The organism is Desulforadius tongensis, assembly GCF_016907915.1.
GTDB classification, from domain to species: Bacteria; Bacillota; Desulfotomaculia; order Desulfotomaculales; family Desulfohalotomaculaceae; genus Desulforadius; species Desulforadius tongensis.
This window is the reverse complement of record NZ_JAFBCW010000024.1, coordinates 1-42603: the sequence shown is the minus strand read 5'-3', so window position 1 is coordinate 42603 and position 42603 is coordinate 1. Positions and strand designations below refer to the sequence as shown.

Annotated in this window: 39 protein-coding genes and 5 tRNA genes; 33 read left to right on the top strand and 11 right to left on the bottom strand. The window is 45.9% G+C overall.

The window, feature by feature from the left end; all coding sequences use genetic code 11:
* Positions 1–292: 292 nt before the first annotated feature.
* Positions 293–1459 (bottom strand): iron-containing alcohol dehydrogenase, encoded by a 1167-nt coding sequence (locus JOC37_RS09830; protein WP_204618473.1) that lies wholly within the window; start codon positions 1457–1459, stop codon positions 293–295.
* Between the two features lie 412 nt (positions 1460–1871).
* Between JOC37_RS09830 and JOC37_RS09825 the strand changes: the two genes are divergently transcribed.
* Positions 1872–3176 carry an MBL fold metallo-hydrolase gene (locus tag JOC37_RS09825; protein WP_238480857.1) on the top strand — a complete coding sequence of 435 codons (1305 nt, stop codon included), beginning with the start codon at positions 1872–1874 and terminating at the stop codon, positions 3174–3176.
* A complete protein-coding gene (locus JOC37_RS09820; protein WP_204618471.1) occupies positions 3177–3374 on the top strand; it encodes a DUF3006 domain-containing protein in 198 nt (65 codons plus the stop codon). It abuts the gene before it with no gap.
* A 66-nt stretch (positions 3375–3440) separates the two neighbouring features.
* Here the strand turns inward: JOC37_RS09820 and ptsP are convergent, their stop codons facing one another.
* The 5 genes from ptsP to JOC37_RS09800 form a co-directional block, all read right to left on the bottom strand.
* A complete protein-coding gene (ptsP, locus tag JOC37_RS09815; protein WP_204618469.1) occupies positions 3441–5063 on the bottom strand; it encodes a phosphoenolpyruvate--protein phosphotransferase in 1623 nt (540 codons plus the stop codon).
* Positions 5064–5078: 15 nt separating this feature from the next.
* Positions 5079–5342 (bottom strand): HPr family phosphocarrier protein, encoded by a 264-nt coding sequence (locus tag JOC37_RS09810; protein ID WP_204618467.1) that lies wholly within the window; start codon positions 5340–5342, stop codon positions 5079–5081.
* Positions 5343–5395: 53 nt separating this feature from the next.
* Positions 5396–6199 carry a PTS sugar transporter subunit IIA gene (locus JOC37_RS13315; protein ID WP_238480856.1) on the bottom strand — a complete coding sequence of 268 codons (804 nt, stop codon included), beginning with the start codon at positions 6197–6199 and terminating at the stop codon, positions 5396–5398.
* A gap of 16 nt (positions 6200–6215) precedes the next feature.
* On the bottom strand, positions 6216–7289 hold the full coding sequence (locus tag JOC37_RS13310; protein WP_238480855.1) for a PTS transporter subunit EIIC: 1074 nt from the start codon (positions 7287–7289) through the stop codon (positions 6216–6218).
* Between the two features lie 162 nt (positions 7290–7451).
* Positions 7452–8303 carry a PRD domain-containing protein gene (locus JOC37_RS09800; protein WP_204618465.1) on the bottom strand — a complete coding sequence of 284 codons (852 nt, stop codon included), beginning with the start codon at positions 8301–8303 and terminating at the stop codon, positions 7452–7454.
* Positions 8304–8681: 378 nt separating this feature from the next.
* Between JOC37_RS09800 and JOC37_RS09795 the strand changes: the two genes are divergently transcribed.
* Positions 8682–8779: transfer RNA gene (locus JOC37_RS09795), tRNA-Sec, on the top strand.
* A gap of 122 nt (positions 8780–8901) precedes the next feature.
* Here JOC37_RS09795 and JOC37_RS09790 read toward each other — a convergent pair.
* Together JOC37_RS09790 and JOC37_RS09785 are read right to left on the bottom strand one after the other, a co-directional pair.
* Positions 8902–9765, bottom strand: coding sequence for a L,D-transpeptidase family protein (locus tag JOC37_RS09790; protein ID WP_204618463.1), 864 nt, complete (start codon positions 9763–9765; stop codon positions 8902–8904).
* A 134-nt stretch (positions 9766–9899) separates the two neighbouring features.
* On the bottom strand, positions 9900–10748 hold the full coding sequence (locus tag JOC37_RS09785) for a VanW family protein (RefSeq protein ID WP_204618460.1): 849 nt from the start codon (positions 10746–10748) through the stop codon (positions 9900–9902).
* 165 nt (positions 10749–10913) lie between these two features.
* Here JOC37_RS09785 and JOC37_RS09780 point away from each other — a divergent pair, with 165 nt between their 5' ends.
* The 20 genes from JOC37_RS09780 (at position 10914) to JOC37_RS09685 (ending at position 31830) form a co-directional block, all read left to right on the top strand.
* Positions 10914–11414 (top strand): VanZ family protein, encoded by a 501-nt coding sequence (locus JOC37_RS09780; RefSeq protein ID WP_204618458.1) that lies wholly within the window; start codon positions 10914–10916, stop codon positions 11412–11414.
* Positions 11415–11600: 186 nt separating this feature from the next.
* On the top strand, positions 11601–12152 hold the full coding sequence (locus JOC37_RS09775; RefSeq protein WP_204618456.1) for a helix-turn-helix domain-containing protein: 552 nt from the start codon (positions 11601–11603) through the stop codon (positions 12150–12152).
* Between the two features lie 44 nt (positions 12153–12196).
* The gene (locus JOC37_RS09770) at positions 12197–12682 is read left to right on the top strand and encodes an NADH-quinone oxidoreductase subunit NuoE family protein (RefSeq protein WP_204618454.1); all 486 of its coding nucleotides are present in this window, start codon (positions 12197–12199) and stop codon (positions 12680–12682) included.
* 36 nt (positions 12683–12718) lie between these two features.
* Positions 12719–14599: an NADH-quinone oxidoreductase subunit NuoF gene (gene nuoF / locus JOC37_RS09765; RefSeq protein WP_204618452.1), complete on the top strand. Its 1881-nt coding sequence runs from the start codon at positions 12719–12721 to the stop codon at positions 14597–14599.
* A 38-nt stretch (positions 14600–14637) separates the two neighbouring features.
* Positions 14638–16659, top strand: a complete 2022-nt coding sequence (locus tag JOC37_RS09760; RefSeq protein ID WP_204618450.1) for a [FeFe] hydrogenase, group A — start codon at positions 14638–14640, stop codon at positions 16657–16659.
* Between the two features lie 73 nt (positions 16660–16732).
* Positions 16733–18472 (top strand): [Fe-Fe] hydrogenase large subunit C-terminal domain-containing protein, encoded by a 1740-nt coding sequence (locus JOC37_RS09755; RefSeq protein ID WP_204618449.1) that lies wholly within the window; start codon positions 16733–16735, stop codon positions 18470–18472.
* A gap of 7 nt (positions 18473–18479) precedes the next feature.
* Entirely contained in the window at positions 18480–19631 is a 1152-nt protein-coding gene (locus tag JOC37_RS09750) for a SpoIIE family protein phosphatase (RefSeq protein ID WP_204618447.1), read from the top strand.
* Between the two features lie 26 nt (positions 19632–19657).
* Positions 19658–19996, top strand: a complete 339-nt coding sequence (locus tag JOC37_RS09745; protein ID WP_204618445.1) for an NAD(P)H-dependent oxidoreductase subunit E — start codon at positions 19658–19660, stop codon at positions 19994–19996.
* A 156-nt stretch (positions 19997–20152) separates the two neighbouring features.
* Positions 20153–21118 carry a polyprenyl synthetase family protein gene (locus JOC37_RS09740; protein ID WP_204618443.1) on the top strand — a complete coding sequence of 322 codons (966 nt, stop codon included), beginning with the start codon at positions 20153–20155 and terminating at the stop codon, positions 21116–21118.
* Positions 21119–21131: 13 nt separating this feature from the next.
* Positions 21132–21773, top strand: coding sequence for a precorrin-2 dehydrogenase/sirohydrochlorin ferrochelatase family protein (locus JOC37_RS09735; RefSeq protein ID WP_204618441.1), 642 nt, complete (start codon positions 21132–21134; stop codon positions 21771–21773).
* A complete protein-coding gene (hemA, locus tag JOC37_RS09730; RefSeq protein WP_204618439.1) occupies positions 21748–23142 on the top strand; it encodes a glutamyl-tRNA reductase in 1395 nt (464 codons plus the stop codon). The genes JOC37_RS09735 and hemA overlap by 26 nt, the downstream gene beginning before the upstream one ends.
* Complete coding sequence (gene hemC / locus JOC37_RS09725; RefSeq protein WP_204618437.1) at positions 23139–24074, top strand: hydroxymethylbilane synthase; 936 nt, start codon at positions 23139–23141, stop codon at positions 24072–24074. The genes hemA and hemC overlap by 4 nt, the downstream gene beginning before the upstream one ends.
* Before the next feature lie 2 nt (positions 24075–24076).
* Positions 24077–25597 (top strand): uroporphyrinogen-III C-methyltransferase, encoded by a 1521-nt coding sequence (gene cobA / locus JOC37_RS09720; protein ID WP_204618435.1) that lies wholly within the window; start codon positions 24077–24079, stop codon positions 25595–25597.
* Between the two features lie 150 nt (positions 25598–25747).
* Entirely contained in the window at positions 25748–26923 is a 1176-nt protein-coding gene (gene nirJ1 / locus JOC37_RS09715) for a putative heme d1 biosynthesis radical SAM protein NirJ1 (protein ID WP_204618433.1), read from the top strand.
* 55 nt (positions 26924–26978) lie between these two features.
* Complete coding sequence (gene hemB, locus JOC37_RS09710; RefSeq protein ID WP_204618432.1) at positions 26979–27974, top strand: porphobilinogen synthase; 996 nt, start codon at positions 26979–26981, stop codon at positions 27972–27974.
* Positions 27975–28967 (top strand): putative heme d1 biosynthesis radical SAM protein NirJ2, encoded by a 993-nt coding sequence (nirJ2, locus tag JOC37_RS09705; protein ID WP_204618430.1) that lies wholly within the window; start codon positions 27975–27977, stop codon positions 28965–28967.
* A 126-nt stretch (positions 28968–29093) separates the two neighbouring features.
* Positions 29094–29555 (top strand): siroheme decarboxylase subunit alpha, encoded by a 462-nt coding sequence (ahbA, locus tag JOC37_RS09700; RefSeq protein ID WP_204618428.1) that lies wholly within the window; start codon positions 29094–29096, stop codon positions 29553–29555.
* A gap of 1 nt (position 29556) precedes the next feature.
* On the top strand, positions 29557–30027 hold the full coding sequence (ahbB, locus tag JOC37_RS09695) for a siroheme decarboxylase subunit beta (protein WP_204618426.1): 471 nt from the start codon (positions 29557–29559) through the stop codon (positions 30025–30027).
* 68 nt (positions 30028–30095) lie between these two features.
* A complete protein-coding gene (gene hemL, locus JOC37_RS09690) occupies positions 30096–31388 on the top strand; it encodes a glutamate-1-semialdehyde 2,1-aminomutase (protein WP_204618424.1) in 1293 nt (430 codons plus the stop codon).
* A 127-nt stretch (positions 31389–31515) separates the two neighbouring features.
* A complete protein-coding gene (locus JOC37_RS09685) occupies positions 31516–31830 on the top strand; it encodes a YbjQ family protein (RefSeq protein WP_204618422.1) in 315 nt (104 codons plus the stop codon).
* A 59-nt stretch (positions 31831–31889) separates the two neighbouring features.
* Here JOC37_RS09685 and JOC37_RS09680 read toward each other — a convergent pair whose 3' ends face one another.
* Positions 31890–33455, bottom strand: coding sequence for a methyl-accepting chemotaxis protein (locus JOC37_RS09680; RefSeq protein ID WP_204618421.1), 1566 nt, complete (start codon positions 33453–33455; stop codon positions 31890–31892).
* Between the two features lie 27 nt (positions 33456–33482).
* Complete coding sequence (locus JOC37_RS09675) at positions 33483–33902, bottom strand: chemotaxis protein CheW (protein WP_204618419.1); 420 nt, start codon at positions 33900–33902, stop codon at positions 33483–33485.
* A 504-nt stretch (positions 33903–34406) separates the two neighbouring features.
* Here JOC37_RS09675 and JOC37_RS09670 point away from each other — a divergent pair.
* The 5 genes from JOC37_RS09670 to hydG are packed head-to-tail and all read left to right on the top strand — an operon-like array spanning position 34407 to position 39873.
* Positions 34407–34655 (top strand): TM1266 family iron-only hydrogenase system putative regulator, encoded by a 249-nt coding sequence (locus tag JOC37_RS09670; protein ID WP_204618417.1) that lies wholly within the window; start codon positions 34407–34409, stop codon positions 34653–34655.
* An 18-nt stretch (positions 34656–34673) separates the two neighbouring features.
* Positions 34674–36068, top strand: coding sequence for an aspartate ammonia-lyase (locus tag JOC37_RS09665; protein WP_204618415.1), 1395 nt, complete (start codon positions 34674–34676; stop codon positions 36066–36068).
* Between the two features lie 7 nt (positions 36069–36075).
* On the top strand, positions 36076–37302 hold the full coding sequence (gene hydF / locus JOC37_RS09660) for a [FeFe] hydrogenase H-cluster maturation GTPase HydF (protein ID WP_204618413.1): 1227 nt from the start codon (positions 36076–36078) through the stop codon (positions 37300–37302).
* A gap of 18 nt (positions 37303–37320) precedes the next feature.
* The gene (gene hydE / locus JOC37_RS09655) at positions 37321–38385 is read left to right on the top strand and encodes a [FeFe] hydrogenase H-cluster radical SAM maturase HydE (RefSeq protein ID WP_204618411.1); all 1065 of its coding nucleotides are present in this window, start codon (positions 37321–37323) and stop codon (positions 38383–38385) included.
* 39 nt (positions 38386–38424) lie between these two features.
* Entirely contained in the window at positions 38425–39873 is a 1449-nt protein-coding gene (gene hydG, locus JOC37_RS09650) for a [FeFe] hydrogenase H-cluster radical SAM maturase HydG (protein ID WP_204618409.1), read from the top strand.
* A gap of 114 nt (positions 39874–39987) precedes the next feature.
* Here hydG and JOC37_RS09645 read toward each other — a convergent pair whose 3' ends face one another.
* On the bottom strand, positions 39988–40320 hold the full coding sequence (locus JOC37_RS09645; protein ID WP_204618407.1) for a helix-turn-helix domain-containing protein: 333 nt from the start codon (positions 40318–40320) through the stop codon (positions 39988–39990).
* Between the two features lie 415 nt (positions 40321–40735).
* Between JOC37_RS09645 and JOC37_RS09640 the strand changes: the two genes are divergently transcribed.
* From JOC37_RS09640 to JOC37_RS09620, 5 genes are all read left to right on the top strand, one after another.
* Positions 40736–41830, top strand: a complete 1095-nt coding sequence (locus JOC37_RS09640; RefSeq protein ID WP_204618405.1) for an S-layer homology domain-containing protein — start codon at positions 40736–40738, stop codon at positions 41828–41830.
* Positions 41831–41955: 125 nt separating this feature from the next.
* A tRNA-Pro gene (locus tag JOC37_RS09635) sits at positions 41956–42032 on the top strand.
* Between the two features lie 192 nt (positions 42033–42224).
* Positions 42225–42300, top strand: a tRNA-Glu gene (locus JOC37_RS09630).
* A 4-nt stretch (positions 42301–42304) separates the two neighbouring features.
* Positions 42305–42391: transfer RNA gene (locus JOC37_RS09625), tRNA-Tyr, on the top strand.
* A 6-nt stretch (positions 42392–42397) separates the two neighbouring features.
* Positions 42398–42472: transfer RNA gene (locus JOC37_RS09620), tRNA-Gln, on the top strand.
* Positions 42473–42603: the final 131 nt, after the last annotated feature.

The window sequence follows — 42603 nt, the reverse complement described above, 5'->3', positions numbered from 1 at the left end:
TGAACTTCGTTCCACAACATGAACCGCCGTATACCGAACGGTACGTACGGTGGTGTGAGAGGACGGGAGTTAATCACTCCCTCCTACTCGATTTAGCCGGCAAATTGTATACCACGGTTTTGACTTAAATTTGTATATATAACAATTAATGATAGAAGTACAGGGTGGAAAGAGTTGTTACCTTATACTCCAATCATCGCAACGGTTGGTGCAGGCGATATACCCAAGGCTAAAACAACTAAAACCAACCGGGTGTTTTTTTACTGCTATGGAGATAAAAAATTAATTTTTATTATTTAAGTTGATTACCGAAATAAGCTGCAGTATAGAGTGCCTTCATATCTTCAACACTGGGCACCCTCGGATTGCAGTAAGTGCATATATCGTTCAGTGCATTTTCAGCTGTTGCTTCCAGCCGGTTAAAGAATGTCTTTTCGTCCACTCCGGCATCTTTAATGGTTTGCGGCTGCCCAATATCTTTTTGCAGTTGGAAAATGGCAGCTATTAATTTTTTCACGGCGTCCCTGCTGTTTTCATAATGAATATTCAATGCACTGGCAATTTCTGCATATAAATTAGACACGGCAATAGAGTTGAATTCAATTACATAAGGCAGCATTAAAGAGTTTGCTGCTCCATGAGGTATACCGTATTGAGAACCTAACTGGTGTGCTAAACTGTGAACTATCCCCAGGAATGAATTGGTAAAGGCCATACCTGCCATGAGAGATGCGGTATGCATATCCTCGCGGGCAGCTTTATTTCGCCCGTCAGCGTAGGCTTTGGGTAAGCTGTGAAATACCATTTGAATGACTTTTAATGCCAGTGCTTTATCTATTTCTGTAGCCGCAATTGATGTATATGATTCAATTGCGTGGGTTAAAACATCCATTCCTGTGGCGGCAGTAACTTTGGGGGGCATTTGAGAAGCCAGCTCTGGATCGGCAATTGCAATGTCCGGCGTAATTTCACTGCCGGCAATAACATTTTTTACATTGGGTTCAACTTTACGGTTAGTGATGACAGCAGCACAGGTAACTTCCGAACCGGTACCACTGGTGGTGGCAATAGCGATAAAACGGGCTTTTTGCCGTAAAGGGGGAAGAACACCAAAGGCCTTCTCCCAAGTGATGTCAGGGTATTCATAAAAGACCCACATACCTTTGGCAGCATCCATAGAAGAGCCGCCGCCTACAGCCACAATCCAGTCGGGCTTAAATTCTGCCATTAATTTAACACCTTTTTCCACCGTATCCCGTGATGGGTCAGGTTCAACCTCGGCAAAAACTTTAGTTTCCAAACCGGCTTTTTTAAGATATCCTTCAATTTTTTCAATAAAACCCAAGCTGGCAATTACCCTGTCAGTTACAATAAAAGCCCGGCTGCCCTTGATTTCTTGAAGATAACTAACAGCTCCCCAACCAAACACAATATCTCTTGGCACTCTAAATGTCTTCATTACAAAGCCTCCTTATAAATTAATTCATTATAGTTCAACAGCAATTTTTGTTCCAACAAATGATTATAGAAAGTTATGTAATTTCGGTGGTACAAGATGTGCTGTGTGTTCTTAACAAGAACACATATATACCAGTTTTAAACACCTGTATCATATTATTACAGCCACCGTCCCCTGGGAGAGTAGGCCGCTGCCGAAATAATTTTTATAAAGCTCTAAGGTATAAACAGCCGCAGGGCTTGTTTGTATTATTGGGAGCGTCATTAAATTTTGGCCATCAAAAAAATAATTGCCTTATGTCAAATTTAATGGAAATTTGATAAAAAAATAAACATTTTACAGTAAAATAAAAATATATGTTCGTTTTAACCTGCACCCTAATTCAAGACAAAAAATACAAGGAGGCATCTACTTGAACAAAACAGGCGTCAAAAAAGACTTACTTTTTATTCCATTGATTATTCTGTTAACAGCACTGGTAATGACGTTTATCACGGGCTGTACCGGTTCCCATTCTGCAGTACCAGCATCTTCTAAGGGAAATGAGCAGCAGCTGCAGGTAGGTTCTCCATCCACCGGCAGCGGGGAAGTGAAAGTTCACTTTATTGATGTTGGCCAAGCTGATGCAGCTCTTATCCAACTGCCATCCGGTAAAAATATTCTTATTGATGGTGGAAATAATGATGATGGCAGTCTGCTGGTCAATTATATAAAAAAACAGGGGATTAAAAGACTGGATTACGTTATCGGTACACACCCCCATGAAGATCATATCGGCGGCTTAGATGCTGCCATAAACAAATTTGACGTGGGAAAGGTATACCTGCCTAAAGTGTCTCAGACCACCAAGACTTATAAAGATTTGTTACTGGCTATTAAGAACAAAGGTCTTAAAATTAGCCGGGCCAAAGCGGGAGTGGTGCTTGATGCCGGCAGTGGTATAAAGGCAGAACTGATTGCACCGAATAGTAATTATTATGAAGAATTGAATGATTACAGTGCTGTGCTTAAGCTGACTTATGATAGTACAAGTTTTCTGTTTACAGGGGACGCTGAAGCAGTATCTGAAAGGGAAATGCTGGCTGCTAGTTATAATCTAAAAGCAGATGTGCTGAAAGTGGGCCATCACGGCAGCAGCAGTTCCACAACACCTGCCTTCTTAAAGGCTGTGGCTCCAAAATACGCCATAATTTCAGTGGGCAAAGACAACGATTATGGGCATCCACATTCTAAAACGATGGCCGCTCTTGCTGCGGCGGGGGTGCAGGTGCTGCGTACCGATATTAGCGGCCATATTGTAGTAACAAGTGATGGTAAAAATATTACCTTGAATAAAAATCCATTACCTGCTAAGGAACGGGCACAGGAATATTCAACCGCTAAAGAAAAATCTGCTGCTAAAGGGACTGTAAAAATAACCGGTATCGACTTGAAAAAAGAAATAGTTACTCTCAGCAACACAGGCCGAAAGGCGGTGGATTTATCCGGTTGGAAACTGGTCAGTGTAAAGGGCAACCAGGAATTTAATTTTCCACCGGGAACGGTTATACCACCCGGTGGGGTGCTAAAAATAATAAGCGGAACAAAAAATCAGCCCGGTTCCAACGCCCTGCTGTGGACCGGCAGTTCCGTTTGGAATAACAGTGGTGATCCCGGTGTTCTTTATGATGACCAAGGCAAACCGGTTTCAAGATACGATAACGGAGAGGTGTTTTAATTGCTGGTAATTGATCGTTTTGAAGGGGATATGGCGGTAATTGAATACCAGGGCAGAACTTTTAACCTGCCGTCCAGCCTGCTGCCGGCGGAAGCAAAAGAAGGAGATGTGCTGAAAATAACGTTAGTGGTGGATAAAGAAGAAACGGAAAAGCATAAAAAACAGGTTGAAGATTTGATGAATGAATTATTTGAATAAGCATTATAAAAAGGCTTACATTCGCCGGCGGCTTTTTAAGCACGGGCGAATGTAAGCCATTATCATTTATAAAGTAATCTGGCGTACTTTTTGTTTCACCTTCAGCACTGCCCCCCTGGTCATGCTGAGCTCATCCAAGCCCAACTTTAGCAGGTGTTCTGTCAATTGGGGATTACCGGCCATTTCACCGCACATACCGACCCAAATTCCTGCTGCATGGGCAGCCTGTACAACTTTTTCCAACAACCTGGTTATAGCCGGGTGAGTTGGCTGGTACAGATAGGCTACCTGTTCATTCATGCGGTCAGCGGCCATGGTATACTGGATTAAGTCATTTGTGCCGATACTGAAGAAATCAACTTCTTTAGCAAACAAATCTGCCGTAAGGGCAGCGGCGGGGGTTTCTATCATCATCCCCACTTCCACGGGGTTAGTTAAAACTACTCCTTCAGTTTCCAACTCGGCTCTTACTTCCTCCAGCAGTTTTTTAGCAGCCAGTAATTCATCCATTGTGGCAATCATGGGAAACATTATGCCTACATTGCCGTGCCTGCTGGCCCGGAGGATGGCTCTAAGCTGGATTTTAAATAAATCCTTTTCCGCCAGGGTAAGCCGTATGGCCCGCTTGCCCAGGAACGGGTTAAGCTCTTTGGCCTGTTTTAAATAAGGTAACTCTTTGTCCCCACCGATATCTAAAGTTCTAATGATAACTCGTTCAGGGAAAGCTTCAACCACCTGTTTATATGCTCGGTACTGCTCTTCTTCTGAAGGCAGTGAATTCCTGTCCATGTATAAAAATTCTGTTCTGAAAAGCCCGATTTCACGAACGCCCACTTTTTTGGCCTCTATAATATCACTTAATTTACCGATGTTTGCGGCAATCCTGACCGGAATGCCGTTGGCAGTTACCGCTTCTTTATTAACCAGGCTTTCCAATTCTTTTTGTTCAAAGGCTAACTTTTCTCTTTTCTTTTTAAAGCTGTTTAACTTCAACTGATCCGGATTGACATGTACTTCACCGCTGTTTCCATCGACAACTACCAAATCTCCGGGACCAACCTGCTCAACAATGCCTGGAATTCCAACCACTGCCGGAATACCCAGTGAACGGGCCAAGATAGCCGTGTGACTGGTTCTGCTGCCCACTTCGGTTACTATGCCGGCAACTTTGTCCTTGGATAATTGAGCTGTGTCAGAAGGAGTAAGGTCATGAGCTATCAGGACAACATCCCCGGTTATCTCTGATAAATTTACCTCTTTTCGACCAAGCAAAATATTGATTAACCGGCGCCCCATGTCTCTCATGTCCACGGCCCGCTCTTGCATTTCCGGGACCGGCAGATTTTCAAACATCTGAGCCTGTGCTTCTATCACCTGATTGGCGGAATAAGCGGAATTATAACCATTTTTGATCAGGTTGATTATTTCATCGGCTACTGCCGGGTCTTCCAAAAACATTATTTGTGCTTCAATTATATCTGCTTTTTCCTTCCCGGCAGTCTGCAGCACTTTTTTCTTGATCTGCAGTAATTCTTGTTTAGCTTCTGCTTGGGCTTGTTTAAACTTATTGATTTCTGTTTCTACAGCCTCTGCTTCCAACTTTACCGCAGAAATTACTGGTTTTTTTTGCTGGTATATCACTGCTTGAGCTATACCCAAACCAGGGGAGACACCAATTCCCTGCAGCATGTTGCGACCCCCTTTCTATTCTGCAAAGGGTTTGCTTAACAGGTCAACCAAAGCTTGTACTGCTTCTTCTGCCTGGTTACCTTCCGCAGTTATGCAAACCTCTTCTCCGGCCTGTGCGGCCAAACTCATAATTCCAATAATGCTTTTGGCATCTACTTCTTTATCTTTATGAGCCAGTTTTATGGTGGCATCATACTGGCCGGCCAGTTTGGCAATATTTGCCGCCGGTCGAGCATGAATACCCGTTGGGTTAACGATAGTTACTACTTGCTTTATCATTTGTTTTCCCTCCGTTTGGTAGGCTGGGTTGAATTTCTGGCGTGTTTGTTCAATTAGCCGCCAATTTGCAGGATTGTATCTTCACCGGCAGTTACTTCACCGGCAGGAGTTATCTCCATCTCTTGAACCCCAATTACAATTACAGGGGTTGTGGAATCTAAACCAGCATCTTTGATCTGCTGTAAATCAACTTCCAGCAGTTTTTGCCCTGCTTCAACTTTTTGTCCTTCGGCAACCAGGGCCTTAAAGCCCCGGCCTTTTAAAGAAACAGTGTTAATACCCACATGTATCAGAACCTCAAGACCGCTTTCGGTTTTGATGGTTAAGGCATGATGGGTGGGGAACAGTTGGACAACTGTACCGGATACAGGGGCTACAAAAGTACCTTCTACCGGCTCAATGGCCACCCCGTTGCCCAGCATTTTTTGACTAAAGGTTTTGTCAGATAACTGGTTTAAAGGAGTAACCCTGCCGCTGGCGGGAGCTTTAATTATAGTCTTGGTATCTGAATGGCCGGCTGCGGCATCGGATTTAGCTTCTGTCCCTGCGGCTGAAGCCTGGTTGCCCATTAGGCTGCGAATTTCTTCTTTCAAGCTGTCTGATTGGGTACCAAAGATAATTTGCAGGTTTTTACCCATTTCCATAACGCCGGCTGCACCTAAGGTACTGAAAGTGTCTTTTTTAACCAGTGCCGGATCTTTTACGGTTACCCGCAAACGGGTAATACAAGCATCCAATACATCAATATTATTAGCTCCTCCCAGGGCTTCTAATACCTTGTGTGCCAAATCGGAAGCACTACCTTGATTGGCTTCATCGGCAGCTTTGTCTTCCCGGCCCGGGGTTTTTAAGTTCAAAACTTTTATCGCCGTGTTAAAGACTACGAAATACAAAGCGCTGATAACTAAGCCCACCGGCCACAGCAGCAGCTGGTTGTGACCGTAGCAGCTGGTTGTGACCGTATTTGTAGGATAGCAAATAATCGATAAAGGAAGCCGAAAAGGTAAAGCCTAAATGAATATCCAGCAGGTTGGTTACAAAACCGGATACACCGGCCATCAGCACGTGGAAAACAAATAACAGCGGTGCCACAAATATAAAGGCAAACTCAATTGGTTCGGTAATTCCGGTTAAGAAAGATGTAAAGGCTGCACTGGCCATTAGACCGGCAATAGTTTTTTTGCGCTCCGGCTTAGCATTGCGATAAATGGCATAAGCAGCAGCGGGAAGACCGAACATCATAATGGGGAACTCACTGGCCATGAATTTTCCGGCGCTTGGGTCCCCGGCAAAGTAACGGTTGAAATCGCCTTTAATAACCTCTCCGGCGTCAGTTACGTACTGACCGAATTCGTACAAGAAAGCCGGGTAATACACGTGGTGCAGGCCGACAGGTATCAGCAATCGCTTACCGGCGGCAAACAAAGCGGGACCGAAACTGGAATTAACTGCCACGTGACCCACGCTATCAATAATATTCTGCACGCCGGGCCAAACCACTGCGGAAACACTGGCAATAAACACAGCGGCTACAGCTGTGATAATGGGAACAAAACGTTTTCCGGCAAAAAAGCCCAGGTATTGTGGTAATTTAATTTGATAAAACTGCTTGTACAATACGGCGGCTGTGATACCCATAATAATTCCGGAAAAAACACCCATGTTAATATTGGGATCCACTGCGTTTAATACCGCTAATAAAATCAGCTGTCCTACAACAGCTGCCAGGGCGGCTACTGCCTGGCCGCCGGAAAAGCCGATGGCAACCCCTACGGCAAATATCAGGGGCAGATTAGCAAAAACAGCCAGCCCGGCTTCCTTCATTGCAGGCATGTTGAGCAGGTCTTTTTCTCCAAACCTGAGCAGCAGGCCGGCAGCAGGTAACACAGATACGGGCAGCATTAAAGATTGTCCAACCATCTGCAGGTACTTAAAAGCCTTTTTCATATAATTCACTCATTTGATTTTGTTTATTTGCTTAAAAAGCTTAATGGCGCGCGCATTATGCTTTTTTGACCAGACTTTATACAGTAAAAAAGGCATCAGCCATGAGGAAAGTTTTAACTTTCCAAATGACTCATGCCTGCATTACCAGTAACACGTCGTCGTTTATTTGGTTAAGTTGCGGCGAATGCGCTCTATATGCATGGTTAAATAACCAATTTCATCTTCCGGTACCGGCATACCTAAACCTTCTTCCAGAATGCTGCCCACCTGCTTGGCTATGACATATGATTCACTGAATTCTTGCTTTAACTTATCTATAAAAGGATTTTCAACTGTTGTTTTATTTATTAACCTGTGGATGCAGCTTTGAAGGTGAGAAAGCAGCCTTGTATACTCTATTCCCCCGCGTTCTTTAAGGGAGCCAAGCTTGGTTTCAATATATTTTACTACCTTGTTAATTATTGCGGTATGTTTTAAGCTTTGACTTACCTGCCGGTCATGTCTGGCCGAATGCAGGTGTAAAGCTATGAAACCAACTTCTTCGCGGGGAATAGAAATTTTGAACTTGTCCATAATTAATTTAGCTCCCTGCTTGGCTACGCTGAACTCTTTAGGATACATGGCCTCAATTTCCGCAATAAAAGGGTTTTTGATCTCCATACCTTGATTTAACCTAATTAAAGTGAAGTTAATATGATCTGCCAAAGCAATATGGATCCTGGGATGCAGATTTTTTCCCAACGTGGCCTTAGCCAGCTGGATGATTTCTTCGGTAACCTTGATAATAGCTGGGTCAACCTGCTCAATTAAGGCCAGAGCTTTTTGTTCAGCCACACCTTCCGGAACAACATAAATTTTTTCATATTTGGGATTGGACAAAATATCCCCCACTTTACGTCCAAACCCCATACCTTTACCCAGCAGAATTACATCCTGTCCACCGGGAGTATTGGCCATAACTGCATTATTATTAAGTATGCGTTGTACCGTAAACGGGCCTTTAGGAGTTTGCAAATATCTCCCTCCTAAATATTTAGTTTTATATATTTTCTGGAAACTTTAACTATCAAACTTGCGTTGAAAAAATGTTGCTAAAACAAAAGCCAGTAGGCATAATTTTATTTTTTGTATTTTCAAATAAAATTATGCCTACTGGCTAATGCCGTTTACGTAACACGCCAGTGCATTGAGATATTTAATTTTAACCTGCTTGCTGTATACAGCGTAGCACAAACTATGTGCCTTGGCAAGTACCATTTATTGGCTGTCCTGCACATTTAATCCCCGGGCAGAAAATCTTTTTTAATTATCCTTGACGGGTTCATTTATAAAAAGTATAATGAAATTCGTCAAAGGATAGTACAACTGCACAGGTTCCAAAATTATTATTAAGGGAGTGGATGGTGCCTGGTGGTGCCCCTGGTCTTCAAAACCAGTCGTGGGGCGGCGGTCCCGTCCCTGGTGGGTTCGATTCCCACGCACTCCCGCCAGGAATATCAAGGCCTCCGGGTTGCGGGGGCTTTTTTATTTTTTCTACCGGTGGGCCTTCCTTTATTTGCTGCGGCTGCAGCACCGGACAGTGCTTTAATCTGTACAGACGCCTGATTTTAAATTAATTAACAAAAACTTTAGTGCCCCTGGGGATGGTATCGTAAAACCACTTGGCATCTTCCACCGCCAATCTTATACAACCGTTGGAAGCTCTTTTACCCAAAGTGGGGTCTTTAATCTGTTGGTTTTTATCCATAGCAACGGTGTGGAACAGGTAGGCACCGCTGTATCGTACCCAATATTTGGCGCCGCTTTGGAATTGTGGGGAATAAAACCATGTACCCCTTTCTTTGATGGTAAATGAACCTCTTAAAGTAGGGGAGATGTTTTTACCAGTGGCGCAGTCCATTGATTTCTGCAGTTTCCAGTTTTCCAGGGTACCGGTAAATACATGGACCAGTTGTCTATCAATATCAACCCAAACTAAATAATTGGTATCACTTTGAAACCCTTTAAGATTAACAAAAGTCTCCAGTTCTTTTTGGTTCATTTTATTCTGATTTGTGGCTGGGTCAGCGGGGATGGAAATGGGTTCTGCAGGTATCCAGCCTGTTAAATTGTTGGTAAGATTTTTGACATAATACCATTGATATCCCCTGTCCCTGAAAACCTCTACTTTATCACCCTCTGCCAGCTGGCCGGAAACTTGACCGGTGGTGTAATTGGAATATACTTTGGTGCTTTTGGTGATGGTGGCCACCACTATGGATGGTTTTACCATGGCCAGGATTCTCTCCGGAGCTAAAGGATCACTTGTTTCAGCAGTACCGTTTTCTTGACCGGTGTTTTTTTCCACTTTCTTGTTCTCCCATTCCGGTGTTTGTTTACTTTGGTGTGCTGTGGATTCAAGGGATTGAGGCAAATATGATACTGCAATGATTAAAAGAATTATTATCGCAGAAAAACTAAAAATTTTCTTTTTCAAATTCATTCCCCCAAAAGGCATGCTAATTAGACAATCAGTTACATTATATGATTTGTAGAATGCTTCTTCAAGTGAGAAAGGGGAATGTACTAATAAATTAATAAATAAGCAAAAGTCCACCTGCTGTTCAATTTTTACCGCTGCTGTGCGGCGGCAAGGGGAATTATTGGGGAAGATGATAATAACGGATCATACATCATAATGGCATGATTTTCTGTTACCAATTGATCAGAAATTTCATTACCGTTTACATCCAGCAGCTTACGCCGCAGTACGTTATGACGCATATAACCGCCCCACCATTCATGGGTGATGTGATGATTGACTTCGTATACCCGGTATTTAACATCGCAGGGATATTTGCAGCGCCACTGTCCGTGGAGGTGGGAATCACCAACATATACTATTAACTGGTAGCTGGTTTTTGTGTCATTGCGAATTTGCAGGTCTATGTAATTGTAGGCTACGGTGGCACCGCTGCCGAAGGGTTGGGTGCGGTTGCAGTCCGGAAAAACATCATAACTGTGCCTCCATCTTTCGGTAACTGTTAAAGGGGAGTGTAAAGCCATCCAGTATATCAGGTTAGACAGCTGGCAAAGTCCGCCGCCGGTGCCGGGTTTAAAAGAACCGTTATGTAAAACCATGCCTTCAACATACCCCTTTTTTCTGGTCGGTTTGCCAATTAACTTCCAAAAGGAAAAAGTTTCCCCTGGTTTGATTATCAGTCCGTTAATTCGGGCGGTGGCCAGCTTTAAGTTTTTTATTTTATTGTACTGAAGATACATATCCACATTCTGCAGCCGGCGTATTAAAGGGGTTTGATGTTTAAATATAACGTATGGTAGAGGAGAATTTTCTATTGTCTGGGCATATTTAGTTTTAGAAAGATACCAGGAAATATACCGGCGCAGACTAAAGTAAGCCCGGCCCACCAGCAGCCGGGTTTTGGAACGGTGTTTAGGGCGGGGGAATGGTTTGCTCATAATTACCACCTCCTAACTAAATGGTAAGAACATTATATCATACCAAATAAAGTAAATTAATGAAAAATAAGTAAAAAGTATTCCTGGAGAAAAAAAGGGGTATTCTGGAAATAAAGATCCGAAGGGGAAACGAACTATTAGCAAAGCAAATTAAGGGGATTTTAAGTGAAGAAAATAACAGCCTGGGTAATGTTGGGCTTTGTTGTTTGCTCGCTGTGGCACCTGTCAGCCCAGCCTAACTTGTTGGTAATTTCGGTATTAAAGAAGCTGGATCATTTTTTAATTGCCCGGAGTATAAATGTCAGGGAATTGTTAAATCAAATGGAATACATGGAAAAATTAAAGCCGCTGTACCTGGAACTGCAGCAGCATCCCAACCGGCTTGAATTCATTGTGCGGAAGGCCGCTCATGTTTTGGTATTTGCTGTGTCTACAATGACTGTATTTTTTTTGGTAAGCAGCTACTTAAAGAGATTTTGTGCCGCCCTGGTTATATCGGGACTGCTTACTTTGATGCTGGCTGTTGTGGATGAAATGCACCAGAGTTTTGTGCCGGGCAGGGCAGGTAGATGGTTTGACGTTGGGGTTGATTGTGCTGGAATTATACTGGCCCTGGTATTACTAGCCTTTGTCAAGCTGATTGGCAAATTGAATTTGGAAAAATAAACCGGTAAAAAATTTGGTATTTAATGGGATAAATGTCGTCTAATTGACTGATTTATATTATTAATTAACCTAAAATAACAATAAATTTAAAATATAAAGAATTACTTGACACTTGTAAAGTATACAGAATATAATAAAAAACAACAAATATTCAGATTTTTCTAAAGCGTGAAACAGGGGGCGACAATGTCACTGGGAGAAAGAATTAAACAGCTGCGTTTAAATAACAATTTAAGTGTGAGGCAGTTGGCCCGGCAGGTGGGTGTAACAGCCAGTTTTATTTATCAATTGGAACAAAATAAAGTTTCGCCGTCCTTTTCCACGTTAAAAAGCATAGCCGGTGCGCTAAATACCAATATCAGTCTGCTGATTGAGGAAGAACTTCCCGAAGAGTGGGTGATAGTAAGGAAAAATAACCGTAAGCGTTTAGCCTCGAACAATGAAAAGGTCAAGCTGGAAATGCTTGCTTTTTTAGGAACCAGGAATAAAAAAATGCAGCCGTTGGTTTTTGAGCTGGAAGTGGGAGAAGAAAAAACGGATCTTTCTTTATTTTCCGGATCCCATGAGGATTTTATATATGTTTTTCAAGGCAAGGTAGAAGTAACCGTAAAAAACACAAAATATGTTGTAGAAGAAGGCGATGCAGCCTATTTTATTTTCGACAATCCCACCGGTTTTAAAAATATTGGTCAGGAAAAAGTTATCGGTTTATGGGTGGTTAGTCCACCTGGAATATAAGTTGCCTAAATATTAAGTAATACATAATTTAAGGGGGCTTTTTTATGGAATCGCCGCAAAGAAAATTTCAAAAACTTCAGCAAATTATTGACAAGCACGAGGGAAAGGCTTCGCATCTTATTCCTATCCTGCAGGAAGTACAGGGAGAATACCGCTATCTTCCAGAAGAGGTACTTACCTATATTGCAACGGCCATGAAACTTCCTCCGGCAGCGGTATTTGGGGTAGCTACTTTTTATGCTCAGTTTTCACTTATTCCCAAGGGTAAATATGTAATAAGAATCTGTGACGGCACAGCCTGTCACGTGCGGGGATCTGAACCGATTAACTTTGCTGTAAAAAAAGAATTAAAATTGGATGACAGCCAGTCAACTACTGAAGATCTGCAGTTTACCGTAGAAAGAGTGTCCTGCTTGGGGGCCTGTGGTTTAGCTCCGGTAGTAACAGTAAATGAAACTGAAGTATATGGACAGATGACCCCGGAAGGAATTTTAGAAGTTGTTAATAGGCTTAGAGCGTCAGAAGCATAGAATTTGTGAAGGCTTTTAGTACAAGGAGGCAGTGACATGCTTAAATCTCGTGAAGATTTAATTCAATTGCAAAAAGAAACCAAAGATGCGTTGAGAAAAGAGAAAATGCGCATTTTAATTTGTGCTGGTACGGGGTGTGTGGCCAGCGGTTCATTAAAAGTATATGAAAAAATAAAGAAAAAACTGCAGGAAAAAGGTTTAAATATTAAAGTACAGCTGATGGAAGAAAAAGAAGATGAGCCCTGTGCAGTAAACATCAGCGGTTGTCACGGCTTTTGTCAAATGGGCCCGCTGGTGCGCATTGAGCCGGAGGGAGTATTTTACCACCATGTAAAAGAGTCCGATGTGGATGACATAGTAGACCAGCATATAATGAATGGCCAGTTAGTTGAAAGACTGCTGTACAAGTACCCTGTAACCGGGGAAGTGGCCAAAACCCAGGATGAAGTACCCTTTTACCGAAAGCAAACCAGGGTGGCATTGGAACACTGCGGTAGAATTAATCCCGATGACATCTATGATTATATAGCTCACGACGGTTACCAGGCTATTGCTAAAATTCTTCTGGAAATGAAACCAGAAGAAGTTATTAATGAAGTTTTAGATTCCGGTCTGCGCGGTCGCGGCGGCGGCGGTTTCCCCACCGGTCGCAAATGGCAGTTTGCAGCAGCGGCCCAGGGCGATAAGAAATATATTATCTGTAACGGTGACGAAGGAGATCCCGGTGCCTTTATGGATCGCAGCGTAATGGAAGGTGACCCCCACCGGGTGCTGGAAGGTATGATGATTGCCGGTTATGCCATCGGCGCTGATGAGGGTTACATATATGTAAGGGCGGAATACCCGCTGGCAGTAAAACGGTTGAAAAAAGCCATAGCAGATGCTGAAGAGATTGGTTTGTTAGGTGAAAACATCCTTGGTTCGGGATTTTCATTCAAAATAAATATTAAAGAAGGTGCCGGTGCTTTTGTATGCGGTGAAGAAACTGCCCTTATTGCATCCATCGAGGGTCAGCGCGGTATGCCCCGCCCCAGGCCGCCTTTCCCAGCTAACAAGGGCTTGTGGGGCTGCCCCACTATTATTAACAACGTAGAAACTTTGGCCAACCTGCCCTCTATTCTGTTAAAAGGCGGTAAGTGGTTCCGCGATTTTGGCACCCCCGGCAGTCCCGGCACGAAAACCTTTGCCCTTGCCGGTCAAGTTGCCCATACCGGTTTGGTTGAAATACCCATGGGTATGACGCTTAGGGAAATAGTTTTTGACATTGGCGGCGGTTTAACCGGCGGCAAGGAATTTAAAGCGGTGCAAATCGGCGGCCCATCCGGTGGCTGTTTAACCAAAGAACACCTGGATCTGAAATTGGATTACGATGAACTGAAAAAAGTCGGTGCCATGATTGGATCCGGTGGTCTGGTTGTGATGGGTAAGGATACTTGTATGGTGGAAGTGGCCAAGTTTTTTATGGGGTTTGTACAAAGTGAATCCTGTGGTAAGTGCGTTCCCTGCCGTGAGGGAACCAAGCGGATGCTGGAAATTCTCACCGCCATTACCAAAGGACAGGCCACGGAAGAAGACCTGGCATTGCTGGAAGAGCTGGCATATATCGTACAGGATGGTTCGCTGTGTGGTTTGGGTAAAACGGCACCGAATCCGGTTTTAACCACACTCCGTTACTTCAGAGATGAGTATGAAGCTCATGTAAGGGATAAGAAGTGTCCCGCCGGAGCTTGTAAAGACTTACAGAATTACTTCATTGATGCGGAAAAATGTAAGGGCTGCGGGCTTTGTGCACGGGTTTGCCCGGTGGGAGCCATTTCCGGTGCAAAGAAACAGCCGCACAGCATTGATACCTCCAAGTGTGCAAAGTGCGGGACCTGTATGGATAAATGTAAATTTGGCGCCATTTACAGAGCATGATGTCTTCAATTTAACAGAGTAATAAGGAGTGTGAAAAAATGAGTACGGGCAAAGTGACCATAGACGGTCAGGTTATAGAAATAAACGGTGCAAAAAACATTTTAGAGTTAGCGCGTAGGATCGGTATTGAAATACCTACCTTTTGTTACCATTCGGAGTTAAGTGTTTACGGTGCCTGCCGCCTGTGTATGGTGGAGGTGGAAAAAATGGGGCTGGTGGCTTCATGTTCCACCGTTCCCATCGACGGCATGGTTATCCGCACCAATACCGAGCGGGTAAGACGGCTGCGCCGGATGATTATAGAGCTGCTGCTGGCAAATCATGACCGGGAATGTCCCACCTGCAGCAAGAGTACTGCTTGTAAATTACAGAAACTGGCTAAACAATTCGGCATCACCAGGGTGCGTTTTGGAAGCCGTGATGTACAGCTGCCGATAGATGAATCTGCAGACAGCATTGTAAAAGACCCCAACAAATGCATTCTTTGCGGTGACTGTGTGCGGATGTGTAAAGAAATTCAGGGCATAGGGGTTTGGGATTTTGCCCACCGGGGCAGCAAAACGGAAGTTACCACTGCCTTTGATAAAAAATTATCTGAGGTGGCCTGCGTAAACTGCGGCCAGTGTGTTGCTGTTTGTCCCACCGGCGCACTGACAGTAAAATCTGAAGTTGATAAGGCCTGGGAGGCAATTTATAATCCTGATAAAACTGTGGTGGTGCAAATTGCCCCGGCGGTAAGGGTGGCGCTGGGGGAAGAATTTGGCCTTAGCTCCGGTGATGTAACAGGTAAAATGGTGGCAGCGCTGAAAAAGATGGGGGTAGATAAAGTATTTGATACACTGTTCTCCGCCGATATGACCACCATTGAAGAGTCCATGGAATTTATGAACCGCTTACAAAACGGCGGTAAGCTGCCCCTGTTCACATCATGCTGCCCGGCCTGGATTAAGTACTGTGAACAAAACCATGCCGATCTGCTGGAGAATGTATCCAGCTGCCGTTCTCCCCAGCAGATGTTTGGTTCCATGGTTAAAAAGCATTACGCTAAAAGAATCGGAAAAGAAGCCGGCGATGTTGTGTGTATATCCATAATGCCCTGTACCGCCAAGAAGTTTGAAGCCAGGCGGCCGGAATTTACCACTGAAGGAAATCCCGATGTGGATGTTGTACTAACCACCGTGGAATTGGCACAGATGATTAAAGAGGCAGGCATTATATTTGATGAACTGGACCCGGTGGGTTACGACAATCCGCTGGGTATGGGTTCCGGCGGCGCTTTGATTTTTGGTGCCTCCGGTGGTGTGGCCGAATCAGTGGTGCGCTTTGTTGCCGGTTACACCGGTGGAGAAGGGGTTGGCCGGGTAGACTTTTACCCGGTGCGCGGCATTAAAGGAATAAAAGAAGCGGAGGTAGAGGTTGACGGTAATACCATTAAAATTGCTGTGGTTAACGGTTTAGCTAACGCTGAAAAATTAATCCAGCGTATTAAAAACGGTGAAGCGTTTTATCATATGGTAGAAGTAATGAGCTGTCCCGGTGGCTGTGTTGGCGGCGGCGGGCAGCCGGATGTTAACGATACAGCGGCCAGAATCCGCCGGATTAAAGAAATTTACAATCTGGATGCGGTACAGCAGGTGCATAAAGCCCAGGACAACGTATATGTAAATAAAGTGCTGGAGGAGTGGTTTGGCGGGCCTGCTTCCAGCGGTACCCATCATGATTTGCATACAAGCTATACACCACGCAGAAGAATCAGTGGTAAGCCGATTGATATAAATACTTCTGAAAAGGGTGATTCTGTGCATGTATCAGTGTGCGTGGGTACCGGCTGTTATCTGCGCGGTTCCTACGATATAATGAATAAGTTTGCTGAGTTAATCAAACAGCTGGGACTGGAGGGCTACGTGCACTTAAGCGGGACCTTCTGCCTGGAAAAATGCGATCAGGGAGTTTCAATAAGAGTAGATGATGAAATTATTACCGGTGTTACCGCTGAAAATGCTGAACAAATCTTTAAGACTCATGTGGCCATTAAAGTGGATTTGGCAGCAAATAATTAATATTTTTAAAAGGATATTCCCTGGGGCTTGTCGAATGGATTTTTAGAACCAATCCATTCGAAAGGATGATTTTATGGGCTTAATTACCACCAACGAAGCCAAGTGTCGTGACTGCTACCGCTGTGTGAGAATATGTCCCGTTAAAGCCATTGCCATCAGTTCTGACAAGGAAAATGCCGCATTACATGTTAAGGTAATAGATGAGCTGTGCATTAAAGACGGCAATTGTATACTGGCCTGCCCGCAGAATGCCAAGAAGCTGTTGTCCAATGACCTGGCAGAGGTAATAAGGCTTCTGGAGCGGGGTGAACTGTTGGCTGCCGCGGTGGCACCATCCTTCGTTGCTGGTTTGCCCTTAAAAGACCCGGGTTTAATGCCCGATTTATTAAGAAAAATTGGTTTCAATATTGTACAGGAAACATCTGTGGGTGCCGGACTGGTGGTCCGGCACCATTTTCAACTGGGTTTTGATAAACCTTTAATTGGCAGTTCCTGCCCTGTGATAGTTAACCTGGTGGAGCGCTACTATCCCCAGCTGATACCGATGCTGGCGCCGGTGGTTTCCCCCATGATTGCCCACGGGCGCTACATTAAAGCCAATAATCCGCGGTGTAAAGTTGTATTTATAGGGCCCTGTGTGGCCAAGAAGGAAGAGTATACCACAGCAGGTATTAGTGATGCTGTGGATTTTGTGCTTGGTTTTGATGAGTTATGGGATCTGGTTAAGCATTTTAACATTGACTTAAATGATTTAACTCCATCTAATTTTGATAATGCTCCCACCGGGACCAACTGTCTCTTTCCGCTGGAGGGCGGTATGCTGAGATGTATAAACAAGGGCCTAAACGGTTCGGAAGAAGATTTTGTATCTATTAGCGGGTTGGATGATTGTATAGACTTTCTGCATCACCTGGCCGGTGGAGGAATCGGCAAGCAGCCGAAATTAATAGAACTCCTGGCTTGTAAAGGTGGTTGTATAAACGGTCCTCTTTCAATGTGCCGCGATGAAAGCCTTTATGTACGCCGGCGTAAGGTGCAGGATTATTATAAGTCGGTTAGTAATCGCGGTGATGATTGTATTGATGAGCAGCTGCCCGGGCATCTGATGCAGAGAAGTTACCAGTGCAGAAAGGTAAATGCTGCCTATCCAAGTGCAGCAGAACTGCAGGAGATATTGGCCCGGACAGGTAAATATAAACCGGAGGATGAGCTGAACTGCGGCGCCTGCGGGTATGATACCTGCCGGGATAAAGCCATTGCTGTTTACCAGGGCAAAGCAGAGGTAGAGATGTGTATACCGTACATGCGCAAGCGGGCGGAATCCCTTTCCAATGTAGTAACCGCGGCCATGCCCAACGGTATAATTGTGATTGACAGCACTCAAACCATATTGGAGATAAATCCCGCCGCTGAAAGGATGTTCCGCTGTTCCGGGGCGGATGTGGTGGGCAAAAAATTGGATACCGTAATTAACCCGGAGAACTTTATCCGGGTGATGAATTCCGGTAAAATGCTAAATGTTTGCTGTGATTACCCGGATAAGGACATTGTTACCAGTGAGATCATATTCCCGGTGGAGCAGGAAAATCTTGTGGTGGGTATATTTATAGATGTTACTGAAGAAAAAAGGCAGCGGGAACAATTTGAACTGATTAAAAACCAAACCATTGTACAGGCACAAGAAGTAATTGAAAAACAAATGAAGGTGGCCCAGGAAATTGCCGGGTTATTGGGCGAAGCCACCGCAGAAAGCAAAATACAGCTGAGCAGGTTAATCAAATTAATGCGAGAAGATCCTTCCCGGAAGGAGTAATCTGCCGATGAATATACGTTTGGATTACGGCATCGCCCAATTAAAAAAATATGATGAAGAACTGTGCGGTGACAGTGTAGAAATTGTTCGCACTGACGATGCCAGTATTGTTGTGGTTTCGGACGGTTTGGGCAGTGGAGTCAAGGCTAATATACTGTCCCGGCTGACCGTTAAAACCGCCGGCACCATGCTGAAAATGGGTGGGGATATAGATGAGGTCATTGAAACCCTGGCTCATACCCTGCCCATATGTAAGGTGAGGAACTTGGCTTACAGCACATTTTCCATCGCCCAGATAAGAACCGATGGCAGAACCTATTTAGTAGAATATGATAATCCACCGGTGTTTGTTGGCCGCAGTAACAGGTTAATTAAACCGCACCAGATTTCCAGGTGTATCGGCGGTAAAAAAATAAAAGAGTATTTTTTTCAAATGCAGGACGACCACTGGCTGGTAATGGTCAGTGATGGTGTACTGCATGCCGGTATTGGCAATATAATGAACATGGGATGGGGATGGGAACGGGTAGGCAGGCACCTGGAGGAAACGTACTCACCTCAAAAAGATGCTGCCCAGTGGGCGGAAGAAATCAAACAGCTGTGCTATAACTTATACGGTGAAAAACCCGGTGATGATGCCAGCATTGTGGTGGTGAAGGCTCGCCAGCCGCGCCAGGTTACCATGTTAATTGGACCACCGCAAAATAAAGAAGATGATTATACGGTGGTAAATAAATTAATGAACGGGCCCGGTATTAAGATTGTCTGCGGTGGAACCACAGGTAATATTGTAGGGCGGGTGTTGGGCCGAGAGGTGGCTGTGGATTTATCCTCTAACTGCAAAAACATCCCGCCCATTGGAATACTGCCGGGCATTAATTTGGTTACCGAGGGTGCTGTGACGCTGGTGTATGCATTGGAACACATAAAATATGGCACCAGTTTAACTGAACTTAAGTCACAAAAGGACGGGGCCAGCAGGTTGGCAGCGGCACTGCTGGAGGCGGATGACATTCATATAATAGTGGGTACTGCTACAAACCCCGCGCTGCAGGAGGTGAAAGCTCCTGCCATATATACTTATAAGCAGCATGTAATACGTGATTTAATTGCCACGTTAAAGGATAAAGGGAAAAAAGTTACTGAGGAATATTATTAGATGCGCGGTGATAAGGAGTGTCACTGGTGAACGTTAAAAACTGTTGTCAGTGCAGTGCCGGTGTTTGCGAACAGGTACAAGAGTTGCAAAACGGCAGCTTAAGGAAAGAAAAGCGGGCCAAGCATAGGATAGCCGTATGCTTGGGAACAAGTTGTTATTTAAGGGGTTCATCGGAGGTGCTCAAGGCTGTCAGTGAAGAGCTGGGTATTAAACCCGGTGAAGTAACTGCGGACGGTATGTTTGCCCTGGAAGTGGTTCGCTGTATGGGCGCCTGTGCAGTGGGGGCGGTGATGATGATAGATGATGTGCTCTATCCCAATATGGACCGGAGTAAGATATCCAGGGTTTTAAACTTTTATAAATAAAATCCCCTACCGCCTGGGTAGGGGTATTTAACTTTTGCGCTGAGAAGTGTTTGTATAGAAATATAGCTATGGTGGGAGGATTTTTCCATAATTAAGCGAATATTTACATGTTACTGCAGAAAAGCTAGAATAGATTACAAGTAGGTGATCTGTGGCGTGCTGGATATTTTTAAAGATATAAAAAAAGATCTACAAGCTGTAGAAGAAGAGCTGGCCCGGGTGGTACAACATCAAAATCCTCTTTTAAATAAAACTTCCAGTCACTTGTTAAATGCCGGAGGAAAGAGATTGCGTCCGGCTTTTGCACTTTTGTCCGGCAAGTTTTACAACTACCGGTTGGAATCTATAATGCCTTTGGCGGTGGCATTGGAGTTAATTCATATGGCTACTTTAGTTCACGATGATGTGGTGGATTCGGCATTAACCAGGCGCGGTATACCCACTGTCAAATCCAATTGGGGTAATAAAATTTCCGTGCATACCGGGGATTTGCTTTTCGGCAAGTCGCTGGTAATGATTTCTAAGTACGAAGATATTCCCCTTATTGCCAAGGTGCTTTCTAAAACCAGTGTAAAAATGTGCGAGGGGGAGATTCAGCAAATATCCAGTGCGTACAAAAGTAAGCAATCTATAAAAGATTATTTGTACCGTATTGAACGTAAAACGGCGTTATTGATAGCGGCCAGCTGCCAGCTTGGTGCTGTGGCCTGTGGGGCTCCCAGGGAAATATACATGCCCCTTAGAAGATACGGCTACAAGATAGGTATTGCCTTTCAAATAATTGATGACATATTGGATATGATTGCTGACCCGAAAGAACTGGGTAAACCCATAGGGGGAGACCTACGCCAGGGAATAATAACTTTGCCGGTAATTTATGCTTTAAGGAATAGTCCGCAGAGAGAACGATTAATAAAACTGGTAGAAAATAAGAACAAAACCGGGGCTGAAGTGCACCAGGCCATTGAATTAATACGGGCCTGTGGTGCCATTGAATATTCCAATGCAGTGGTGGATCGATACGTAAATAAGGCAAAGGCAGAACTGCATCATTTACCGGATATTCCGGCCAAGCAAACCTTATTTACCATAGCTGATTTTGTAAAGTACCGTAATTTTTAAGGGGCGAAAGCATATGACAGAGTTCTATCCACTGTACCTGCGGCTGGAAGGTGAAAAGTGCCTGGTGGTAGGTGGAGGTAAAGTGGCGGAACGGAAGGTGAAGAAATTATTGGAGAGCGGGGCAGACATTGTCGTGGTCAGCCCCCGGTTGACACCAGGACTGGCGGCATTGAAAGAACAAGCCCGTATAACTCATATTGAACGGGAGTGCCAAGAAAAAGATTTACAGGATGCTTTTTTAGTGTTCAGCGCCACAGATGATGAAGAGGTCAACCGCCGGGTGGCTGAATACTGCATAAAAAATAAAATACTGGTAAATATTGTGGACGATCCTCAAAGGTGCAGTTTTTTTGTGCCGGCGGTGGTACGTCAAGGACCCCTTTCCGTTGCTGTATCCACCAATGGTAAAAGTCCGCTTCTGGCTGCTCGCATTAGAGAACAGTTGGAAAACACCTTTGGTCCGGAATATGCAGATTTTTTGGAACTGCTGGGCCAGGTACGGGTGGACCTTTTACAAAGGGTACCGGAACACCATAAACGCCGGGAAGTGCTGGAAAAAATAGTACAATCGGATATTTTAAAACTATATAAAGAAAAACGTTACGACAAAATAAAGGAGCGGGTTCAACATGCTTATCGTAGCAGTGGGTGTTAATCACCGCACCGCCCCGGTAGAAATAAGAGAAAAGTTATCCTTTCCTGCCCACTCGCTGCCCAAACAACTGCAGCGGCTGCATTCTTACGGTGGTATTGAAGGCTGTGCTATTATTTCTACCTGTAACAGAACGGAAATTTACGTTACTCCCCGTGAACTGGACGATGGATTAAATGCCGTATGGGATTTTTTATCCAATTATTCAGATTTAGACAGCTCAGAAATTAAAAATTGTACCTTTTGCCATACCCTTTATGATTCGGTAAGGCATCTATTTAGGGTTTCTGCCGGCTTGGATTCAATGATTTTGGGTGAAACTCAAATACTGGGACAGGTGCGCCAGGGCTATGAAATTGCCCTTCAAGCCGGTACCACCAACAGGGTGTTAAATACTCTTTTCCAACAGGCTATTACAGTGGGGAAGAGAGTACGCCACGAAACGGGCATTGACAAAAATGCAGTTTCTGTCAGCTATGCCGCTGTGGAATTGGCCAAGCAAAAATTTGGTGATTTAAACGGCCGCTCGGTACTGGTGGTGGGGGCTGGTAAAATGAGTGAGCTTACCGCCAAGCACCTGGTATCCAACGGGGTATCGGGGGTGATTGTCTCCAACCGCTCTTATGACCGGGCGGAAATGCTGGCTGAAAAATTCCAAGGCAGGGCTTGTAGATTTGAAGAGTTGTTCCGTTATATGAAAAAAGCTGATATTGTTATCAGTTCTACCGCTGCCAGCCACTATGTAATTCGTTACCCGGATATGTGTGAGCTTATTAACGCCAACCCGGGGAAAAAACTAATGTTTATTGATATAGCGGTGCCCAGGGATGTTGACCCGCAGGTAAATAAACTGCCCGGCGTTACTTTGTATGATATTGACGACCTGCAAAATGTGGTGGACAATAATTTAGCCGAAAGACGTCAGGCAGCGGTACAAGCGGAAAAAATTATTGAAGAAGAACTGGATGAATTTCTGCAGTGGCTGTCTGTTCAGCTTGTTGTTCCCACCATTGTTTCCTTGAAAGAAATGGGGGAAGAAATTAAAAAAAGAGAACTGGAACGGGCGCTCAACCGGCTGGGTAATGTTTCTGACCGGGAGTATAAAATTATCAGTTCTATGGCCAATTCCATTATGAAGCAGCTGCTGCATTTTCCCATTGTTCGTTTAAAAGAGTATGCAGTAACCAACGAGGGACATTTGTACACCAAGGTGCTGCAGAATCTTTTCAACTTGGAAGTGGATGAACGGGACAGCCAAAGGTATAGAATTAAAAATAAAGGAAAGGAAAATGTTCAAGAAATCTTAACATCCAGGGTGAATGACGAGATGCATGCTCAAAAACAGGTTCATTCCGGGGGGTGCCAACAATGAAGCAGGAGATTATAGTTGGTACCAGGGAAAGTGCTTTGGCCGTGTGGCAGACCAACTGGGTAGTGGAAGAATTAAAAAAATGCTATCCGGACCGGATTTTTAAGATAGTTAAAATGAAGACCCAGGGTGATAAAATCCTTGACGTGGCTTTAGCTAAAATAGGGGATAAAGGTTTGTTCACCAAAGAATTAGAGGTAGCTTTGTTAGAGAAGCAAATTGATTTTGCGGTGCACAGTATGAAAGACCTGCCCACCAAACTGCCCGACGGGTTAACTATTGGAGCGATATGCAGGCGGGAAAACCCCGCCGATGTGCTGATCAGTCCAACGGGTAAAACTATAGAACAACTACCCCGGGGGGCAAGGTTGGGAACATCCAGTTTGCGCCGCTGTGCTCAACTGCTGAAATACCGCCCCGATTTGAAGTTAGAGTCGCTGCGGGGCAATTTGAATACCCGGATGAAAAAACTGCACACCCAGCGGCTGGATGGCATAGTTTTGGCAGCGGCGGGAGTGACCCGCATGGGTTGGGAAGATCATATCACCCAATACATACCTTATGAAATCTGCCTGCCAGCGGTAGGCCAGGGTGCTTTGGGCATAGAAATAAGAGAAGACGACCGGGAAATTTTAGACATGGTAAAAAGTATTGAGCATAAAGAAACCTGTGCTGCCATCACTGCCGAGCGAGCATTAATGAGAAAACTTGAAGGAGGCTGCCAGGTGCCCATTGGAGCGTTGGGGCAGGTGAAAGATGATACCCTGTATCTGGAAGCCACCGTGGTTAGTTTGGATGGAGCCGCTGCGGTAAGGGCCGGTATTGATGGCCCGGTGGAAAAGGCGGAGTGGTTGGGTATTGAATTGGCCCACCGCCTGTTGGAAATGGGTGCGGATGAAATATTGGAACAAGTACGCAAGGAGAATGGTGAATAACTATGAAAACCGGCATTGTTTATTTAGTGGGTGCAGGTCCCGGTGATCCCGGGTTAATCACTGTTAAAGGACTTGATTGTATCAAAAAAGCGGATGTGCTTGTGTATGACAGATTGGCCAGTTCCAGGCTGCTGGCTTATGCCCGGCCTGAGGCGCAGAGAATTTATGTGGGCAAGTCGCCGGACAGGCACGCTATGAAGCAGCATGAAATTAATCAACTGCTTGTTGACAAGGCCAAAGAGGGATATGTGGTAACCAGGTTAAAAGGCGGCGACCCCTTTGTCTTTGGCCGCGGCGGGGAAGAGGCGGAAACCTTGGTGGAAAACGGTATTAAATTTGAAGTGGTGCCCGGTATTACCTCGGCTGTGGCGGTGCCTGCCTATGCCGGTATTCCGGTAACCCACCGGGATGCCACCAGCAGCTTTGCCGTAATTACCGGCAACGAAGATCCCGCCAAAGAAGAATCTAATATTGCTTGGGATAAAATTGCCACCGGCATTGGTACGCTGGTTTTTTTAATGGGTATGAGCAATCTGTCCCGGATCTGTGATAAGCTGGTGCAGCATGGACGTTCACCCGATACCCCTGTGGCCCTGGTGCGCTGGGGTACACGTCCGGAACAAAGGACACTGGTGGGTACACTGGATAATATTGCGGAAAAGGCTGAAAAGGCAGAGTTCAAAAATCCCGCTGTCATTGTGGTGGGTGAAGTGGTCAAGCTGCGGGATAAATTATCCTGGTTTGAAAATAAAAAGCTGTTTGGAAAGCGGGTACTGGTAACCCGTTCCCGGGAACAGGCCAGTGCACTGTCCCGGCGTATTGAGGAACTGGGCGGCGAGCCCTATGAATTTCCCACCATTGAGGTAACCGAACCGGAAGATTATTCACCGTTGGACAGCGCTATCAATCAACTGCCGTCGTATCAATGGGTGGTATTTACCAGCGTAAATGGGGTAAAATACTTTTTTAACCGTTTAAAAGTTCTAAATAAAGATATTAGAGACTTGCGCGGTGTAAAAATCTGTGCCATCGGCCCCAAAACCAGGGAATCTTTAGAGGCTTACGGTTTGCTGGTGGACTATGTACCGGGTGAATACCGGGCGGAGCAGATAATTGCAGGACTTTCCGGGCGGGTGCGGCCCGGGGACCGGGTGCTGCTGCCCAGAGCGGACATTGCCCGTAAAGTATTACCCCGGGCGCTGGCAGAAATGGGAGCCAGGGTGGATGAAGTTACCACCTATAAAACCGTTTTGGGGGCAGGAGATGCTGGTAAACTTATCGAAATGCTGCAGAGGAAGGAGCTGCACGTTTTAACCTTTACAAGTTCTTCCACTGTACGTAATTTTGTCAAATTATTAAATGCAGATAATCTGCAGCAGTTATTAAAAGATGTTGTTGTGGCCAGCATCGGGCCTATTACCTCCAGCACTGCCCGTGAACTGGGTATTGAAGTGACGGTGGAAGCGGAGGAGTACACTATAAACGGTCTGGTGGAAGCTGTTTTAAAAGCTGTTTCAAAATAGATAGACATAATACTTCTTTGCGATGCCATCAGCGGATGAAAAGCCGCCGGCTTAGTAAGATATCATTTTCAGAGTAGATTTATATCACCGGTAGATAAAAAACCTTGGTATTTATAAGGCCAAGGTTTTCTTTAAAAATGGGGTGAACTGATGATTAGCGTTAGCAAACTTCTCTTTGGCAGTGAAAATTTTGGTGACAGGTTGAGATACTCTCATGATTCCTGCCGGCAGGTGCACGGCACCCACGGCGGACACGGGCCGGTGGTGGTGTGGAACGTCACCCGCACCTGCAACCTTAAATGCATACACTGCTACTCTAATTCCGATGCTCAAAAATATACCGATGAAATGAACACTGATGAAGGCAGGCAGTTTTTGCGCCACCTGGCTGAATTTAAAGTACCGGTGGTGCTGTTTTCCGGGGGTGAACCACTGGCCAGACCGGACTTTTTTCAATTGGCTTCATATGCCAGACAGCTGGGACTGCGGGTAACCATATCCACCAACGGCACACTGATTACACCCGATGTGGCCCGGAAAATTAAAGATATCGGTGTAGGTTACGTGGGTATCAGTTTGGATGGGATAGGAGAAAACAACGACCGTTTCCGCGGTCGAAAAGGTGCTTTTGACGCGGCGTTAAAAGGTATTCGCCACTGCTTGGAAGTGGGGCAAAAGGTTGGTCTGCGTTTTACCATTAACCGTCATAATATTAACGAACTAAATGATATTTTTGATTTGTTGGAAGAAGAGAATATTCCCAGAGCCTGTTTTTATCACCTGGTTTATTCGGGGCGGGCCAGTGATATGAAAGATGAAGACATTACCCATGAAGAAACCAGGGCGGTGCTGGATTTGATTATGGAGCGGACGGAAGATATGCATCGTCGTGGTTTGCAAAAAGAAATACTGACGGTGGATAATCATGCCGATGCCGTTTATATCTACCTGAAACTAAAAGAAAAGGATCCCCGGCGGGCGGAACGGGCCTGGCAGCTGCTGAGCAGAAACGGCGGCAACCGCAGCGGTATAGCCATTGGTCAGGTGGATTGGTACGGCAATGTCCACGCGGACCAGTTTACCCAAAACCATACCTTTGGCAATGTTAGGGAGCGCAAATTCAGTGATATATGGACTGACACCAGCCATCCCATTTTAGGCGGCCTGAAGAACAGGAAACCGCTGCTAAAGGGTAGATGTGCAGTATGCCGGTGGCTTGATGTATGTAACGGCAACTTTCGGGCCCGGGCCGAAGCGGTATACAATGATTTTTGGATGGAGGACCCGGCCTGTTATCTGACGGATGAAGAAATCGGCTTGGGATAATAAAGACCGGCATGCCATACAGCGCGTCATCAGGCAATGAAAACTAATTGAGAGGATGATTGTCTTGACTTTTCCAACTGTACGTATGCGCCGCCTGCGGGCCAGTGAGAGTATACGGCGGCTGGTAAGAGAGCACCACCTGCGGGTGGAGGATTTAATTTATCCCGTTTTTGTTACACCAGGGCAGGGTGTGAAAAAGGAAGTTTCCTCCATGCCGGGGATTTATAATTTTTCCATTGATGAGCTGTTGATAGAGCTGCAGCCAGTGGTACAGCTGGGGATTCCCGGGGTGATAATATTTGGTGTGCTGGAGGAAAGGGAAAAGGATGAGGTGGGATCAGCGGCCTATGATGATAACGGTGTTGTGCAGCGGGCGGTACGGGCGATAAAAGAAAAATACCCGCAGCTGCTGGTGATTACAGATGTGTGCCTGTGTGAATTTACCAGCCACGGGCACTGCGGGATTATCAACGGCAGCAGTGTGGACAATGATCCCACATTGGAATTACTGGCCAAAACCGCGGTATCCCATGCTAGAGCCGGGGCAGATATGGTGGCTCCATCGGACATGATGGACGGCCGGGTGGCGGCCATCCGCAGCGCGCTGGATGAAAACGGGTTTGCTGATATTCCCATTATGTCTTATTCCGCCAAATATGCGTCCGCCTATTACGGCCCCTTTAGGGAAGCGGCGGGTTCAGCACCGCAGTTTGGTGACCGCAAAGCATACCAAATGGACCCGGCGAACGGTGATGAGGCACTGAGGGAAACCTGGCTGGACATTGAAGAGGGGGCCGACATAGTGATGGTTAAGCCGGGCTTGGCCTATATGGATATTTTACGCCGTATTAAGGATGAGTTTGGTTATCCCACTGCGGTTTATAATGTCAGCGGTGAATATGCCATGATTAAGGCTGCCGCCCAAAGGGGCTGGGTTGATGAAAAGCGTGTGGTGATGGAAACACTGACCGCTTTTAAACGGGCCGGGGCGGACATTATCATCACCTATCACGCCAAGGATGCTGCCCGCTGGCTTAAGGAGGGTAATTAAGTGCTGGTATCTTGGAACACTACAAACGCCTGCAACATGTACTGTGAGCACTGTTACCGCGATGCCGGGGCCAAGGTGGAAGAAGAGTTAAATACTGAAGAAGGCAAAGCGTTAATAGATGAAATAGTAAAAGCAGGCTTTAAAATTTTAATCTTTAGCGGTGGTGAACCGCTGATGCGCGATGATATTTTTGAACTGGTGGAATATGCCCGGTTTAAGGGACTGCGGCCGGTTTTGGGAACCAACGGCACACTAATTACCCCGCAGGTGGCCAGGCTCCTAAAGAAAGCAGGGGCCATGGGTGTGGGTATTAGTTTGGATAGTGTAGATGCTGCCAAGCATAACCGCTTTCGAAATGCTGAAAATGCCTGGCAGGATGCCCTTCAGGGGATGCGCAGCTGCCGGGAAGCAGGACTTCCATTTCAAATCCACACCACCGTGGTGGATTGGAATTACGATGAGGTGGAAGAACTGACTGACTTGGCAGTTAAAGAAGGTGCGGTGGCCCACCACATATTCTTTTTAGTGCCCACCGGCAGGGCGGTTAACATTGAGCAGGAGTCGTTACGGGCGGAACAGTATGAAAAATTGCTTCATCGCATTATGAAAAAGCAGCAGCAGGTGGGTATCGAACTGAAACCGACCTGTGCGCCGCAGTTTATGCGCATTGCCAAACAAATGGGTATAAATATGCGTTTTAGTAAGGGTTGCCTGGCCGGCACATCCTATTGTATTATCAGTCCCAAGGGAGATGTGCAGCCCTGTGCCTACCTGAATATCCCGGTGGGTAATGTGCGGGAAACTCCCTTTAGCGAGATATGGCGGGATAACGAGGTTTTTAACCGCCTGCGCAATGAACCGCTGCAGGGCGGCTGCGGTACCTGCCGTTACAACAATATCTGTGGCGGCTGCCGGGCCAGGGCTTATTACTACCACGGGGATTTTATGGCCGAAGAACCCTGGTGCCTGTATCATGGGCGTAAGGGGTATTAATAAACGGGTGAAGGTAGAAAGGATCCGGCAGTCATTTGCAGAAGTTTTTTCAGTGTGCAGCTGCCGGACTTAACAAGATAACGTTTTATCAAGGTACGGAACATTAAAAAATGTATGAGGTAGATTATGAAGCTGGATGCATTAGACAAAAAACTGCTTAACTTGGTACAAACTGATTTCCCCATAGTTTCTCGACCTTATAAAGAACTGGCAGAAAAACTGAATATCACCGAAGAAGAGGTGCTCAGCCGTCTTAAGCGTTTAATGGATGCAGACATTATTCGCCGGTTGGGTGGTATATTTGATTCCCGTAAACTGGGGTACAGGGGAACGCTGTGCGCCATGAAGGTTCCCGCTGACCGGGTGGATGAAGTGGCTGCGGTGGTTAACAGCTATCCCGGTATTACCCACAACTATTTGCGGGAACATGAATACAATATGTGGTTTACCATACTGGCGGATTCACCGCAAAAGGTAGAAAAAATACTGCAGGAAATCAGTACCGAAACGGGCATTACAGATATATTAAACCTGCCGGCAGAAAGGTTTTTTAAAGTGATGGTAAATTTTGAACTGAATGGGGTGTAGTATGCTCACCGAGCTGGAGAAAAATATAATCAAAGCACTGCAGGCCGGGCTGCCCTTGGTGTCCCGGCCCTTTGCCCAGTTGGGATTGCAGTTTGGACTTGCTGAAGAAGAGATGTTAAATAAAGTGAATGAGCTTAAACAAAAGGGTTATTTAAGAAGAATAGGTGCTGCCCTGCGGCACCAGCGGGTGGGTTATGTGGCCAACGCCATGGTGGTATGGCGTGTTCCGGAAGATAGGGCCAAGGAAGTGGGTGAAAAGTTAGCTCAACACCCGGAAGTAACCCACTGTTACCAGCGCAAAACCGGGAAACACTGGCCCTACAATCTTTATACCATGATACACAAGCAGACCAGGGAAGAATGTAAGGCACTGGCGGAAGAAATGGCCCGGTCTGTGGGAGTGGCGGATTACAGGTTGTTATTCAGTACCAGGGAACTTAAAAAGAGCAGCATGACTTACTTTGCAGATTAAAGATTACCCCGGTGAACACCGCTTTGGAAGAGTGGGACAGGTGGTGCCGGGATTAAGGAGGCTTTATAATGTCTAAATCATTTAATAAATCTAGGGAAATGTTTGCAGAGGCCCGGAAGTACATACCGGGCGGTGTAAACAGCCCGGTGAGGGCTTTTAAATCAGTGGGAGCGGACCCGCTGTTCATTGCCCGGGGGCAGGGTGCATATATATGGGATGTGGATGGAAACCGTTACATAGATTATGTATGTTCGTGGGGGCCGCTGATTTTAGGTCATCGTCACCCGGCAGTGATGGAGGGGCTGCAGAACTATTTGGAAAAGGGAACCAGCTACGGGGCACCCACCGAGCAGGAAACGGAGTTGGCCCGCATGATTGTGGAAGCGGTACCCTCTGTGGAAATGGTACGCATGGTAAACTCCGGCACCGAGGCCACCATGAGTGCACTGCGCCTGGCCCGGGGGTATACCGGAAGAAATAAAATAGTGAAATTTGAGGGATGCTATCATGGACATGCCGATTTTTTATTGATTAAAGCCGGTTCCGGTGCGCTGACCCACGGTGTTCCCACCAGCCCGGGGGTACCGGAGGGCATTGCCAGCAATACCATCACGGCCCCCTATAATGATTTGGAAACACTAAAGAAAGTGTTTGAGCTGGAAGGGGAAGATATTGCAGCGGTAATTATAGAACCGGTGGCCGGTAACATGGGGGTGGTACCGCCCCAACCGGGATACCTGGAAGGCTTGCGCCAACTGACCAAAGAGTACGGCAGCCTGTTGATATTTGATGAAGTAATGACCGGGTTTAGAGTGGCCTATGGCTGTGCCCAGTCTTTATATAATATTGAGCCGGATCTCACCTGCTTTGGTAAGGTTATCGGCGGTGGGCTGCCGGTGGGAGCCTATGGCGGTAAAAAGGAAATAATGGAGCATGTATCTCCTGTTGGACCGGTGTACCAGGCAGGCACACTGTCCGGCAATCCGCTGGCCATGACTGCCGGCATTGCCACGCTAACTGAATTGGCCAAGCCCGGTGTATATGAAGAACTGGATCGTAAAGCCGCCAAACTGGCAGATGGTTTGGCCGAAGCGGCTAAAGAAGCGGGAGTGGCTGTAACTCAAAACCGGGTTGGTTCCATGGTATGTACCTTCTTTACTGATCAAGAGGTGGTTGATTTTAATACTGCCAGCAGTTCTGATACTGAAAAATTTGCCGCCTTTTTCAGGGCCATGCTGGAGGAAGGGGTATACCTGGCCCCGTCGCAGTTTGAAGCGGCTTTTATGTCGGCGGCTCATACCGATGAGGATATAGATTTTACCATTGAAGCGGCTAGAAAAGCATTTAAGAAAATTAAGTAGCCCTTTGGGCTGCAGGTGGTACCAAAGGAAGTGAAAACCCCGGCAGCCATTTGCAGGAGCAGACCAGCGGTGTGCAAATGCTGCCGGGCTCAGTAAGATAAATTTTTTATGCTAGGAGGCTGAAACAATGCTTATTACCACTACCAATACCGTTGAAGGACGAAAGGTTACCAAGTACTTGGGTATTGTTGCCGGGGAAGCTATCATGGGAGCAAATATTGTACGGGATCTCTTTGCCAGTATTTCCGATATTGTTGGCGGGCGTTCCGGTGCTTATGAAAGCAAGCTGGCCCAAGCCCGGGAAATAGCTTTGGAAGAAATGGCTGGCAAGGCTGCTCAGATGGGGGCCAACGCCGTGCTGGCGGTGGATATTGATTACGAAGTAATACGTGATGGCATGCTGATGGTAACGGCCAGCGGTACAGCGGTGCAGTTAGATTAACATAGCATAAAAAATAGCCTTGGTAAAATTTCAAGGCTATTTTTTATGCGTTTTTAACCTTAGTTAATTTTAAATTTGTTAACCTGTGACTGCAGTTGTTCTGCCATTTCAGCCAAGCTGTGGGCTGAAGAAGCAATTTGCTGTACTGTGGCGGTGACTTTTTCTGTGCTGGAGGCCAGATCTTTAGTTCCGCTGCTGGACTCATGGGCACCGCTGGCCACCTCTGCAATTATTTCTGTTACCCAGCCAATGCGCTCGTTAATATCATCCAGCAAATTACCGGCCCGTTGAGCTATTTCCATTCCTTCGTTCACTTCACTGGCGCTGGATTGTACAGAGGCAGCTGCATTGGCCGTTTCATGTTGAATATTTTCTACTAATTCTGAAATCTGCGCTGCGGCCTGAGCTGATTTTTCTGCCAACTGCCGCACTTCTTCCGCTACCACCGCAAATCCCCTGCCGTGTTCCCCGGCTCTGGCTGCTTCAATGGCGGCATTTAATGCCAGCATATTAGTTTGTTCGGTAATTTCGCTTATCAGCTTAGTAATATATCCGATTTGCTTAGATTTTTCATTAAGCCCCTGTATGCGGTTAACGGCTTCACCCGCAACCTGGTGTACAACTCCTATTTTAGCAGCGGTGTCCTGTACTGACCTGTTCCCCAGTTTTACTGCCTGCTGTACGCTTTGAATAAGTTCTGCTGCCCTGCCGGCACCGGCGGCGCTCTGCTGGGCCACCGAAGCAACTTGGGCAGTGCTGCTGCTTATTCCATCCACCGCAGAACTAACCTCTTGGCTGGCAGCTGAAAGCTGCTGGCTGTTGGAGGCCAGTTTTTGTGAGCTCTGCATCAAACTGGTGGCCATATGGCGCAGGGAATCTGCCATGGTGTTAAAAGACTGGGCCAGGGTGGCCAGCTCATCTTTACCGGCTGCTTTTACCCTGACAGTTAGGTCTCCCGCGGCCATTTTTTTCGCTTCTTCTGAAAGGGAAGTGATGGTAATGACAATTTTACGAACTATAATGTGGTTCACTGCTAAACCAAGAACTAATGCCAGTGTACCCAAGAGCAATAGAACTGTCTTGGCTTTTTGCAGGTGGTAAAGGGACTGCTCTTCCATTTTATTAACAGTTACCATTTTTCGGTCTTTGTACTGTTCAATTATGCGAATGAGATTAACAGCTGTTGGCTTAGCATTTAAGTTATAAACGGATAATGCTTGTTCTGTTGAATTGGGTTCACTATTTAAAAAAGAAATAACTTCCTGTTCCACAAAATAGTTGTAGCTGTTGTAAAGATCAACTATTTTTTCGATTTGTTCTTTATTAATTTCATCGCGGGTAATATTATTTAGTTTTTCTATAATTTTCTTTGTGGTTTTTAATTCGCTTTTATAACTGTTAATTGCTATTTTGTTTTTGTTGAGTATATATTCTTTTAAATATGCTTCCTGCTTGGTAAAGTGATACCGTATATCAGCAATCAGTTGAAAGCGCAGTGTTTGTTCTTGTACTTCTTTATTAAATTTGTGTATCATATTAAAATGAGTCCAAGCCACCGCCATTGCAGCGGCAGCCAGACCCAGCACAATCAAAATATTAAGCAGTAACTTATGAGATAATTTCATTATCTTGCCCCCAGGATCCGTTAAAAACTATAAAACGTTATTTAAGTCCAGCAACAGCCACAGCTGATCGCCTTTTTTAACAACCCCTTTAAGATAATCTGCACTGTCTCCCATGCTGCTTGGGGGTTCCACTTCGGATTCGCTGTAACGTCCCACTTCTAAAACGTTGTCCACAATCATACCCACCTGCTGGCCGTTATTTTCCACCACTACAATTCTGGTTTCTTCATCCACTTCTTTTTCCGGCAGACCAAGGCGGCGGTTGAGGTTTATAACCGGCAGGATGGTGCCGCGTAAGTTGATAATACCTTCTAAATAGTAGCTGGCATTGGGTATGCGGGTAACTTCAGTCATGCGAATAATTTCCTGGGTTTCCTGAATAGGCAGGGCATATTTTTGATCGCCCAGCTTGAAAACTACCAACTGTTCTTCCCCAACAACGGACATATATAAAACCTCCTTAAGTAAATTGCACCTATTCTGAAAAATGTTATCTCACCAAGTTTGGCAGCGGCTCGTCCATAAACGCCCGTTTGTACAAAAGGCTGCCTGCTTTTTCATTTGATACTGCCATTTGTGACATGAGCAGCTGTTTACAAATTTTAAAATTCGACATTAATAAGCAGAATCCTTTTAATATGTTAAAATATGCTGCTTTATCAAAAAATTTTATTGGCTGGCAAAAAGCTGGTAGGCGAATTTAATAGTTCAAAGATTTTGTAAATTTCAGACTGTTGTATTGACTGCAAAACGGGAAAAAGGGTATAATGATTACAACAACCTGAGGCTGCGGGTTATGCTGCTGCCAAGGGTTGACAATTTAAGGTAGTTCCCTGAGGGGAGGGCGCGGGCCTGACTTGAGGGGTGCACCATTGGGGTATTGTATTACTGTTTAGAAGTGCACCTGTTCCCTTTCGGGGAACAGGTGTTTTTGTCATTGGAGGTGGTTCTGTGGATAGGCGTATTGGAGTGGTGGGCATAGTGCTGGAGGATCGTAATAAAGCGGCCCAAATAAACTCCATCATCAGCGAATTTGGGAAAATCATAATCGGCCGCATGGGGGTGCCTTACCGGAATAAAGAGCTGGGTGTAATATCGCTGATGGTGGAAGGAAGTACGGATGAAATAGGAGCTTTAACCGGTAAACTGGGCAGCATTAAAGGAGTTCAGGTTAAATCTGCTCTCAGTAAGAAATTTTAATTTTAAGGGTGAATAAGCATGGGCAGAATTGAACGTGACTTAATTGGAGAAATGGAAATACCTGAAGAAGCTTATTACGGTATCAACACTGTCAGGGCGGCGGAGAACTTTAACGTAACCGGCACCAGGGTTCACCCGGAACTGATAAAGGCCCTGGCAGTGGTCAAGCAAGCTGCGGCAGATGCCAATATGACCATGGGTTTTTTAGATAGAAAAATTGGTGATGCCATTTACCAGGCGGCAGGTGAAGTTGCCGAAGGCAATTTCCTGGATCAGTTTATCGTAGATGCACTGCAGGGCGGAGCCGGTACTTCCACCAACATGAACATGAATGAAGTTCTGGCAAACCGGGCTATAGAACTGTTGGGAGGGCGAAAGGGAGATTATTCGCTGGTGCATCCCAACAACCACGTCAACATGGGTCAGTCTACCAATGATGTGTATCCCACAGCCCTGCGCATTGCCGCCATCCGCCTGCTGCAGCCGCTGAGTGAAAGCTGTGCGGTGCTGCAGGGGGCGCTGCAGAAAAAAGAAGCAGAGTTTGCCGGGGTATTAAAGGTAGGGCGTACTGAAATGCAGGATGCGGTGCCCGTTACACTGGGGCAGGAATTCAGTGCCTTTGCCGAAGCGGTGTCCAGAGATCGCTGGCGGTTGTATAAAGTGGAAGAGCGGCTGCGTCAGGTTAACCTTGGAGGGACGGCGGTAGGTACAGGTTTAAATGCCCGGAGAAGTTACATATACACTGTCATTGAGCGCCTGCGGGGACTTACCGGTTTGGGGCTGGCCAGGGCAGAAAATATGGTGGATGCAACCCAAAATGCAGACGTATTTGTAGAAGTATCCGGGCTGATTAAAGCCGCTGCTGCCACCCTGGCAAAAATTGCCTCTGATTTGCGGCTGCTTTCATCCGGGCCCCGGGCCGGAATAGGGGAGATAAAACTGCCGGATTTGCAGGCCGGCTCATCAATAATGCCGGGAAAAGTAAATCCTGTAATGCCGGAAATGATAACTCAGGTGTCATACCAGGTTATGGCCCATGACCTGGCAATAACCATGGCGGCCCAGGCCGGGCAATTGGAATTAAATGCTTTTTTACCTCTGGTTTCGGCCAACCTGCTGCCGGCTATGGATACTCTCAGCCGGGCAGTGAAGTTATTTGCCGAACGCTGTGTGCTGGGCATTACTGCCAACCGGGAACGCTGCCGGGAACTGGTGGATAAAAGTATTGGTTTAATTACAGTTTTAGTTCCGCATATCGGCTACGAAGAAGCGGCACAGCTGGCTCATGAGGCTTTAAAAACCAACCGCAGCGTGCGAGAGGTAATACTGGAAAAGGAGATGTTTACGGAACAAGAACTGGAACAGCTGCTGCGGCCCGATGCAGCAACAAAAGCCGGGGTAATAGGAAGGTGATGATACGATGAACAGTACTCCCAGGGGAAATAGATTGCACATTGCCATATTTGGCCGGCGAAATGCGGGAAAATCCAGTTTGATTAACGCGTTAACCAATCAAGATATTGCAGTGGTTTCTGATTATGCCGGAACCACCACCGATCCGGTATACAAGTCCATGGAAATTCTGCCCATCGGACCGGTGGTGATTATAGATACTGCCGGGATAGATGATGTGGGCCCTTTGGGTGAATTAAGGGTGGAGAAATCTAAAGGAGTTCTTAAAAAGGCGGATATGGTGCTGCTGGTGATAGATGCCGGCGAAGGACTATCTAAGTACGAACTGGATCTAATTGAGGAATGTAAAAAAAGAAAACTGGCAGTGCTGGCGGTGATTAACAAAATAGACCTGCGGCAGGTTAGTAAAACGGAAATTGAAGATTACAAAAACAAGCTGTCAGTGCCGGTGGTTGCGGTCAGCGCTCTTACCGGTCAGGGAATGGCAGATTTAAAAATCAGTATAATTCGTAATGCTCCCACCGGTTGGGATGATCAAACCATCATCGGCGATTTGCTGCAGCCGGGGGATGTGGTGGTGCTGGTGGTGCCCATAGACCTTGCTGCTCCCAAGGGTAGATTGATACTACCCCAGGTGCAGACCATCCGGGATATTCTTGACCACGATGCCATTGCGGTGGTGGCTAAAGAAAGGGAACTGAAGCAGACCATAGATAATTTGGCCTGTAAACCCAAAATGGTGGTGACAGATTCCCAGGCTTTTTTGAAGGCGGATGCCGATACCCCGCCGGGTGTTTTGTTAACTTCCTTTTCCATCCTGTTTGCCCGCTATAAAGGAGATTTGGAAACACTGGTGGCCGGAGCTAAAGCCATTGAGAGATTACAGCCCGGAGACAAGGTGTTAATTGCCGAATCCTGCACACATCACCGGGTGGAGGACGATATCGGAACGGTTAAAATACCCCGCTGGATGCGCCAGTTTGTGGGTGGGGAACTGCATTTTGACTGGGTAAGCGGCACAAAGTTTCCTGATAACCTGCGGGAATATAAACTGGTGGTACACTGCGGGGCATGTATGATAAACCGCCGGGAAATGCTGTCGCGCATCATGCAGGTTCGGGAAGCCGGTGTGCCGATAGTAAATTACGGTGTGGCCATTGCCCACCTGCATGGTATACTGCGCCGGGCACTGTCACCGTTTCCCCACTTGGTAGAAATATTGGATCAAGATTAACTCTGCAGGGAGGAAAACATGGACAGTAATTTTCAGGCTGTTCTTCAAAAAGCGGCTGGGCAGCAGCCGCTGTCCAAGGAAGATATTGTAACACTGCTGAAAGCAAAACCGGGAAACCAGCAGCGGGAATTGTTTGCGCTGGCGGATAAAGTACGGCAGCAGCACCACGGCAATGTGGTGCACCTGCGGGGAATTATAGAATTTTCAAATTACTGCCGCAATGACTGCCATTATTGTGGTTTGCGCCGCAGCAACAGAAATATCAGCCGCTACCGCATGACGGTGCAGCAGGTAATTGAAGCGTCCCGCCGGGCTATTGAACTGGGATATAACACCATAGTGCTGCAGTCCGGGGAAGATCCTTGGTACGATGTTAATACCCTCTGCCGTATGATTGCCGAAATTAAAAAAATCAAAAACGTGGCTATTACCTTGAGTATTGGTGAACGCAGTAAAGAGGAGTACCAGCAGCTGTACCGGGCCGGGGCGGACAGGTTTTTACTCAAACATGAAACTGCAGACCGGCAGTTATTTAGCAGCCTGCGCCCGGGAACCAGTTTTGAACGCCGCCTTCAGTGCCTGCAGTGGCTGCGGGAATCCGGTTATCAGCTGGGTTCCGGCAATATGGTGGGGCTGCCCGGGCAGACACTGGATTCACTGGCCGAGGACATTTTGCTGCTGAAAAAGCTGGACGTGGAAATGGCGGGTATCGGCCCGTTTATTCCCCATCCCCAAACTCCGTTGGCCGGTCAACCGGCAGGGGATCTGCAGTTAGCTTTAAAAACTCTGGCGGTGGCTCGTATAATGCTGCCGTTATGCCACCTGCCCGCCACCACTGCAGCGGGTACCATGCATTCCGAAGGAAGACAAATGGCTCTTAACTGCGGTGCCAACGTAATAATGCCCAATGTTACACCTTTAAAATATCGCCGGCTGTATCAAATATACCCCAATAAGGCCGGGGTAACGGATGATCCGCAGCAGTCGCTGCAGAAAATTGTCGGTATAATTCATCAAGTGGGTAGGGAAGTGGCGGCAGGCCGTGGTGATTCACCGAAACCGGTTTTTCAAAAGGGTTATTAATCAATTGACCAGCTTTGCTGGGGAAAGGTAGGGATTTTAATGGCCGTAAATAAAATTAAAGAACAAAAACAAGTGGCGGATTTTATTGATGAGAATAAAATTTACAGGGATTTGGAGGAAGCTCGGAATTACTCAAAAGAAGAGATTAAAGAAATAATAGAAAAAGCCCGCCGGGCCAAGGAAGCACAGGCTTTAGCCCCGCGGGAAGTGGCCGCATTACTGCAGACGGAGGATGAAGAACTGCTAAATTTAATGTTTGAAGCAGCCAAAGAAGTTAAAGAAAAAATTTACGGCAACAGGTTGGTGTTGTTCGCCCCGCTGTATGTAAGCAACTACTGCATTAATAACTGTGTTTACTGCGGCTACCGCCGGGATAACAAATTTGAGCGGCGCAAGTTGACCATGGAAGAAGTGGCTGAGGAGGTAAAAGTACTGGAAGAACTGGGGCACAAGCGTTTAGCGCTGGAAGCAGGTGAGCATCCCACAGAATGTCCCATTGATTATATTTTGGAATGTATTGATACTATTTATAAAGTAAAATTAAAAAACGGCAGTATCCGCCGGGTTAATGTAAACATTGCTGCCACCACAGTGGAAGATTATGCCCGGCTAAAGGAAATAGGCATCGGCACGTATATTCTGTTCCAGGAAACATATCACCGGGAAACCTATGGCAGAATGCATCCCAGCGGGCCGAAAATGGATTACGATTGGCATACCACTGCCATGGACCGGGCCATGACCGCGGGGATTGACGATGTAGGGCTGGGTGTGCTGTTTGGGCTGTATGACTACAAATTTGAAGTGATGGGGTTAATATACCATGCTTTACACTTGGAAGAAAAGTTTGGTGTTGGCCCGCACACTATTTCCGTACCGAGGATAAGGGAAGCGCTGGGAGTGAGTATTGACACCTTCCCCTACCTGGTTGATGATAAAACCTTTGCTAAAATTATTGCCATTTTGCGTTTGTCCGTTCCCTACACCGGTATGATATTATCCACCAGGGAAAAAGCTGAGTTTAGAGATGAGCTGTTTAAGTACGGAATCTCGCAGATTAGTGCCGGGTCGTGTACCGGTGTGGGTGGATATAAAAAAGAAGCGGAGAAGGCACAGTGCGGCTGCGGTGAAAAAGGAGATAAACCTCAATTTGAAGTGGAAGATAACCGCAGCCCGGATGAGGTGCTGCGCAGTGTGTGTAAGTCGGGATATCTGCCCAGCTACTGCACTGCCTGCTACCGCATGGGGCGTACCGGCGACCGTTTTATGTCTCTGGCTAAAACCGGCGAAATTCAAAATGTGTGCCTGCCCAATGCCATACTGACTTTTAAAGAGTACTTGATGGATTATGCTTCTCCGGAAACCAAAGCAGTGGGAGAAGAGGCGATTAGAAAGAACCTGGAAGACATTAAGAATCCTAATGTGCGTAAAGCCACTGAAGAAAGATTAAAGCGTATTGAAAAGGGAGAAAGGGATTTATACTTTTAAAATTACAAAGGGGGCTGTCCCAAAAATCATTTTTGGGACAGCTTTTTCACTTTGAATTTCTATGTAATTAAGGAAATAAATAAACCGCCCTGACCAGGGCGGTGCTTAAATTCTTCAGTAAGGGTCACCGTCGATGCAGTGTTTTTTAGGGGCATTAACATCTTTGTTTTTTGTTGCCTCGTGTATTGCTTTAAAGTAACTATCCATTGATTGGAAGTCTTCACCCACTAGAAACTCGATGGATACCCCGCATATTTCAGAAATTTTTTTAATATGTTCAAAATCAGGATAATATTCACCTGCTTCTAATTTGCCAATTATATGTACCGGCTCTTCCATGGCATCGGCTAGCAGTTTGCGCGTATAACCAAACCCTACCTGTGCCGACTTGTGCATGCGAGCTCTTTTTATATTTGCTCCTACCTGTTGGCTGTTATAAAGGGGCACTTTAGTCCCTCCCGATAACAATTAGTATATGCTATACTGCCCTTTAAAAACTTATAAGCTATACTAAATCTGTCTAAATTATAGACGAGGCTAACTTTTCTGTCAAATTTAAATATGTCGAAAACAAACGAATTTTACAGAAAATATGCGTACAGAACGGTTTTAACGGTGGTAATTTATTTTGTTTTTAAAAATATGATACAAATTATGTATAAAACTATCATTATTGGTACAAATTATTAATGCTCCGCTTTGGTGAGTTCTATCTCTCCCCGTCCAGCATTTAGTGCTGGACATTTTTTTTTGCATTTTTATGGAATATAGCACCCCATAACCCCCTAAAACGGAATTTCGGCTGCCGTATATGAAAATGAGAAAACTAACTGATTAATTTTAAATGAAAGGGGCTGTAGTTATGAAAAAAATTATCTCTGCGGCTGTGGTATTGACCATGGCGGCAACCTTGTTTGCAGGAGCGGCACTGGCCAAACCCCATGGTGGAAGCGGGGCGGGGAAAAGCGGCAGATCGCCGGTGCATGCTGTGAAAAGTGATGGTTCACCGGTAAAAAATGTTAAGGCGGTTGTAAAAGAAAAAAAAGGTGATATAAAGAAAGAGCGGGTTAAAAAGAAAGTTGAGGAAGGAGAAAATAAAAGCATTAGGGCAAAAATTAGAGAACGAGTAAAGGTAAGAACAGAAAAACAGGTTAAAAAGCAGATTCAAGCGCTAAAAGATATAGAAGGCCACTGGGCCAGGGATTCTATAATTAGAATGCAATCACTGGGTTTAGTAAGCGGTTATGCTGATGGTACTTTTAAGCCGGATGATAAAGTGACGGAGGCTGAAGTGATAGTGCTGCTTATGCGCTTGGTGGATGATGAAGAAGTATCTGCGGCAGAAAATACTGAAAGCGCCGGGAATGGTGAAGAAACGGAAGCAGCAGAAAAAGCTGATGAGGATGGGGAAAACCAAGGGGAAGCTGGTGAAGAAAGGGAAGAAGAGGCGGTTGTTGACAGCGAGACGGGAGAACTTTCAGAGGTTCCGGTATGGGCCCGCGGGGCTGTTAAGAAGGCCCATAAAATGGGTATGCTAAACTGGAACCGTTTTCATTCACATGTACAGGCATCCAGAGCTCAATCTGCGGTTTGGATTGCCAAAGCCCTGGATTTAGAACCGGTGGATACATCCAATATGCCGTTTAAAGACGGTGTCTTAATTAGTCCGGAAGATGCCGGTTACATTATGGCTTTGGTAAATGAAGGTTTAATTGCTGGAACTTCCGAGGGGCAGTTTAACCCCAATGGTGCCATCACCAGGGCGGAAATAGTGGTTATAATGGATAGAATATTACAGGAAGGGTCAGAAGCGGATGAAGATGGGAGCACCGCAGAAGAAGGGGAAAAAAATGAAGGTATAGAAGATACCGGTTCAGATGATACCGATGTAGATGTAGTAGATGTATCAGATGATACCGGTGTAAAAGAAGAAGAGGATAATGCTGTTAATAAGTAAGATGAAGAGCCAAAGGGCAGCACAACGCTGCCCTTTGGCTTTCGACAAACGGCAAGACCTTCTAAAAAATTTTACCGCAGGGGTTGAAAACTGTTAAGGTTTTTGTTAGAATTATAAAGCGTTGGCGGGATTTAGCGCAGTTTGGTAGCGCGCCTGCCTTGGGAGCAGGAGGCCGGGGGTTCAAATCCCTCAATCCCGACCAGTTTTAAAGCCCCGGTGGCAGGTTGTCGCCGGGGCTTTTGGCAGGAGATTTTTAAGTGTATTTTTAACAGAAAAATGAGTATAATAAACAGCTGTTGTGGGCAAATTAACTGAGAAAATTTTTATAAAAAGTATTGACATTAATAATGATTATTTGTTAAAATTAAGCTTGTGGCAATGAGATATGATTTTTGGCCCCTTGGTCAAGTGGTCTAAGACACCGCCCTTTCACGGCGGTAACACGGGTTCGAATCCCGTAGGGGTCACCATTGTGGAGGAGTGCCCGAGCTGGCCAAAGGGAGCAGACTGTAAATCTGCCGGCGAACGCCTTCGTAGGTTCGAATCCTACCTCCTCCACCAAAGTAATGGGGTGTAGCCAAGCGGTAAGGCAGCGGTCTTTGGAATCGCCATGCGTAGGTTCGAATCCTACCACCCCAGCCAAAAGAACAACCCAAGGGATTACCTTGGGTTGTCTTATTATGTGTGCCCGGCATGGGCAATGTCTATAGGGTGAAAGTCCCGAACGTTGAAGGTAGCAGTAAACGTTAGCTTAAGGCAAGGGTGTCCGCGGC

Coding starts and splice junctions, on each gene's coding strand:
- nuoF (WP_204618452.1), top strand. CDS start 12,719: ATGCTTAAATCTCGTGAAGATTTAATTCAATTGCAAAAAGAAACCAAA.
- JOC37_RS09680 (WP_204618421.1), bottom strand. CDS start 33,455: ATGAAATTATCTCATAAGTTACTGCTTAATATTTTGATTGTGCTGGGT.
- JOC37_RS09770 (WP_204618454.1), top strand. CDS start 12,197: ATGGAATCGCCGCAAAGAAAATTTCAAAAACTTCAGCAAATTATTGAC.
- JOC37_RS09760 (WP_204618450.1), top strand. CDS start 14,638: ATGAGTACGGGCAAAGTGACCATAGACGGTCAGGTTATAGAAATAAAC.
- JOC37_RS13310 (WP_238480855.1), bottom strand. CDS start 7,289: ATGAAAAAGGCTTTTAAGTACCTGCAGATGGTTGGACAATCTTTAATG.
- hemB (WP_204618432.1), top strand. CDS start 26,979: ATGATTGTCTTGACTTTTCCAACTGTACGTATGCGCCGCCTGCGGGCC.
- ahbB (WP_204618426.1), top strand. CDS start 29,557: ATGCTCACCGAGCTGGAGAAAAATATAATCAAAGCACTGCAGGCCGGG.
- JOC37_RS09755 (WP_204618449.1), top strand. CDS start 16,733: ATGGGCTTAATTACCACCAACGAAGCCAAGTGTCGTGACTGCTACCGC.
- JOC37_RS09775 (WP_204618456.1), top strand. CDS start 11,601: ATGTCACTGGGAGAAAGAATTAAACAGCTGCGTTTAAATAACAATTTA.
- ahbA (WP_204618428.1), top strand. CDS start 29,094: ATGAAGCTGGATGCATTAGACAAAAAACTGCTTAACTTGGTACAAACT.
- JOC37_RS09665 (WP_204618415.1), top strand. CDS start 34,674: ATGGGCAGAATTGAACGTGACTTAATTGGAGAAATGGAAATACCTGAA.
- hemL (WP_204618424.1), top strand. CDS start 30,096: ATGTCTAAATCATTTAATAAATCTAGGGAAATGTTTGCAGAGGCCCGG.
- hemC (WP_204618437.1), top strand. CDS start 23,139: ATGAAGCAGGAGATTATAGTTGGTACCAGGGAAAGTGCTTTGGCCGTG.
- JOC37_RS09685 (WP_204618422.1), top strand. CDS start 31,516: ATGCTTATTACCACTACCAATACCGTTGAAGGACGAAAGGTTACCAAG.
- JOC37_RS09640 (WP_204618405.1), top strand. CDS start 40,736: ATGAAAAAAATTATCTCTGCGGCTGTGGTATTGACCATGGCGGCAACC.
- JOC37_RS09675 (WP_204618419.1), bottom strand. CDS start 33,902: ATGTCCGTTGTTGGGGAAGAACAGTTGGTAGTTTTCAAGCTGGGCGAT.
- nirJ1 (WP_204618433.1), top strand. CDS start 25,748: ATGATTAGCGTTAGCAAACTTCTCTTTGGCAGTGAAAATTTTGGTGAC.
- hydF (WP_204618413.1), top strand. CDS start 36,076: ATGAACAGTACTCCCAGGGGAAATAGATTGCACATTGCCATATTTGGC.
- hydE (WP_204618411.1), top strand. CDS start 37,321: ATGGACAGTAATTTTCAGGCTGTTCTTCAAAAAGCGGCTGGGCAGCAG.
- JOC37_RS09750 (WP_204618447.1), top strand. CDS start 18,480: ATGAATATACGTTTGGATTACGGCATCGCCCAATTAAAAAAATATGAT.
- cobA (WP_204618435.1), top strand. CDS start 24,077: ATGAAAACCGGCATTGTTTATTTAGTGGGTGCAGGTCCCGGTGATCCC.
- JOC37_RS09785 (WP_204618460.1), bottom strand. CDS start 10,748: ATGAGCAAACCATTCCCCCGCCCTAAACACCGTTCCAAAACCCGGCTG.
- hydG (WP_204618409.1), top strand. CDS start 38,425: ATGGCCGTAAATAAAATTAAAGAACAAAAACAAGTGGCGGATTTTATT.
- hemA (WP_204618439.1), top strand. CDS start 21,748: ATGCTTATCGTAGCAGTGGGTGTTAATCACCGCACCGCCCCGGTAGAA.
- ptsP (WP_204618469.1), bottom strand. CDS start 5,063: ATGCTGCAGGGAATTGGTGTCTCCCCTGGTTTGGGTATAGCTCAAGCA.
- JOC37_RS09810 (WP_204618467.1), bottom strand. CDS start 5,342: ATGATAAAGCAAGTAGTAACTATCGTTAACCCAACGGGTATTCATGCT.
- JOC37_RS09830 (WP_204618473.1), bottom strand. CDS start 1,459: ATGAAGACATTTAGAGTGCCAAGAGATATTGTGTTTGGTTGGGGAGCT.
- JOC37_RS09735 (WP_204618441.1), top strand. CDS start 21,132: ATGACAGAGTTCTATCCACTGTACCTGCGGCTGGAAGGTGAAAAGTGC.